Annotated in this window: 57 protein-coding genes and 1 rRNA gene (1 of these 58 cut by a window edge); 21 read left to right on the top strand and 37 right to left on the bottom strand. The window is 72.7% G+C overall.

Annotation, left to right across the window (positions count from 1 at the left end; genetic code table 11):
• Window positions 1–524 carry the 5' portion of a phosphate ABC transporter permease subunit PstC gene (gene pstC / locus ACYVPE_RS06100; protein ID WP_461032364.1) on the bottom strand. Its footprint begins 448 nt before the window's first position, so 524 of the gene's 972 nt are visible here — the first part of the coding sequence; it begins with the start codon at window positions 522–524; its stop codon lies beyond the left edge, outside the window.
• Window positions 525–558: 34 nt separating this feature from the next.
• Window positions 559–1668, bottom strand: coding sequence for a phosphate ABC transporter substrate-binding protein PstS (gene pstS / locus ACYVPE_RS06095; protein WP_461032363.1), 1110 nt, complete (start codon window positions 1666–1668; stop codon window positions 559–561).
• A 115-nt stretch (window positions 1669–1783) separates the two neighbouring features.
• On the opposite strand from pstS, the gene ACYVPE_RS06090 reads away from it, so the two are divergent.
• Window positions 1784–2140: a metal-sensitive transcriptional regulator gene (locus ACYVPE_RS06090; RefSeq protein WP_461032362.1), complete on the top strand. Its 357-nt coding sequence runs from the start codon at window positions 1784–1786 to the stop codon at window positions 2138–2140.
• A gap of 41 nt (window positions 2141–2181) precedes the next feature.
• Here ACYVPE_RS06090 and ACYVPE_RS06085 read toward each other — a convergent pair whose 3' ends face one another.
• On the bottom strand, window positions 2182–3018 hold the full coding sequence (locus tag ACYVPE_RS06085) for a hypothetical protein (RefSeq protein WP_461032361.1): 837 nt from the start codon (window positions 3016–3018) through the stop codon (window positions 2182–2184).
• Between the two features lie 82 nt (window positions 3019–3100).
• Here ACYVPE_RS06085 and ACYVPE_RS06080 point away from each other — a divergent pair, with 82 nt between their 5' ends.
• Window positions 3101–3292 (top strand): hypothetical protein, encoded by a 192-nt coding sequence (locus ACYVPE_RS06080; protein ID WP_461032360.1) that lies wholly within the window; start codon window positions 3101–3103, stop codon window positions 3290–3292.
• 63 nt (window positions 3293–3355) lie between these two features.
• Here the strand turns inward: ACYVPE_RS06080 and ACYVPE_RS06075 are convergent, their stop codons facing one another.
• The 7 genes from ACYVPE_RS06075 to ACYVPE_RS06045 all read right to left on the bottom strand — a co-directional run bounded on the left by ACYVPE_RS06075 (window position 3356) and on the right by ACYVPE_RS06045 (window position 8612).
• A complete protein-coding gene (locus ACYVPE_RS06075; protein ID WP_461032359.1) occupies window positions 3356–4111 on the bottom strand; it encodes a phosphatase PAP2 family protein in 756 nt (251 codons plus the stop codon).
• Window positions 4112–4307: 196 nt separating this feature from the next.
• The gene (locus ACYVPE_RS06070; RefSeq protein WP_461032358.1) at window positions 4308–5300 is read right to left on the bottom strand and encodes a C40 family peptidase; all 993 of its coding nucleotides are present in this window, start codon (window positions 5298–5300) and stop codon (window positions 4308–4310) included.
• Between the two features lie 39 nt (window positions 5301–5339).
• The gene (locus ACYVPE_RS06065; protein WP_461032357.1) at window positions 5340–6974 is read right to left on the bottom strand and encodes a serine/threonine-protein kinase; all 1635 of its coding nucleotides are present in this window, start codon (window positions 6972–6974) and stop codon (window positions 5340–5342) included.
• A 28-nt stretch (window positions 6975–7002) separates the two neighbouring features.
• A complete protein-coding gene (locus tag ACYVPE_RS06060; protein ID WP_461032356.1) occupies window positions 7003–7539 on the bottom strand; it encodes a hypothetical protein in 537 nt (178 codons plus the stop codon).
• Window positions 7536–7808 carry a helix-turn-helix transcriptional regulator gene (locus tag ACYVPE_RS06055; protein ID WP_461032355.1) on the bottom strand — a complete coding sequence of 91 codons (273 nt, stop codon included), beginning with the start codon at window positions 7806–7808 and terminating at the stop codon, window positions 7536–7538. Before ACYVPE_RS06055 ends, ACYVPE_RS06060 begins: the two co-directional genes overlap by 4 nt.
• A gap of 46 nt (window positions 7809–7854) precedes the next feature.
• A complete protein-coding gene (locus tag ACYVPE_RS06050; protein WP_461032354.1) occupies window positions 7855–8094 on the bottom strand; it encodes a hypothetical protein in 240 nt (79 codons plus the stop codon).
• A gap of 86 nt (window positions 8095–8180) precedes the next feature.
• A complete protein-coding gene (locus ACYVPE_RS06045; RefSeq protein WP_461032353.1) occupies window positions 8181–8612 on the bottom strand; it encodes an ATP-binding protein in 432 nt (143 codons plus the stop codon).
• 120 nt (window positions 8613–8732) lie between these two features.
• Here ACYVPE_RS06045 and ACYVPE_RS06040 point away from each other — a divergent pair, with 120 nt between their 5' ends.
• Window positions 8733–9584: a Scr1 family TA system antitoxin-like transcriptional regulator gene (locus ACYVPE_RS06040; protein ID WP_461032352.1), complete on the top strand. Its 852-nt coding sequence runs from the start codon at window positions 8733–8735 to the stop codon at window positions 9582–9584.
• 9 nt (window positions 9585–9593) lie between these two features.
• Window positions 9594–9782: a DUF397 domain-containing protein gene (locus ACYVPE_RS06035; protein WP_461032351.1), complete on the top strand. Its 189-nt coding sequence runs from the start codon at window positions 9594–9596 to the stop codon at window positions 9780–9782.
• On the opposite strand, the gene ACYVPE_RS06030 is transcribed toward ACYVPE_RS06035, so the two are convergent.
• On the bottom strand, window positions 9779–10015 hold the full coding sequence (locus ACYVPE_RS06030) for a hypothetical protein (RefSeq protein WP_461032350.1): 237 nt from the start codon (window positions 10013–10015) through the stop codon (window positions 9779–9781). The genes ACYVPE_RS06035 and ACYVPE_RS06030 overlap by 4 nt on opposite strands.
• A gap of 206 nt (window positions 10016–10221) precedes the next feature.
• Between ACYVPE_RS06030 and ACYVPE_RS06025 the strand changes: the two genes are divergently transcribed.
• Genes ACYVPE_RS06025 through ACYVPE_RS06010 form a run of 4 tightly spaced genes read left to right on the top strand, consistent with a single transcriptional unit; the run spans window position 10222 to window position 12615 of the window.
• A complete protein-coding gene (locus ACYVPE_RS06025; protein WP_461032349.1) occupies window positions 10222–10530 on the top strand; it encodes a hypothetical protein in 309 nt (102 codons plus the stop codon).
• 3 nt (window positions 10531–10533) lie between these two features.
• Window positions 10534–11670, top strand: coding sequence for a PQQ-dependent sugar dehydrogenase (locus tag ACYVPE_RS06020; RefSeq protein ID WP_461032348.1), 1137 nt, complete (start codon window positions 10534–10536; stop codon window positions 11668–11670).
• 20 nt (window positions 11671–11690) lie between these two features.
• Window positions 11691–11948: a DUF397 domain-containing protein gene (locus ACYVPE_RS06015; RefSeq protein ID WP_461032347.1), complete on the top strand. Its 258-nt coding sequence runs from the start codon at window positions 11691–11693 to the stop codon at window positions 11946–11948.
• Between the two features lie 58 nt (window positions 11949–12006).
• Window positions 12007–12615: a Uma2 family endonuclease gene (locus ACYVPE_RS06010; protein WP_461032346.1), complete on the top strand. Its 609-nt coding sequence runs from the start codon at window positions 12007–12009 to the stop codon at window positions 12613–12615.
• A 16-nt stretch (window positions 12616–12631) separates the two neighbouring features.
• On the opposite strand, the gene mqnP is transcribed toward ACYVPE_RS06010, so the two are convergent.
• Window positions 12632–13543, bottom strand: coding sequence for a menaquinone biosynthesis prenyltransferase MqnP (mqnP, locus tag ACYVPE_RS06005; RefSeq protein WP_461032345.1), 912 nt, complete (start codon window positions 13541–13543; stop codon window positions 12632–12634).
• The gene (locus ACYVPE_RS06000; protein ID WP_461032344.1) at window positions 13540–14991 is read right to left on the bottom strand and encodes a menaquinone biosynthesis decarboxylase; all 1452 of its coding nucleotides are present in this window, start codon (window positions 14989–14991) and stop codon (window positions 13540–13542) included. Before ACYVPE_RS06000 ends, mqnP begins: the two co-directional genes overlap by 4 nt.
• A gap of 87 nt (window positions 14992–15078) precedes the next feature.
• On the opposite strand from ACYVPE_RS06000, the gene ACYVPE_RS05995 reads away from it, so the two are divergent.
• Entirely contained in the window at window positions 15079–15501 is a 423-nt protein-coding gene (locus tag ACYVPE_RS05995) for a PLD nuclease N-terminal domain-containing protein (RefSeq protein WP_461032343.1), read from the top strand.
• A gap of 102 nt (window positions 15502–15603) precedes the next feature.
• Here the strand turns inward: ACYVPE_RS05995 and ccsB are convergent, their stop codons facing one another.
• The 6 genes from ccsB to hemL all read right to left on the bottom strand — a co-directional run bounded on the left by ccsB (window position 15604) and on the right by hemL (window position 22073).
• Window positions 15604–16707 (bottom strand): c-type cytochrome biogenesis protein CcsB, encoded by a 1104-nt coding sequence (gene ccsB, locus ACYVPE_RS05990; RefSeq protein WP_461032342.1) that lies wholly within the window; start codon window positions 16705–16707, stop codon window positions 15604–15606.
• Window positions 16704–18524 (bottom strand): cytochrome c biogenesis protein ResB, encoded by a 1821-nt coding sequence (resB, locus tag ACYVPE_RS05985; RefSeq protein WP_461032341.1) that lies wholly within the window; start codon window positions 18522–18524, stop codon window positions 16704–16706. The genes ccsB and resB overlap by 4 nt, the downstream gene beginning before the upstream one ends.
• Before the next feature lie 4 nt (window positions 18525–18528).
• Window positions 18529–19272, bottom strand: coding sequence for a cytochrome c biogenesis CcdA family protein (locus tag ACYVPE_RS05980; RefSeq protein WP_461032340.1), 744 nt, complete (start codon window positions 19270–19272; stop codon window positions 18529–18531).
• A 16-nt stretch (window positions 19273–19288) separates the two neighbouring features.
• Window positions 19289–19891, bottom strand: coding sequence for a TlpA family protein disulfide reductase (locus tag ACYVPE_RS05975; RefSeq protein ID WP_461032339.1), 603 nt, complete (start codon window positions 19889–19891; stop codon window positions 19289–19291).
• A gap of 84 nt (window positions 19892–19975) precedes the next feature.
• A complete protein-coding gene (locus tag ACYVPE_RS05970; RefSeq protein WP_461032338.1) occupies window positions 19976–20659 on the bottom strand; it encodes a histidine phosphatase family protein in 684 nt (227 codons plus the stop codon).
• Window positions 20660–20699: 40 nt separating this feature from the next.
• Complete coding sequence (gene hemL / locus ACYVPE_RS05965; RefSeq protein ID WP_461032337.1) at window positions 20700–22073, bottom strand: glutamate-1-semialdehyde 2,1-aminomutase; 1374 nt, start codon at window positions 22071–22073, stop codon at window positions 20700–20702.
• Between the two features lie 125 nt (window positions 22074–22198).
• Here hemL and ACYVPE_RS05960 point away from each other — a divergent pair, with 125 nt between their 5' ends.
• The 5 genes from ACYVPE_RS05960 (at window position 22199) to ACYVPE_RS05940 (ending at window position 26543) form a co-directional block, all read left to right on the top strand.
• Window positions 22199–22783, top strand: a complete 585-nt coding sequence (locus tag ACYVPE_RS05960) for a hypothetical protein (protein WP_461032336.1) — start codon at window positions 22199–22201, stop codon at window positions 22781–22783.
• Between the two features lie 135 nt (window positions 22784–22918).
• The gene (locus ACYVPE_RS05955) at window positions 22919–23638 is read left to right on the top strand and encodes a DUF3558 domain-containing protein (RefSeq protein WP_461032335.1); all 720 of its coding nucleotides are present in this window, start codon (window positions 22919–22921) and stop codon (window positions 23636–23638) included.
• A gap of 82 nt (window positions 23639–23720) precedes the next feature.
• A complete protein-coding gene (locus tag ACYVPE_RS05950; RefSeq protein WP_461032334.1) occupies window positions 23721–24476 on the top strand; it encodes a DUF3558 domain-containing protein in 756 nt (251 codons plus the stop codon).
• Between the two features lie 134 nt (window positions 24477–24610).
• A complete protein-coding gene (locus tag ACYVPE_RS05945) occupies window positions 24611–26305 on the top strand; it encodes a DUF2637 domain-containing protein (RefSeq protein WP_461032333.1) in 1695 nt (564 codons plus the stop codon).
• Window positions 26306–26366: 61 nt separating this feature from the next.
• Window positions 26367–26543: a hypothetical protein gene (locus tag ACYVPE_RS05940; protein WP_461032332.1), complete on the top strand. Its 177-nt coding sequence runs from the start codon at window positions 26367–26369 to the stop codon at window positions 26541–26543.
• Between the two features lie 6 nt (window positions 26544–26549).
• Here ACYVPE_RS05940 and ACYVPE_RS05935 read toward each other — a convergent pair whose 3' ends face one another.
• Complete coding sequence (locus ACYVPE_RS05935) at window positions 26550–26837, bottom strand: DUF6191 domain-containing protein (protein ID WP_461032331.1); 288 nt, start codon at window positions 26835–26837, stop codon at window positions 26550–26552.
• A 106-nt stretch (window positions 26838–26943) separates the two neighbouring features.
• Between ACYVPE_RS05935 and ACYVPE_RS05930 the strand changes: the two genes are divergently transcribed.
• Both ACYVPE_RS05930 and ACYVPE_RS05925 read left to right on the top strand, forming a co-directional pair.
• On the top strand, window positions 26944–27546 hold the full coding sequence (locus ACYVPE_RS05930) for a GNAT family N-acetyltransferase (protein ID WP_461032330.1): 603 nt from the start codon (window positions 26944–26946) through the stop codon (window positions 27544–27546).
• A gap of 53 nt (window positions 27547–27599) precedes the next feature.
• Window positions 27600–28100, top strand: a complete 501-nt coding sequence (locus tag ACYVPE_RS05925) for a hypothetical protein (protein WP_461032329.1) — start codon at window positions 27600–27602, stop codon at window positions 28098–28100.
• 255 nt (window positions 28101–28355) lie between these two features.
• On the opposite strand, the gene lysS is transcribed toward ACYVPE_RS05925, so the two are convergent.
• Complete coding sequence (gene lysS / locus ACYVPE_RS05920) at window positions 28356–30089, bottom strand: lysine--tRNA ligase (RefSeq protein WP_461032328.1); 1734 nt, start codon at window positions 30087–30089, stop codon at window positions 28356–28358.
• A gap of 97 nt (window positions 30090–30186) precedes the next feature.
• On the opposite strand from lysS, the gene argS reads away from it, so the two are divergent.
• Entirely contained in the window at window positions 30187–31947 is a 1761-nt protein-coding gene (gene argS / locus ACYVPE_RS05915) for an arginine--tRNA ligase (RefSeq protein ID WP_461032327.1), read from the top strand.
• 236 nt (window positions 31948–32183) lie between these two features.
• Window positions 32184–33413, top strand: a complete 1230-nt coding sequence (locus ACYVPE_RS05910; RefSeq protein ID WP_461032326.1) for a S8 family peptidase — start codon at window positions 32184–32186, stop codon at window positions 33411–33413.
• A gap of 74 nt (window positions 33414–33487) precedes the next feature.
• Here ACYVPE_RS05910 and ACYVPE_RS05905 read toward each other — a convergent pair whose 3' ends face one another.
• From ACYVPE_RS05905 to ACYVPE_RS05860, 10 genes are all read right to left on the bottom strand, one after another.
• Window positions 33488–34729: a hypothetical protein gene (locus ACYVPE_RS05905; RefSeq protein WP_461032325.1), complete on the bottom strand. Its 1242-nt coding sequence runs from the start codon at window positions 34727–34729 to the stop codon at window positions 33488–33490.
• A gap of 172 nt (window positions 34730–34901) precedes the next feature.
• Complete coding sequence (locus tag ACYVPE_RS05900; protein ID WP_461032324.1) at window positions 34902–36023, bottom strand: serine hydrolase domain-containing protein; 1122 nt, start codon at window positions 36021–36023, stop codon at window positions 34902–34904.
• A 2-nt stretch (window positions 36024–36025) separates the two neighbouring features.
• Window positions 36026–36817 (bottom strand): SDR family NAD(P)-dependent oxidoreductase, encoded by a 792-nt coding sequence (locus tag ACYVPE_RS05895; protein WP_461032323.1) that lies wholly within the window; start codon window positions 36815–36817, stop codon window positions 36026–36028.
• Window positions 36818–36834: 17 nt separating this feature from the next.
• A complete protein-coding gene (gene hemB, locus ACYVPE_RS05890; RefSeq protein ID WP_461032430.1) occupies window positions 36835–37803 on the bottom strand; it encodes a porphobilinogen synthase in 969 nt (322 codons plus the stop codon).
• Window positions 37804–37899: 96 nt separating this feature from the next.
• Window positions 37900–38871: an arsenic resistance protein gene (locus tag ACYVPE_RS05885; protein WP_461032322.1), complete on the bottom strand. Its 972-nt coding sequence runs from the start codon at window positions 38869–38871 to the stop codon at window positions 37900–37902.
• Window positions 38872–39870: 999 nt separating this feature from the next.
• Entirely contained in the window at window positions 39871–41598 is a 1728-nt protein-coding gene (locus ACYVPE_RS05880) for a bifunctional uroporphyrinogen-III C-methyltransferase/uroporphyrinogen-III synthase (protein ID WP_461032321.1), read from the bottom strand.
• Window positions 41595–42572, bottom strand: coding sequence for a hydroxymethylbilane synthase (hemC, locus tag ACYVPE_RS05875; RefSeq protein WP_461032320.1), 978 nt, complete (start codon window positions 42570–42572; stop codon window positions 41595–41597). Before hemC ends, ACYVPE_RS05880 begins: the two co-directional genes overlap by 4 nt.
• Window positions 42569–43975: a glutamyl-tRNA reductase gene (locus ACYVPE_RS05870; RefSeq protein ID WP_461032319.1), complete on the bottom strand. Its 1407-nt coding sequence runs from the start codon at window positions 43973–43975 to the stop codon at window positions 42569–42571. The genes hemC and ACYVPE_RS05870 overlap by 4 nt, the downstream gene beginning before the upstream one ends.
• A complete protein-coding gene (locus ACYVPE_RS05865; RefSeq protein WP_461032318.1) occupies window positions 43972–44748 on the bottom strand; it encodes a redox-sensing transcriptional repressor Rex in 777 nt (258 codons plus the stop codon). The genes ACYVPE_RS05870 and ACYVPE_RS05865 overlap by 4 nt, the downstream gene beginning before the upstream one ends.
• Before the next feature lie 236 nt (window positions 44749–44984).
• The gene (locus ACYVPE_RS05860) at window positions 44985–45257 is read right to left on the bottom strand and encodes a glutaredoxin family protein (RefSeq protein WP_461032317.1); all 273 of its coding nucleotides are present in this window, start codon (window positions 45255–45257) and stop codon (window positions 44985–44987) included.
• A gap of 1246 nt (window positions 45258–46503) precedes the next feature.
• Here ACYVPE_RS05860 and ACYVPE_RS05855 point away from each other — a divergent pair.
• The 3 genes from ACYVPE_RS05855 (at window position 46504) to ACYVPE_RS05845 (ending at window position 50120) form a co-directional block, all read left to right on the top strand.
• On the top strand, window positions 46504–47454 hold the full coding sequence (locus ACYVPE_RS05855) for an HAD family hydrolase (RefSeq protein ID WP_461032316.1): 951 nt from the start codon (window positions 46504–46506) through the stop codon (window positions 47452–47454).
• Window positions 47455–47891: 437 nt separating this feature from the next.
• Window positions 47892–48692, top strand: a complete 801-nt coding sequence (locus tag ACYVPE_RS05850) for an ECF subfamily RNA polymerase sigma factor, BldN family (protein ID WP_461032315.1) — start codon at window positions 47892–47894, stop codon at window positions 48690–48692.
• Between the two features lie 183 nt (window positions 48693–48875).
• On the top strand, window positions 48876–50120 hold the full coding sequence (locus tag ACYVPE_RS05845; protein ID WP_461032314.1) for a DUF5667 domain-containing protein: 1245 nt from the start codon (window positions 48876–48878) through the stop codon (window positions 50118–50120).
• Between the two features lie 667 nt (window positions 50121–50787).
• Here the strand turns inward: ACYVPE_RS05845 and ACYVPE_RS05840 are convergent.
• The 6 genes from ACYVPE_RS05840 to rrf form a co-directional block, all read right to left on the bottom strand.
• The gene (locus ACYVPE_RS05840) at window positions 50788–51783 is read right to left on the bottom strand and encodes a lysophospholipid acyltransferase family protein (protein ID WP_461032313.1); all 996 of its coding nucleotides are present in this window, start codon (window positions 51781–51783) and stop codon (window positions 50788–50790) included.
• Window positions 51776–52798, bottom strand: a complete 1023-nt coding sequence (locus tag ACYVPE_RS05835) for an NAD-dependent epimerase/dehydratase family protein (protein ID WP_461032312.1) — start codon at window positions 52796–52798, stop codon at window positions 51776–51778. Before ACYVPE_RS05835 ends, ACYVPE_RS05840 begins: the two co-directional genes overlap by 8 nt.
• Window positions 52799–52893: 95 nt before the next feature.
• Window positions 52894–52992 (bottom strand): 30S ribosomal protein bS22, encoded by a 99-nt coding sequence (locus tag ACYVPE_RS05830; protein WP_003948845.1) that lies wholly within the window; start codon window positions 52990–52992, stop codon window positions 52894–52896.
• Between the two features lie 144 nt (window positions 52993–53136).
• Window positions 53137–53343, bottom strand: coding sequence for a helix-turn-helix domain-containing protein (locus ACYVPE_RS05825; protein ID WP_052849337.1), 207 nt, complete (start codon window positions 53341–53343; stop codon window positions 53137–53139).
• A gap of 631 nt (window positions 53344–53974) precedes the next feature.
• Window positions 53975–55150 (bottom strand): acetoin utilization protein AcuC, encoded by a 1176-nt coding sequence (locus ACYVPE_RS05820; protein WP_461032311.1) that lies wholly within the window; start codon window positions 55148–55150, stop codon window positions 53975–53977.
• 101 nt (window positions 55151–55251) lie between these two features.
• Window positions 55252–55368, bottom strand: a 5S ribosomal RNA gene (gene rrf, locus ACYVPE_RS05815).
• Window positions 55369–55495 lie beyond the last annotated feature (127 nt).

The following is a 55495-nucleotide window of genomic DNA, read 5'->3' as shown; positions in this document are numbered from 1 at the left end:
ATCAGCGACCTGGCCGGCGTGCCGTTGTAGGAGAGGATCCCGGTCCAGCCGAAGACGTGGTCGAGCCACTCGTAGAAGCCGGTCAGCCGCGGCACCAGGTAGAGCGCGCCCCACAGGCCGTAGACGATGCTGGGCACGGCGGCCAGCAGGTCGACCAGGTAGCCGATCGGGGCGGCAAGACGGCGCGGCGCGTAGTGCGAGATGAACAGCGCGATCCCCACGGCCACCGGCATCGCGAGCACTATGGCGATCAGCGAGCTGACCACGGTGCCGAACAACAGCACCGCGATGCCGAAGACCGGCGGGTGGCTGTTGGCCTCCCATTCGAAGGTGGTGAGGAAGTTCCCCTCGTCCCGGCTGATCGCGACGACGGCGCGGATCGTCAGGAAGACCGCGATCGCCGCCATGATCAGGAGCAGCGTGATGCCGGAGCCCTTGGCGAGCCCGCTGAACACGCGGTCGCCAAGGCGCACGGGGCCGGCGCGCCCGGGGCGCGTGCCGTCGCCGGCGTTCGCGGGGTCCACGCTTCCTCGACTCCTCGGCTCAGGCCACGGCAGCTCAGGCCATGGCGTCGATGCGCTGGCGTACCTGGTCGATGATCGGGCCGGAGATCGGCGCGTAGTCGATCCTGGCGAGCGCCCGCTGTCCCTCCTCGCTCGCGGCGTAGCCGAGGAACGCCCTTGTCAGCCCGACGCTGCCCGGTTCGTTGCCCCGGTCGCAGGCGATCTCGTAGGTGACGAGGACGATCGGGTAGACGTCCGCGGCGCGCGCCCGGTAGTCGAACTCCAGGGCGAGGTCGCCGTGTTCCCCGACCACCCTGGCCCGGTCGACGGCGCCCGCGGCGTTCTCCACGGTGGCGGCCACCGGGCGCTCGGCGCCGGTGTCGAGCCGGACGGTGCTGATCTCGTTACGGTGCGCGAAGGACAGCTCGAAGTAGGCGATCGCGCCCTCGTTCTGCTGCACCTGCCCCACAAGACCCGAGGAGCCGTCGGCGGCCTGGCCGCCGCGGCCGGCCCACGCCTTGTCCGGCTCGTGCGGCCAGGAGTCGGGCGCGGCGGCCCGCAGGTAGCTGGTGAAGTTCTCGGTGGTGCCCGAGCCGTCGGAGCGGTGGAACGGGGTGATCGGGGCGTCCGGCAGCCTGGCGTCCGGGTTGAGCCGCTGGATCGCCGGATTGTTCCAGCGCGTGATGCGGGAGTCGAAGATCCGGGCCAGCGCGTCCGGGTCGAGCACCAGGTCTTCGACGCCCGGCAGGTGGTAGCCGATGGCGATCGGCCCCGCGACTATCGGCAGGTTCACCGCCCGCCCGCCGCCCCGGCACACGGAGCGTGACTCCTCGATCTCCTCGGGGTCGAGCGCCGTGTCGGAACCCGCGAAGGCCGTGTTCCCCTGGAGGAACTCCTGGACCCCGGCACCCGAGCCGGTGGCCTTGTAGTTGACCTGGCTGCCCGCACAATTGGTCTGGTAGGTGTTCACCCAGACCTCCATGGCGTTGGCCTGGGCCGAGGATCCGGAGGCGAGCAGGGTGCCGTGGGGGCCACAGCGAAGATCGTCGAGGGAGAAGTCGAGGGCGCCGGGAATGCCGGAGTTGTCGTCCGACCCGCAGCTGGTGAGGGACAGCGCGCCGACCAGCGCACCCGTCAGCGCGACGGAGCCGAGGCGTAGCTTCACTCTCGCTCAGTCCCTTCCCTCGGCCGTTCGTACCCTACTGCCCGGCCCCGGCCCGGCCCAGCGCCGATTCGTTACGCTATACCCATCAGGGGTATAAGAGCCGGAAGGCAACACTATGACCACCATCGACGCGACCTCCGCCGAAACGCAGGGTGAGGGCGCCACCGCGACCGACGCCCACCCGGTGGGCCCACACGGCTACAGCAAGGACAAGGACTCGCACCTCAAACGGCTGCGCCGGATCGAGGGCCAGGTCCGTGGCCTGCAGCGGATGGTCGACGAGGACGTCTACTGCATCGACATACTCACCCAGGTGTCGGCCTCCACCAAGGCCCTGCAGTCCTTCGCGCTCCAGCTGCTCGAGGAGCACCTGCGGCACTGCGTGGCGCACGCCGCCCAGGAGGGTGGGCCCGAGATCGACGCCAAGGTCGAGGAGGCCACCGCCGCGATCGCCCGCCTGCTGCGCACCTGACGCGCCTGACGCGCCGGCCGGCCGGGCCGCCGGGCCGCCGGCTACTCGATGGTGCCGGTGTAGACCTGGCCTGGCTCCGGCAGCTCCACCCGCACCGGGGCGCCGAAGTCGTGCAGCAGCACGGTGGACGCCACGTCCACCGACGCCCCGCCCCTGGCGAAGCTGAACTGGTGGCGGATCTTGCGCGGCAACCCCTGGTCGTCGAGATACGCGTCGAACGGCACCTCGGTGTCCGTGAAGCCGTCCACCGCCGCCGCCAGCTGCTCGCCGGCCGCGCCGGGCGCCGCCTCGGCCGCGGCCGCGATGTCGGTCACCCCCCGGTAGTGCCGCAGCGTCTCCCCGTCGACCTCGGTGAACCCCAGGTCGGCGGCGTAGGAGACGCCGCGCAGCAGCTCGACCGCGGTGATCGGATCGGTGGCGCCGCCCGTGACCACGTTGCCGTCCGGGAGGGTGGTGACGTCGACCCGCACCCACTTGTCGGCCGGCACCCCCGCGCCCCGGTTCTTCATGTACAGCTCGCCGGCGACGAACACCTCGGTTACCGGCTCGCCCTCGGGCAGCGAGATCCGCAGCAGCCCCCGCCGTTCGGCGTAGTCGAATCCGCCTTCTCCGTGAATCGTGATCCAGGTGCCGCCCGAGGCCATCCGCATGTCGGTGGTGGCCTGCGAACTCCCGCTCTCCGCAAGGACTTCCGGCACCTGCCTGACCGCCTCCGCGGCCTGCCGCCGCGCCGCGCCGTCCGCCGCGGCGCCGGTGCCGGAGCACCCGGAGAGGGCGCTCGTGAGCACGGCGGAGAGCAGCCCCACACAGCCGGCGAGCCTGGTGCGCGCCGTGATTCCCGTGATGGTTCCCGTGGTGGCCGCCCTGGTCTGCCCCATGGTCTGCCGACACCCCCAGCACCTGGTCGCCTCGGAGTCGTATGACCTAACGAGACCCGGGGGTGGCCGTTACGGTGGTGTGGTGCACGACCAGTGTGAGAACGAGGAACCGTCGACCGGCGGGCCGACGTTGGTGGAGCATCAGGTCACACTCAACGAGCGCGGGCCCTTCGTCGCCCCGCGGTGCAGTTGCGGCTGGTACGGGCCGGCCCGCCGCTCCAGGCCACTGGCCAGATCGGAGGCCGCCGCGCACGAGGCGGCGCCCTCCGCGTAGGCCGCGGTCCGCACCGCGCGTTCCGCGGCGCCCCGGGATGGTGTGCGGCGGCTGGGGATCGGATCAGGCGGCGAGGCCCGACCCGGACGGCGTCGGCCGTGGCTCGGGCCGGCCCACGGCGCCGTCCTCGGTCGGCGCCTGCTCCCTCGACGCGACCCCCGCCTCCGCCGGCCTCCCGGTCCCACCCCGCACGTTCGGCGCGCTCCGCGCGCCTTCCGCGGCCAGCCAGCCGAAGGCCCTGGTGTGCGACGCGGCCCGCACCAACGGGGTGAGCGCCGCCATCGCCAGCGGCGCCAGCAGCAGCGCCACCGCCATCCCGAGGGCGAAGCCGCCGACCACGTCGGTCGGGTAGTGCACGGCGACGAAGACCCGGGCGAAGCCCTGGGTGAGCGCGAGCGCGAAGGCGATCAGGCCGAGGACCCGGTGCACGAGGAAGAGCGCCACGGCGATGGCCATGGCCGCGCTCGCGTGATCGCTGACGAAGGACCAGCCGTGCTTCCCCTCCACCAGCACGTCGAGGTCGGGATGGTCGACGAAGGGTCTGGGCCGGGCCACGAACTCGCTGATCGGGATGTTGACCAGCCGCGCCACACCGGCCGCCGCGCCCGCCCACAGCACCCCCGCCACCGCGGTCGGCGCGTCGGGACGCCGCCGGACCAGCAGCCAGCCGACCACGACGAGCAGCACGAGCGCCACCGGGATGCCCCACTCGCCGACGAACGAGACGAGGCTCCTGCCCCATCCGGGCAGCCGGCCGGCGAGGTCGTTGATCTGGTAGAGGATGTCCAACTCGACGTCGGGGTTATCGAGTCCAACCATGTGCCGTTGCGGCCCCTTCGTGCTGTGGGGGGACCCTGTCAAGGCTGACAGGGCTGAGGAGCCCCTGTTCCGGTACAGGTAACGCCAACTACATCCCCCAGAGTGCCGGGGTGCATCGAAAGATCACCACAGCGTTATCGAACAGCAACGGATTGCCCAGTTGAGCCCGAGGCCATCACGCGGCGCGACGGCGGCGTCACCCTGCCGTGGGGCGGGTCGCCCCAAAGTAATCCTGGGAATCAATCGGGTCAAAGCGGATCGTGGCTCCCGTGTACGGGGCGTTGATCATGTACCCGCCGCCGACATAGATGCCGACATGGTGAATGCTCCGAGAATCCTGGAGATCATACGCGAAGAACACGAGGTCCCCGGGCAGCAGCTCCGAACGCGCCGGGTGCGGACCGGAGTTCCACTGGTCGTTGGCGACCCGCGGCAGCTCTATCCCGACCGACTCGAAGGCCGCCAACGTCAGCCCCGAACAGTCGAACCGCCCGTCCTGCTCGGGCGTGCCGTTCCCACCCCACAGGTACGGCGTCCCCAGGTGCTCCTGCGCGAAGTTCACCGCCCCGGCCGCCTGCTCGATCGGCGGCAGCCCGCCACCGCCACCCGCCTCCTCGACGGGCGCGGCGAAACTGGCCTCCGCCTCGCGGATGATGCGGACGTAGTTCTGGGTCTCCTCGATCTGCGGCACGCCACCGGCCTGGATCACCCGGTACGGCCCGGCGTTGTAGGCGGCCAGCATGTTGTCCGCCGGGTCGCCCGGCACGCCCCGCAGCTGCGCGGCCAGCGCGCAGTCGTACGTGGCCGCCGCCGGGATCGCGTCCTCGGGGTCCCAGATGTCGGCCGTGCCGTCCCCGTTGGCGTCGAAGCCGTAGGCGGCCCAGGTGCTCGGGATGAACTGCGCGATGCCCCGGGCGTCGGCGTGGCTCACCACGTCCGGCTGCCAGCCGCTCTCCTGGTTGAGCTGCGCCGCGAGCAGGGCGGGCGACAGTTCCGGGCAGAGGTTCCCCCACTGCTGCACCAGCCCGGCGTACTCGGCGGGCACCGAGTTGCGGGCGAGTTGGCCGCCCCCCTGCCGCCCGCCGCCCAGCAGCCCGGCGGCGGCGCCGTAGACGCCCACGACCAGCAGTGCCATGAAGAAGGCGAGGCCGCCGAAGCCGACACCGGCCCAGAGCACGACCCGTCGCATCACCGCAACCACCCTCCCGCGTCGGGCACTTGCCCGTGCTCACTCCACGGTAAAGCCCGAACAGCCGATCCTCACATAGTCCTGTGGACCCGTCACGGCGTAGAAGAGCACCGTCCAGTCGCCCGGGTCGTTGGCCAGCGGGATCGCCCCGGGGAAGTCGTCCGGATAGCTCAACTGCACGTGGCCCCCGTCCTCCCCGACGTCGCGCGCGTCGCTGATGTACCCGAGGGACAGGTTCGGGAAGAGCCCCCCCTCGGACGGTCGGCCCGTACCCGGGTCGATCTCGTGCGGCGGTTTGACGGTCGCGGTGACGAAGAACGGCGATTCCAGCGGGCCGAAGTCATCGTTGTGCCCGAAGCTGATGGCGGCGTTCTCGCCGCCGCGGGCCACGTCGTACACCAGCTGCGCCTCGGTCGTGGCGTTCTCCCCGACGCACCCTCCGTCGGCCCAGTAGTCGCGCACGGGGTTGGTCTCCACGATGCGGGTGGGCGGTTCCTCCTCGCCACCGGTGTCTCCCGAGCCGCCCGAGTCGCTTCGGCCCGGGTCCGGACTCTCGGCGCCGCCGGCTCCCTCGGTGCCCTGGACGCCTGAGGACGTGGTTTCCTCGCCGCCGCCCGCGTCCCCGTCCTCGCCCTGACCGGCGTCGGCGCCGCCCGTGCCGCCCGTGCCGTCGTCCCTCGTACCGAGCCAGACCCCGACGGTGGTGAGGAGCGCCGCCACGGCCAGGCCGGTGCCCACCACCTGCCAGCGGCGGCCGCGGCCGCCGGTGGTCGGCCTGGTGGGGACGAGGCCGGCGGCCGTCGCCGTGGGGAGGTCGTGCGGCGCCGGCTCGCCGAGGTCGCCGAGGGCCCGGTAGGCCGGGAGGTCGGCCAGCGCCCAACTCACCGCGCAGCGGCGGATGACGTCCGCCGGCGCCGGCCGGTCGGCCGGCTCGCGGGCCACGCAGTCCCGGATCAGCGCCGCGAGGCCCGGGTGGACGCCGTCGACGTCGATCTCGCCGTGGACCACCCGGTAGCTGACGGCCGGCCACTCCCCGCCGCCGTAGGGCGCCCGGCCGGTGGCCGCGGTCGCCATCGTCGCGCCGAGCGCGAAGACGTCGGCCGCCGGCCCGGCCTCACCGCCGAGCAGCACCTCGGGCGCCGTGAACCCGGGCGTGCCTGGCGCCTGCCCGGTCCTGGTGAGCTGGGTCTGGTCGGCGGCCCGGGCGATCCCGAAGTCGATCAGCCGCGGCCCGTTCGGCGCCAGCATCACGTTGTGCGGCTTGAGGTCGCGGTGCACCACGCCCTGCGCGTGCACCGCCGCGAGCCCCTCGGCGAGCGCCGCGAAGAGCCCGGTGCACAGCTCGGGGGCCAGCGGCCCGTCCCGGAAGGCCCGCAGCAGTGTCGGCCCCGGCACGAACTCGGTGGCCAGCCAGTACGGCGGGGCGTCGAGCGAGGCGCTGATCAGGTTCGCGGTGAACGGGCTGCGCACCGCCCGCACGGTGGCCACCTCGCGGCGGAACCTGGCGAGCGCGCCGGGCTCGTCGGCGATGTCCTCCCTGATCACCTTGATCGCGGCCCTGGTGCCGCCGGGCGACCGGCCGAGGTACACCCGCCCCATCCCGCCGACGCCCAGCCGCGCCAGCAGCGTGAACTCCCCTATGGCCACCGGATCCTGGCCGCGCAGTGCTTCCACGGGCAGCCACTCTGCCCTATCCGGGCGCTCAGGCGGAGGCTGCCACCGGGTCGTCGTCGGCCGGCTCGTCGGGCGTGCGGAGCATGGCGGTCCACAGCGGCAGCAGCCAGTGCGTGAGCCCGAGGCCGAACAGGGCGACCAGCAGCACCTCGACGGAGACGCCTTCGCTGCCGTCGTCCGTCAGCAGGTGGAGGAGGCCGAGGCCGCCGACCGCGGCCAGCGTCAGCGAGAGCTGGGCCCGGTGCGCGACGGTGAACACCCGCCCACGCTCGGCGAGTTGCCGCTCGTCGAGGGCCCGCTCCCGGAGTTCGAGCAGGCCGCGGGTGGCGGAGTTGAGCACGCCGGTGCACACGCACCACAGCAGCACCAGCGGGATCACGAGGCCGATCAGCAGCGCCCCGTTGTCGCCGGCGAGCGGAAACGCCGCCGACGTGGCGGCGGTCAGCACGACGTGCGCCCCCGTCCACGCCCGCCGCCGCCCGCGGCCGGCGTGCAGGCTCCTGGCCTCCTCCCGGTTCATCACGCGGAGCATGGCCTCGTCGTACCTGGTCGTCCGGGCGCTCATGCGGCCCCCCCTTGGTTCGGTGTGTGCGAAGTGCCGCCGTAGACCTCGTCGGTGAGCGGCCGGAACGGATCGAGCGAGAACAACGCCTCCACCGGGAGCGTGAAGTACGCGGCGATCCGCAGGGCCAGGTCGAGGCTCGGGTTGTACTGCCCGCGCTCGATGTGCCCGATCGTCTGGTAGTGCGCGCCGACGGCCTCCGCCAACGCCCGCCGCGTGACGCTCCGCTCGGCACGCACCACCGAGAGTCTGTTGTGGACCTTATCGCTCATGTATAAGAAGTACTACATCTAACAGCGTCTTCGCTACCCCTGCCTCTCAGTGAGAGGTGAACGTGACGCTGACGACCTGCTCGTCCGTCGCCTGCACCGCGTCGCCGGGAGCGAGCTGCTGCGCCGGAGTCGAAGCCCCCTCGACGTACAACTGGGCGTTGTACCCGGTGTCGTTCTGGATCGTGCCCTGCCCGTCGAGCGGGTAGGTCCGGCCGGGCTCGGGGTTCTGGATGACCTGGTCCGGGCTGTCCTGGGTCGTGTACAGGGTGAGTGCCTCGCCTGCCATGGGTTTCTCCCTCTCCTCAGGAGTGGTGGGGTCTCACGAGACGCCCGAGTACCCGAGGCCGGCGGCCCGAAGCGGGCTCGCGCCGGTCACGGGGCCCCAGGGCCGAGCTCGGCCCAGAGCGCCTTGCCGGCGCCGGGCATGGCGTACTGCCCCCAGTCGACGGCCAGCGCCGCCACGATCAGCAGCCCCCGCCCCGATTCGACGTCGTCCGCCGGCCGGGCCGGGCGCAGAGGCGCCCACCCCGGCCCGTCGTCCCAGACGGTGAGCCGCAGCCGCCCCCGCACGGCGAACCACGCCACGCGGAACGCGAGCGGCCCGCGGCCGTGTTGGACGGCGTTCGTGACCAGCTCACTGACGACGAGTTCGGCCGGCTCGGCCAGCTCCGGCAGGCCGTAGGCCATGACGGCACCGGCCGCCGACGCCCGGCACAACCGCGGCGCGCGATCGTCGGGATGGAGGTGGACGCTGACCTCCCAGTCACGGAGACAGCGGCTCGGCTGCGTCAGCGGAACGGTCATGGGCGCGGGACCCCCTTGCCACGAACGGTGGTTGACTGGGCACTAACCGTAGGGCGCGACAAGGGCTAATGGCTACTGAACACCTGGCCTATTGCTCGCAGCGAGGAAGGGAGAAAGAACATGCCGCCACGCAGTGTGCCGACCGCCCGTCAGCGTCGCCTGGGCGCTGAGCTGCGGAAACTTCGCGACGCCGCGAGTCTGTCCACCACTGATGCGGCGCTTCGGCTCAAGATCTCGCAGTCCCGACTCAGTGCCATCGAAGGGGGGCGCTATGGAGTGAGCGCGGAGCGCGTCCGCGCATTCGTGCGCACCTACGGCAGTTACGACGCCGAGCTGGCCAACGCACTCGCCGCCATGCCTGCGACTCGGCGCCGCAACTGGTGGGACGAGTACCGGGACTACCTTCCCAGTGGGCTGCTCGACCTGACCGAACTCGAACACCATGCCCGCTCGATCCGCACCGCCCAGGTGACGCACCTGCCCGGCCTGCTCCAGACCGTGGACTACGCGCGCACGATCTTCCGCCAGTCGATCCCGGAACTACCGCCGCCCATGGTGGAGTTCCGGACGTCTCACCGGATCAAACGCCAGCAGATCCTCTGGGCGGACACCCCCACGCCCTACACCGCCACCGTTCATGAGGCCGCGCTGCGGATGCGGTTCGGCGGGCCCGAGACCACCAGCGCGCAGCTCACCCACCTCGTCGAGATGAGCGAACGCGACCACGTCACGGTGCGGGTCATCCCGTTCGAGGCCGGCATCTTCCCGGGCGCCGGGCAGACCGTGCTCTACGCCGAGGGACCGGTCCCACAGCTGGACACGGTCCAACTGGACACCGAGCATGGATCGGAACAGTTGCACTCGGATGCGCAACTCGCCAAGTATCGAACGTTCCTTGAACGCTTCGAGGCGATAGCGCTCACTCCCCGTGCTTCCAGGGACTTCGTCCACCGGATCGTCAAGACGCTGTGAGGAGCGGACGTGCGCCCGACCGAGCCGCCGAGCTGGCAGAAGTCGTCGTTCAGCAGCGAGGGCAACAACTGCCTGGAAGTCGCCGCCGCGCCGCGCGGCGGGGCCGTGCTCCTCCGGGAGTCGGACGAGCCGGACACCGTCCTCCGGGCCACGCCCGCCCGGCTCCGCGCGCTGCTTGCGACGGTTCGGCGGGCCTAGAGCACGCAGTACACGCTGAAGTGCTCGGCCGGCGGTGCCGAGGCCGTGTGGCCTGGGTCGATCTGGTCGGTGGGGGCCGAGTCGCCGTGGGTGTACAGCTGCAACGGGACGTCCGTGTTGTTCTGGACCGTGCCGTCGCCCTCCAGCTCGTAGGTCTGGCCGGGCAGGGGGTTCTCGATGACCCGGTCCGGGCCGTCCTCGCGTGACCAGAGGATCGTGTCGGTGACTGCCATCTCTTCGTCTCCCGGGGTTCGGGGCCTGTCACGAGACGGCCGGGTACCCGCCCGCAGGGATCCGAACCCTCACGAAACCGGCGCGGCGTTTACTCGACTTCGCTCGCCTGGCCGGAATCCGCCCGGTCGTGGCCGCACTTCTGTCACCCGGGCGTGGCAGAATCCGAGAAGGAGTGGTTTGAACGGCAGTTGGGCGGTGAGGTCGGGTGTTCCTGGCAGCTGAGACGGAAGACATCAACGAGATCATCGGCGGCATCGCCCCGAACTGGGGGCCCTTCGCGCAGGTCGGCGACCAGGCGCGGACGATGATCCAGGTGATCATGGCGCTGGCCATCCTGATCTGCATGGCGATCGCCATCTGGGGCGCGGCCAAGCAGCGGATCGGGTCGACGGCGATGCGGGACAGTTTCAGCGCCGAGCAGGGCAAGGGGCTGATCGTCGCCGGGCTCACCGGGATCTTCATCATCGGTTCGCTCGGCACGCTGTTCACGATCATCTACGGGATGGCCATCTAGCGCATGCGTACGCGGGCTCGGGCGGTAGCGGCAGCCATCGCCGTCGTGCTGTGCGGGGGGTGCGCCTTCGGGCCCGCCGCCGACCACGCGGAGCGGCTCGGCGTGGCCGAGGGCCCCGCCCAGCCGACGCCCACGCCCGGCGGCGAGGAGCCGCCGTCCGGCGAGGACCCCGGCGGGGAGCCCACCGAGCAGCCGCCGATTGTGAGCGAGCCGGCGCCGCCCACCGGCACGGCGGAGATCACCGGCACGGTGGCCGAGGGCCTGCCGAACGTCTGCTGCGCCGTCACGCTGCCGGACGGCGGCCTGCTGGTCGGCGAGTCCGGCAGCGGCACGATCCGCCGGATCGCGCCGGACGGCACCATCACCGAGGTCGGCACCGCGCCCGGCGCCGCCGGCTTGGTCGGCCTGGCCGTCGAGCCCGGATTCGCCGGCGAGGACGGCTGGCTCTATCTCTCCTACACCACGTCCTCCGGGGTCCGGGTGGCCCGCCACACCTTCACGGGTTCGGCCGCGCCAAGCGCCCAACTGGGCGCCACTTCGGACTGGTTGATCGACGACCCGATCCCGGGCGGCGGAACGCTGGCCTTCGGCCCCGACGGGATGCTCTACGTCGGCACGGGGGTCGGCGGGCAGCCGGCGCTCGGCACGGATCCGGAGTCGCTCGGCGGCAAGATCCTGCGGATCGAGCCCGACGGCGGCATCCCGGCGGACAACCCCTTCCCTGACTCCCCGGTCTACGCGCTGGGCCACGGCGAGGTGGCCGGTCTCGCCTGGGACGAGGCCGGCCGGCTGTGGTCGCTCGACGTCGTCCCGGGCGAGACCGGTACCACCGAGCTGAACGCGATCGTTCCTGGCCAGGGTTACGAGGCCGGTGGGGTACCGCCCGTCTTCACCTGGCCGGCCATCGAGGCCGCGCCGCAGGGCCTGGCGTTCGGCGCCGGCTCGCTCTGGTCGCCGGACACGCGGCGGTCCGCGCTGTGGCGTATCCCGCTGGACGGCACGGAGTTGACGGCCGATCCGGCCCCGCTGCTCGACGGCGGCGAGCTGGCCGACCCGCGCGTCGCGCTGTCGGCGGCGGAGGGCCCCGGCCTCCTCGACCTGCTGGACGGCGACACCGTGCTGCGGATCAACGTAACCTGAGCCCCGGAAGGAGCGCGCACGTGCCGAGAATCACCCTGGAAGAGGCCGAGAAGCTGGAGTGGATCCAGGCCCCGGTCGAGGACGGCAGCGACGAGCACTGCTTCGAGGTGGCGGCCGGCGAGGGCGACCTGATCCACATCCGCCAGACCGACGACCTCGCCAAGATCGTCACCACCACCCGCGCCAAGTGGGACGCCTTCGTCCTCGGCGTCCAGAACAACGAGTTCGACCACTTCGTGGAGGACGTCCCCCCGCCGGGCACACCGCCGGTCGGGTGACTTTCGGATCTGTGTGTCGTTGACACGGCAGCGCCCCGTCGGAATCGACCATAGGAGCATGCCGATGCCAGCAACCGTGTTGGAGGTTCCAGTGAGCGGCGTCATCGAAGAACGAGACCCCGGCCTGGAGCTGTACGAACGCATGGAACCGATTGAGGGCTTCACCATGGAATACCTCGGTGGAGCGCTGGTCATGATGGCCACGCCCAACACCATCCACAACCGGATCGTGGATCTGATCCGCGAGTGCTTTCCACGATCGGATTTCCAACCGTGGCATGACCAGGCCGTGGCCATCACCGAGTCGAACGACCGTCCCGATCCAGACCTCACCATCACACACGCGGACCACGCCGACGACTACTTCAGGGCCATCCCGTCCGAACTGGTGCTCCTGGTGCTGGAGGTCGTCTCCACCACCAGGGGGGCCAAGATCCGTGACTACCAGGAGAAGCCCGCGATCTACGCCCAGGGCGGCATCCCGGTCTATCTACTGATCGACCCGAACAACGGCACCTGGCTGTTGCACACCGAGCCGGCGCCCGAGAAGGCCGAGTACCGCGCGCTGCACAAGGGCGACTTCGGCGAGCCCGTGGAACTCCCTGCCCCATTGAGCGGAGTCCTCGTTCCCACCGACCGGTTCCGGCGCTACCCGCAGGACCTCTGACCCTGCCGACGGGCCGTCAGATCCCCAGCCCTCGCACCGCCAGGTCGGCCAGCGTGAAGGCGAACAGCGAGATCCCCACGAAGCCGTTGACGGTGAAGAAGGCGCGGTTCAGGCGGGAGAGGTCGGTCGGGCGGACCAGGGAGTGTTCGTAGGCGAAGGCGCCGGCGACCACCGCGAGGCCGGTCCAGAAGAGCGGGCCGGCTTCGGTCAGGGCCGCGTAGAGGGCGAGGAGCGCCAGCGTGAGGACGTGGCAGGCGCGGGCGCCGTTCAACGCGCCGGCGATGCCGAAGCGGGCGGGGACGGAGCGGACGCCGTTCTCGCGGTCGGCCGCCACGTCCTGGCAGGCGTAGATCAGGTCGAAGCCGCCGATCCACAGGCCGACGGCCGCGCCGAGCACCACCGCCTCCCAGGACCAGGCGCCGGTGACGGCGAGCCAGCCGCCGACCGGGCCCATCGCCTGGGCGAGGCCGAGGATGGCGTGTGGGAAGTCCGTGAACCGCTTGCCGTACGGGTAGACGACCATCGGCACCACGGCGAGCGGCGCCAGGGCCAGGCAGAGCGGGTTGAGCAGGGCAGCCGAGCCGAGGAAGACGGCGAGGGCGATCAGCGCGCCCGTCCAGCCGGCCCGCACCGAGACGGCGCCGGTGACGAGTTCGCGGCGCGCGGTGCGCGGGTTGCGGGCGTCGATCTCGCGGTCGATGATCCGGTTGGCGGCCATCGCGAACGTCCGCAGGCCGACCATGCAGACGGTGACCAGGAGCAGGGTGTCCCACTCGATGACCTCGGCCGGCCGGTCCACCAGCATCGCGGTGAGCGTGGCGATGTAGGCGAACGGCAGCGCGAAGACCGAGTGTTCGATCATCACCACCCGCAGGAAGGCCCGCACCGAGCCGCCCGCGGCGGCCGGTCGGGGCGCGACGGCGGTCACAGCCCGTACTCCTTCCAACGGCCGGTCACGAGATCGGCGACGGCCGGGTCCGAGCGCACCATCTCGGGCCAGCCGCCGTCCCTGGTGTAGCCCTCCTCGGGCCACTTGGCGGTGGCGTCGATGCCCGCCTTGCCGCCCCAGAACTGCTGGTAGGAGGCGTGGTCGAGGTGGTCGACAGGGCCTTCGGTGAGCAGCAGGTCGCGGGCGTAGTCCACGTTGCCGAGCGCCCGCCAGGCGACCTCGTGCAGGTCGTGCACGTCGCAGTCGGAGTCGACGACGACGATCAGCTTGGTGAGCGACATCATGTGCGCCCCCCAGACCGCGGACATCACCTTCTGCGCGTGCTTCGGGTACTTCTTGTCGATCGAGATGATCGCGCAGTTGTGGAAGCCGCCGGCCTCCGGCAGGTGGTAGTCGACGATGTCCGGGATGATGACCTTGAGGAGGGGGAGGAAGAACCGCTCGGTGGCCCGGCCCAACGGGCCGTCCTCGGTGGGCGGGCGGCCGACCACGATCGACTGGAAGACGGGGTCGCGGCGCATCGTGACGCACTCGACGTCGAGGGCGGGGAACGGCTCCTGCGGCGTGTAGAAGCCGGTGTGGTCGCCGAACGGGCCCTCGGGCAGCATCCGTCCGGGCTCCAGCCAGCCCTCGACGACGACCTCGGCGCGGGCCGGCACCTGGAGCGGCACGGACACGCAGTCGACCAGTTCGACGCGCTTGCCCTGGAGGTAGCCGGCGAACAGGTACTCGTCGATGTCGCCGGGCAGCGGGGCCGTCGACGCGTAGGTGACGGCGGGCGGGCAGCCGAAGGCGATGGCGACCGGCAGCCGCTCGCCGCGCCGGGCGGCGACCTGGTAGTGGTTGCGGCTGTCCTTGTGGATCTGCCAGTGCATGCCGATGGTGCGGCGGTCGTGGCGCTGGAGCCGGTAGAGGCCCAGGTTCCGCACCCCGGACTCCGGGTCCCTGGTGTGGGTGAGGCCGAGGTTGAAGAACGAGCCGCCGTCCTCCGGCCAGGTGAACAGCGCGGGCAGCGCGTCGAGATCGACGTCGTCGCCCTTGAGGACGACCTCCTGCACCGGCGCGCTCTTCACCTTCTTCGGCGGCACGTGCGCCACCGAGGCGAGCTTGCCGAACGCCTCGCGCACGCCGACGAAGCCGTGCGGCAGTTCGGGCTTGAGCAGCGCGCCGATCCGCTCGCTGATCTCCTGGTAGGAGGAGAGGCCGAGCGCCTTCAGCAGCCGGCGGTCGGTGCCGTAGACGTTCATCGCCAGCGGCAGCTTCGAGCCCTTGACGTTCTCGAAGAGCAGGGCGGGCCCGCCGGCCTTGTTCACCCGGTCGGTGATCTCGCCCACCTCGAGGTGCGGATCGACCTCCGCCCGGACCCGCTTGAGGTCGCCATCTCGTTCGAGAGCCTTCAGCAGGCCACGGAGGTCGTCGTACGCCATGCCGCTCAGTATTGCCGACGCATTACCCTGGGCTTAGTCAGGGGCCCGATATCCGAGGCCCGACCCGTTCCGTCCAGGGGGACTACCATGCTGAGGGTGCTGCTGTTTCTGGTACCGCTGGCGTTGACCATCTTCGCCCTGGTCGACTGCATCAGCTCCAAGGACGAGGACGTCAGGCACCTGCCCAAGGTGGCCTGGATCCTGCTGATCGTGATCGCCTGGGTCATCGGCCCGATCACCTGGATCCTGATCGGTCGCAGGCGCGGCGCCGCCGCGGCCGGCGGGGGTGGTGGCGGTGGCCGTGGCCGCCGCTCGGGTGGCGGCTGGGTCGCGCCCGACGACAACCCGGAGTTCCTGCGCTCGCTCGACGACGACCAGCGGCGCGAGGAGAACGAGAAGGACCGCGAGCTCCTGGAGAACTGGGAAGAGGACCTGCGCCGTCGCGAGGACGAGCTGCGGCAGAAGGACGACGACGAGAACCCGCCGTCGTCGGGTCCCAAGGACCGCTGAGCGGAAGCCCGTATCACGGAACACCACGGAGAGGGCCCCCGCCGAAGCTGGTTCGGCGGGGGCCCGTTCGTCGTTCGGATTCCGTCGTTCGGACGGTGCGGCTCACACGCCGCCGTAGCCGTGCAGGCTGTTGAAGAAGATGTTGACGCCGTAGTAGTTGATCAGGAAGCAGACCAGCCCGGCGATGCACAGGTAGGCGGTCCTGCGGCCCTTCCAGCCGGCCGTGGAGCGGGCGTGCAGGTAGATGGCGTAGACGATCCAGGTGATGAACGCCCAGGTCTCCTTCGGGTCCCAGCCCCAGTAGCGGCCCCACGCGTTCTCGGCCCAGATGGCGCCGGCGACGATGGTGAAGGTCCAGAACGGGAAGACCGCCGCATTGATCCGGTAGGAGAAGCGGTCCAGGGTGAGGGAGGAGGGCAGCCGCTCCAGCACCGAGGTGGCGAACCTGCCCGGCTGCTCGCCGGCGGCCAGCTTGGCCTCGTAGCGGTCCCGGAAGAGGAAGAGGACGGCGCCGACCGCGCCGACGTACATCAGCGCGCCGCAGATGATCGCCAGCGGGACGTGGATCATCATCCAGATCGAGTCGAGCGCCGGCACCAGCTGCGTCGAGTCGTTGTAGAGCACGGTCACCGCGAGGCCGAGGTCGAGCAGCACGGTGGTGGCCAGCGGCAGGCCGAGCCAGCGGACGTTCCGGCGGAAGGCCAGGAAGCCCAGGTAGGTGGCGACCAGGACCATCGAGAAGGCGGTGGAGAACTCGTACATGTTGCTCCACGGCCCACGCCCCACGGCGATGGTGCGGGCGACGACGCCGCCGAGGTGGAGCAGGAACGCGAGGGCGGTCAGCGAGACCGCGATCCGCCCGAACGTGTCACCCCGCTCGTCGCCGCCGGCCGCGCCCGGGCCGTCGGGGACGGCGTCGCGCTCGGGCGTGGCGGAGCGGGTGACGATCTTCGGCCGGTCGAGGACGGAGGTCGCGCCGCCCTTCCTGACCACGACGGCCGGCCGCTGCGCCGGCACGTCGGACGACTCGGCCGCCTCGCCGGACCCCGCGTCGCCGAGCGCGGCGGCGGTGCGGGCCACCCGGCTGCGGCTGCCGAAGATCCACTCGGCGGTGTAGGCGACGAACGTCAGCGCGTAGACGGCCATCGCCGTGTAGATCAGCAGGTTGCTGAAATCGGCCAGGCCCTCGTCTGCGGCGAGCGTCATGAGCGTGCTCCTTCGGCGGCGGACTCTTCAGAGGTATCAGACCCGGGGCCCGCTTCGGTGTCGGCAAGCAGCGTGGGGTCGGCGGGCAGCATGGGGGCGGCCGGCGCGAGGGCCGCAGCGAGGGCGGCCAGCTCCTCCGGGATCCGGTTGGACTCGGTGCGGCCGAGGGACGCCATCTCGACGACGGTGTGGCCGTCCGCGTGCGGGTAGGCGCGCACCCAGACGCGGCGGCGCTGGAGCAGCAGCGAGGCGGCGAGGCCGGCGATGGCGGCGAGCGAGCCGCCGAGCGCCCAGCTGTTGCCGGCCCGGGTGGAGATCTGGAAGGTGGCCCAGCGCTCGAAGCCCTGGAACTCCAACGTGCCCATGTCGTTGGGCAGGTCGATGGACTCGCCGGGCCGCAGGTCGAAGCGGAAGAGGTCGCCGGTGTCCGCGTCGACCAGCTGTTCCATGTCGCTGGTGTCGAGCTGGTAGACGTTCTGCGGCAGGCCGGAGTCGATGCCGAGGTCGCCGTGGTAGCCGGTGAGGGTGAGGACCGGGTCGTCCGGGTCGGGGAAGGTGGAGTGCGGGCCGCGGACCTCGTCGATGTTGTAGGTGGGGCTGAAGAAGCCCTGGAAGCCGAGCTGTTCAGGATCGCCCTGCGGGTTGGTGTAGTCGGGCACCTTGACGACGCCGACCGAGGTGAGGGCCTGGTCCTGCGGGATGAACGGGACGGGGCCGCTGAACGCGACGTCGCCCTGGCCGTCGGTGACCCGGACGACGGGCGCGAAGCCGTGGCCGAGCAGCCGCACCCGCTCGGCGCCGATGGCGAGCGGCTCGTTGACCTGGACGGTGGTGGAGTGCTCGGTGCCGTCCGCGGTGCGGTAGGTGACGTCGGCGTCGAACCGGGAGGGGGTGCCGAGGTCGGGCCCTGAGCGGACGAACTCGGCGTGGAACTCGTCGAGCGTGAAGCCGAAGTCCCCCAGGTCGTTCGTGTCGTAGAACGGGCCGGAGGAGAAGTCGTCGTACTGGGTGAGGTTGTTGGTGAAGTCGTAGCCCTCGACGACCAGCTTGCCGCCCTCCGCGTAGTAGAGGCGGCCGGCGGCGAAGGCGATCAGCAGTACGACGAGCGAGAGGTGGAAGACGAGGTTGCCGACCTCCCGCAGATAGCCCTTCTCGGCGGCGACGTGGGACCGGCCGCCGCGCTCGCCCTCGCCCGCGCCCTCCAGGAGGTCGGTGCGGAAGCGGCGGCGGCGCAGCTGGCGGTGCGCGGCGTCGAGCACGTCGGCCGGGTCCGCCTCGGTGCGCCAGGTGGTGTAGGCCGGCATCCGGTCCAGGCGGCGGGGGGCGCGCGGCGGGCGGCCGCGCAGCTGGCCGACGAACTGCCAGCTGCGCGGGATGATGCAGCCGACGAGCGAGACGAACAGCAGCAGGTAGATCGCCGAGAACCAGACGGAGGAGTAGACGTCGAAGAGCTGGAGGGTGTCGTAGAAGGACGACAGGCCGGGGTTGCGCTCCTTGAACTCCTCGACGGTGACGGCGCTGGCGTTGTTCTGCGGGATCATCGAGCCGGGGATGGCGGCCAGCGCCAGCAGGAAGAGCAGGATCAGGGCGACCCGCATCGACGTCAGCTGGCGCCAGAACCACCGTGCCCAGCCGAGCAGTTCGCGCCCGAGCCAGGCGAGGTAGCCGCCGGCCCCCGGTGCGCGGGGGCCGCCGAACGAGCCGGCGACGGCAGCGGTCTCCGGCTCCTCGACGGGCGCGGTGGAGAGCCCGCCGGTGGCGGCCTCGTCCGCGCTCTGGTCGGCGGCAGTCTGGTCGGCGGCTGTCTGGTCGGCCATGTCGTCAGATCCAAATCTGGAAGTCGGCGGCCCAGACCTGCATCTCGTAGACGATGCGGTCCCAGACACCGGTGAACAGCAGCACGCCGGTGGTGATGAGCATGGCTCCGCCGAGCCGCATCACCCAGGCATAGTGGCGCTTGACCCAGCCGAAGGCGCCGAGCGCCCGCCGGAAGGCGAGCGCGGCGACGATGAACGGCAGGCCGAGGCCGACGCAGTACGCGACCATCAGCAGCGCGCCCCGCCCCGCGGTCGCCTCGCTGAACGCCAGCGCCTGCACGGCGGCCAGCGTCGGGCCGATGCAGGGCACCCAGCCGACGCCGAAGACGAAGCCGAGCACGGGGGCGCCGGCGAGGCCGACCGCCGGCCTGGTGTGCAGCCGGAACTCGCGCTGGGTGAGCCGGGGCATGAAGCCGAGGAAGATCAGCCCGAACACGACGATCAGCACCCCGAAGACCTTGTTCAGGACCTCCCGGTGGTTGATCAGGTTGGCGCCGAAGCTGCCGAAGAGCGCGCCGCCGGAGACGAAGACGACCGAGAAGCCCAGGATGAACAGCAGTGCCCCGAGGAGCATCCGGCCGCGTCTCGCGTCCTTGAGGTCGGCGCCGCCGACCCCGGTGACGTAGGAGAGATAGCCCGGCACCAGCGGCAGCACGCAGGGCGAGAAGAACGACACCAGGCCGCCGAGCACCGCCACCGGCAGGGCCAGCAGCAGTGCGCCGCTCAGTACCGTCTCGTTGGGATTCATCGCACGGTCACTCGGCTCACTCTTCGGCGATCACGGGTTCCAGCGCCGCCAGCAGGTCGTCCTCGGTGAGCGCGCGCAGCGCCCGGGCCGCGATCCGGCCCTCCCGGTCGATGATCAACGTGCTGGGGATGGCCTGCGGGTTGAGCGTGCCGTTGGGGAACTCGCCGACCAGCCGGCCGTTGGGGTCGAAGAAGCTGGGGTACTCGACCTCGTAGTTGCGCTCGAAGGCCAGCGCGTTGTCCCTGCTCAGATCCCGGGTGTTGAGGCCCACGAACCGGACGCCGCGGTCGGCGGTGGCCTCGGCGGCGGCGACCAGGTGCGGGGCCTCGGCGCGGCAGGGCGCGCACCAGGAGCCCCAGACGTTGAGCACCACCACGTCGCCCCGGTAGTCGGAGAGGCTGATCTCCTCGCCCTCCAGGGTCTCGCCCGTGAGGTCGGGCGCCTCGACCCGCTCGGCGACGGCGACCCGGCTGATCTCACCGGTGCCCTCGACGTAGTTGGTGCCGTCGCCGCTGGCGCCGTCGCTGTCCCCGCCGCTACAGGCGCCCAGGACCAGCACGCCGGTCAGCGCGACCGCGGCGCCTCTGGCGACCCTGCCGAAAGCCCGGATCTGGATCATGTGAAAAGTTTCCCATGCGCCTTTTGACGATCTTGCCCGCCCCCCACCTAGGCGGAAAACCCAGGTCAGACGGGGTATGGGCGTCTAGGCGCCGAAGCCGGGCGCCTGGTCCTTCGTCGGCTTCGCGCCGGCCCGCAGGTGCTCGGGGACGAGGTCGATGGCCGGCTCGGTGTAGGTGACGGCAACGATCTCGTCGCCCCGGTAGGTGAAGCTGGTCAGCGACGCCAGGGTGCACTGCCGGCTGCGCGGGTCGTGCCACAGCCGGCGGCGCTCGACGTAGCTGCGCAGGATCCAGATCGGCAGTTGGTGGCTGACGACGACCGCCTCGTGGCCGCGGGCCGCGTCGCGCGCCGCGTCGACCGCGCCCTTCATCCGCACCACCTGCTCGACGTACGGCTCGCCCCAGGAGGGGCGGAAGGGGTTGCGCAGGTGGCGCCAGTTGCCCGGGCGGCGGAGCGCGCCGTCGCCGACGCCGAAGGCGCGGCCCTCGAAGACGTTGGCCGCCTCGATCAGCCGGCCGTCGGTGGCCAGGTCGAGGCCGTGCGCCTTGGCGATCGGAGTGGCGGTCTCCTGGGCGCGCTCCAGCGGCGAGGCGACGACGTGGGTGACGTCGTTGCCCGCGAGGTGCGCGGCGACCCGCTCGGCCATCTCCCGGCCGAGGGCCGAGAGGTGGTAGCCGGGCAGCCGCCCGTAGAGCACGCCGGTCGGGTTCTCCACCTCGCCGTGCCGCATCACATGGACGACGGTCCGCTCGCTGCTGTCGCTCATCGCTGTCCCACAGTCCCTCTGTCCGCTGTGTCGTTGTCTGCTAGGAGGTCGTTCTCTGGTCCTCGGCCGCCTCGGCCGCCCCGGTCGCCTCGGCCGCGGCGCGGGCGGCCGCCGGCAGGGCGGCGGCGATCCGCTCCAGGGCGCGCTCGTCGTGGGCGGTGGAGACGAACCACGCCTCGAAGGCGGACGGCGGCAGGTAGACGCCGCGTTCCAACATGGCGTGGAAGAAGGCGGTGTAGCGGAAGGTGTCCTGGGCCTTGGCGCCGGTGAAGTCGGTCACCTCGTCGGCGGTGAAGAACACCGAGAACATGTTGCCGGCCGCCGAGACGGTGTGGGCCACGCCCTCCTTGGCGAGCGCCAGGCTGGCCAGGCCGCGCAGTTCGGCCGAGGTGGCGTCGATCCCGGCGTAGGCGGCGTCGTCCAGGAGCCGGAGCTGGGCGAGGCCGGCGGCGGTGGCCACCGGGTTCCCCGAGAGGGTGCCGGCCTGGTAGACGGGGCCCGCGGGGGCGAGCCGGTCCATCACGTCGGCCCGGCCGCCGAAGGCCGCGGCCGGGAAGCCGCCGCCCATCACCTTGCCGAAGGTGATCAGGTCGGGGACGACGCCCTCCAGGCCGAACCAGCCGGCGGCGCTCAGCCGGAAGCCGGTCATCACCTCGTCGGAGATCAACAGCGCGCCGTGCGCCGCGCACAGGTCCTTCAGGCCCTGGTTGAAGCCGGGCTTCGGCGGCACCACGCCCATGTTGCCCGGCACCGCCTCGGTGATCACACAGGCGATCTCGCCGGGGTGCGCCTCGAACGCGGCGCGCACGGCGGCCAGGTCGTTGTAGGGCAGGACCACGGTCTCGCCGGCCTGGGCGCCGGTGACGCCCGGGGTGTCGGGCAGCCCGAAGGTGGCGACGCCCGAGCCGGCGGAGGCCAGCAGCGCGTCCACGTGGCCGTGGTAACAGCCGGCGAACTTGATCACCTTGGCGCGGCCCGTGAAGCCGCGGGCCAGCCGGATCGCGGACATGGTGGCCTCGGTGCCTGAGGAGACAAGACGCACCCGCTCGACGGGCGCCACCCGGGCCACGATCTCCTCGGCCAACTCGACCTCGCCGGGGGTCGGGGTGCCGAAGGAGGTGCCGCGCTCGACGGCGGCCCGCACCGCGTCCAGCACGACCGGGTGCGAGTGGCCGAGAATCATCGGCCCCCAGGAGCAGACGAGGTCCACGTACTCCCGGCCGTCCGCGTCGGTCAGGTACGCACCGGAACCGGACACCATGAACCGGGGCGTACCACCCACGGCGCCGAAGGCGCGCACGGGAGAGTTCACGCCGCCGGGAATCACCTCGGCGGCACGAGCGAACAACGTCTGGGAGACTGGCGCCACCGATTGCGCGGAATCCGCTGAATAGGATGAGGTCACGCGATCCATGGTGTACATGGTGACAGAGCCCCTTACAGCTCGGTGTCGGGGCGTTTCGCCGGCGCCTGACGGGGGAGGTCTCTGAAACGATGATCGGGTTGCGCGGCGGGGGTCGCGAATAGTCAGGTGGTGACATGCAGCGCGGTGGCGAAGTGGGCGAGGGAACCGGGGACCCGGGGCCGGAGGCCGCGGGGCCGCGTGCGCGCGCCCGTCGAGGGCGTCACCGTCGCAAACTGGAGGGCGGATCGGGCGCCGAGTTCGACTTCGGCGACCGGGGCAGCCGGATGGCCGTAACGTACAAGTACTTCGGCGCCCCCGACGGCGCCACGGCGGCCAGGGTGCCGCTCTCGATGCGGCCCGAGGAGCTCGGCGGGGACGAGCTGGGCCAGGGCATGTTCACCAGCATCAAGCCGGAGACGATGGCCGCCATGGTCCTCACCGGCATCGAGGGCATACCCCTGCACCGGGTGCCGCCGCTGGAGCTCGTGGTGCTCCACCCCGACTACGCGGTCGTGAAATTGCCCACAACCGCGGTGGACCCGCTGCGCGGCATCGGCGACGAGACGGTCGGCGCGGCCGCGTTCATCTGGTCCACCGTGCCGGACCGCAGCGGGCCGAGCGACGCGTTCGGCGTCTACCAGCTGCTCAACGAGTGGCAGGACTTCTCCCGCCGGCTGCACGAGGCCGGCCACCAGCCCTACTGCCTGGTCTGGCCGTAACGCCGGCCCCGCCGAACCCCCCGGAACTCCCGCACACCACCCCTCACCTGGCCCCTCGCGCCGTCCATGAGGTAGACATGGTCCCCCGTCGGTCGACGACCGGGCCGGGCTCTGTGGACGAGGGAGGGCGACCCGGTGCAGCGCGCCGCGACTAACCGCACCGCGACGATCAGGCGTGCCATCGCCGCCACGCTGGCGGCCCTGGCCATCGGCGGTCTCGCGTCCTGCCAGGCCGGCCTCGGCGGCACGGACGACGGGACGAACGCCGGCGCGGCCGCCGGCGCCACCGGCTCCCAGCCGCCCCAGCCCGGGCGGTTCTCGGTGCTCCCCGAGCCCTGCGGCTCGGTGCCCGCCGAGAGCCTGCTCGAACTGCTCCCCGACGCCGACGAGGAGGCGTACGCGGGCCAGCCGCAGGCCACCTTCGACACCGGCCGGCGGGTCGGCTGCGTCTGGCACCACGCGATCGCGAACGAGTCGCGCCGGCTCGCCGTGGACTTCGAGCGCATCGTCTCCTATGACGCGGGCGTCAGCGACGACGACCAGGCCGAGCTCGACTTCGAGGAGCTGGCCGACGCGTCCGGGGTCTCGGTGGCCAGCCCCTCGGCCCCCAGCGACCCCCTCGGAGCCCGGCTGCTCGATGGCATTGGTCACGTCGCGTTCATCGACGAGCAGCTGACCAGCGACAACGCCCAGGAGCAACACGACGTACAGGTGGCATTTCGGACCGCGAACGTTATCGTCACCGTGAACTACACCGTGTCGACCACCGGCACCGGCGGCGCGCCCGACAGCGCGCAGCTCCAGCAGCGGGCCCAGACCGTGGCCCAGCGGCTCGCCGGTGGTTTCGACGGCTGAGCGCGTTTCGGGCGCGCCGCGGACGCCTCGGCGTACCGTGTGCTCGCAACGGCTCGGCCGAGACAACTGGAGCGAAGTAACCATGGACCGTACCGCCTCCCGACCCGCCTCGCGCCTCGCTGTTCGCGCGGTGGCCCTGGCCGCACTGCCGGTGCTGGTGGTCACCGGTTGTTCCTCGTCGTCCGACTCCTCCGACGACGCGTCGCAGGACAACGAGCCGCAGAGCGTCGCCCCCACCCCCGAGCCGGTGCGGTTCGAGGCGCTGCCCGAGCCGTGCGGGACGATCGCCGAGGACACCGTGGGGAACGTGGTGCCCCAGGCCGACGCGAGCGGCGAGACGCTCAGCTCCTCCGACACCAACACGTCGGCCGCCTGCCTGTGGAGCGGCCTCGACGACTTCCAGTTCCGCTCGCTCACCGTGGCGCTGCGCCGCTTCGACTCCGACCTGTCGCTTGGCAGCGGCGACGAGCGCGCCACCGCGTACGTCCAGCAGATGGTGGACGAGGTCGCGGGCGACGACGCCAACCGGGACGTCGAGTCCGCGGAGCTGGCCGAGACGGGCGACGCCGCCACGTCGATCGGCTACTCCGTCACCAAGGCCGGCGGGGAGGACGAGAGCGAGCAGGACTACCGCCAGCAGCGGGTCGTCTCCCGCGTCGGCAACATCGTGCTGACCCTGGACTACTCGGGCGCCGGCTTCGAGGGCGACGACATGCCGTCCGCCGACAGCGTCAGGGAGGCCGCCGAGACCGCGGCCCGCGAGGCCGTCGGCAACGTGACCGCGGCGGAGGACGCCCCGGCCGAGGAGGGCGAGGAGCAGCAGGAGGGCGACGCCTGACCGCGCCCCCGCTCGCCGGCCCGGTCGTCGGCCCGGTCGTCAGCAGTTGAACATCGAACCCCTGATCGAGCACGCGACTTGACGCGTGTGCGAGTCTGTCCCCTGACCTTGTCATGACCGGGGAGGGTTCTCGCGTGGCCGCCATCAAGCTGACACGCCCGCACCGAATACTGGTCGGCATCATCCTGGCCGGCGCCGTGCTCATCGCGGCGATCGGCTTCGTCGGCTCCTACACGGCGGTGCGCGAGCTGGCAGAGGAGAAGGGCTTCGGCGCCTTCTCCCCCTTCTTCCCGATCGGCGTCGACGCGGGCATCGTCGTCCTGCTCGCCCTCGACCTGCTGCTGACCTGGCTGCGGATCCCCTTCCCGCTGCTGCGGCAGACCGCCTGGCTGCTGACGGCCGCCACGATCGCCTTCAACGCGGCCTCCGCGTGGGGCGATCCCCTCGCGGTCGGCATGCACGGCATCATCCCGGTGCTCTTCATCATCACGATCGAGGCCGCGCGCCACGCGATCGGCCGGGTGGCCGACATCACCGCCGACAAGCACATGGAGGGGGTGCGGATGTGGCGTTGGCTGCTCTCGCCCGTCCCCACCTTCCGGCTGTGGCGCCGCATGAAGCTGTGGGAGCTGCGCTCCTACGAGCAGGTCATCGCGATGGAACGCGACCGCCTCGTCTACCAGGCGCGACTGCGCGCCGACTACGGCCGCGCGTGGCGCCGCCGGGCGCCGGTCGAGGCGCTGATGCCGCTGAAACTGGCCAGGTACGGGGTCCCTCTGGAGCAGTCGACCGGGCCTTGGCCCGGCGGGCGGAGCGGCGAGGTGACGGCCGGGACCGCCCCGGCCCTGCCGGTCGGCCCGCGCGACGCCGACGGTTGGGCGCCGGGCCCGAGTCCGGCCGGCGGAACGCCGGCACCGGCCGCCGCCAACGGCGTCCTGCCCGGCGCGGCCGGCCCGAACGGCCAGCCGACAAGCGCGGTTACCGCCGACGCCGCCTGGGCTGGCGCGGCCGGCCCCGACGGCGGGCCGGGCATCGCGGCCGCCGGCAACGGCGGTTCGGCGACGGTCCCGGCGAGCGCCGCCGCCGGCGGGACACCCGTGCCGGGCAATGCCCGGGCCGCCGAGGGGGGTTGGCCGACGGCCACCGCCGCGGTGCCCGGCGGAACGCCGGCAGGCAACACCGCGGCCCACAACGGCGGTTGGCCCGGCGCGGCCGAGCAGAACGGCGGGCCGGGAACCACGGCCGCCGCCAACGGAGTGTGGCCGGGCACGGCCGGGCCTGACGCCCGGCCAGGCAACGCGGCGTCCAGCAACGGCGGTTGGCCCGGCGCGGCCGGACAGAACGGCGGGCCGGGAAACCCGGCCGCCGCCAACGGCGCGGTGGCGGGCCCGGTGGAGGCCGCCGCCCTCGGCGGCCAGCCCGCAGGGCCCGGCGCCGGGGGCCGGCCGACCGGCCAGCCGGTCGACGCGTTCCTCGAAGAGGAACCCTGGTGGGCCGCCAACCAGCCGGACGAGGTCGACGACGACCAGCAGTCACAGCTGACCGTTCCGGTCGGTCCGGGACGTAGCCGGCCGCTGGGCGGCAACGCGGCGGCGCCCGAGGAGCCCGAGGACCCGGCCCGCAGCGAGATCTTCTACGCCGCCTACCGGCAGTACGTGAAGGAGCAGGGGGACTTCCCCAACGCCCGTCAGCTCTCCAGGTACCTGCACGAGGAGCACGGCATCACCGACGCGGACGGCACGCTGCTGAGCGAGCAGTACCTGCGCGAGTTCACCCGCACCCGCGGGTTCAAGGAGCGCTACAAGGCGGAGATGGGCACCGGCGGCTGAGCGGCCGGGGAGCGGTGAGGCTCCCGCCTGTTCCGGAGTACACCACTTGAGGAGTGACAGCATGAGTCGAAGACGGAGAACCGTTGTGCGGGTCGGGGTGGGGATCTTCGTCCTCGCCGCCTGCGTAGTGGTGACGGACGACGTACTCGGTCACCACTACGTGCGGGCGGTGGCGGTGGCGGCGCTCACCGTCGGCCTGCTCGCGGTGTCCCGCGGCGTGCTCCGTCCGGCCGGCTGAGGGCCGTCACGGCCGGTCCGGCAGCCGGATCACCGCCGTGCCGCCGGTCAGGTCGACCCGGGAACGGGGCGGCGCGGCGTCACCCTCCTCGTCCCGCAGCAGCGTCATCGTCTCCCGCTGCGCCAACTCGTGCTCCTTCCCCGGCAGCAGGCTGGCGTGCAGCATCTCGAAGCCGGTCGCCGAGACGCGGCCGCGTGACCTGCCGAGCGCGACCAGCACGAAACGGTCGAGGAAGGCCAGCGCGACCAGCCCGATGACCAGCCCGGGCAGCGTCATGAAGAGCACGAACTCCACGGTGCCTCCTCCCACTTCACCGCTCAGTATCCGTCACGCGTCAAGCTGTTCGCACTAGTGCAAGCAGCTGTTGCCGCTAGGGCGAAACCGGGTTAGCTTCGCTGCCATGCCCGCCACCACACCGCGCCCCACCGTCCTCACCGGCAAGCACGTCCGCCTGGAGCCGCTGGCCCTCGGCCACCTGGACGACCTCTTCGCGGCCGGCGGCTGCGCCGAGGAGGTCTGGCGCTGGGTGCCGAGGCCGGCCCCCCGCACCCGGGAGGAGCTGGGGCGGGCGCTCGCCGAGCTGCTGGCGGAGGGCGAGCGCGGCGCGCGGGTGCCGTTCGCCGTCGTCCACCGGGCCGACGGCCGGGCGATCGGCTGGACGGCGTTCATGGACATCGACGCGGGCGACGAGCGGTTGGAGATCGGCTACACCTGGTACGGCCCGGCGTACTGGCGCACCGCCGTCAACACCGAGACCAAGCTGCTGCTGCTCGGCCACGCCTTCGACGAACTCGGCATGGGGCGGGTGCAGTTGAAGGCCGATCACCGCAACGAGCGGTCGCAGGCGGCCATCGCGCGGCTCGGCGCGCGCCGCGAGGGCGTGCTGCGCCGCCACGTCCGCCGGTCGGACGGGACCTGGCGGGACACCGTGTACTTCTCGCTCCTGGCCACGGAGTGGCCGGCGGCCCGGGCCGCGCTCACCGCCCGCATGGACGCCGGCTAGGCTCCCGGGGAACCGCGGTTCGTCCACCGAGCCCGCCCCGCTGGAGGCAACGCATGGCCATGGTCGGCCTGTTCTGGATCACCGAGGACGCCGTCCACCTGGGGACCGAGCCCGCCGGCACCGCGTCCGGGGTGCGGCTGACGGCGGACGGCGTCGAGGCCCTGGGCACGGACCACGGCACGTCGTGGAGTTGGAGCGAGGTGCGGCGGATCGAGCCCCGCGACGTGCCCGTGCGGTCCACCGCGAGGCGGCTGGCGACCATGGCCTTCGACACCCTGTACGCGGCGATCACCGGCGACGGCGAGCTGCCGCCCGCCTACACCGTGCGCGTCGAAACCGCCGACGACGCCGTCGAGGTGGACGTCGTCTCCGCCGTCACCGGCGGTTTCTACACACCCGGCGAGTACGAGCTGTCCCGCGCGCTCCTCGACCGGCTCACCGAAGGCGGCGCCACCGTCGGCGACCTGCTCGCGTGGCGCCGCGAACAGCCGACCGACGGCACGCCGCCCCGCGAGGAGCGCGAGGCGCTGCTCCGCGCGTGGGCCGAGGCTTAGGGCCTGTCTTCCGGATCTTCGTGGGGCCGCGACGCCAGCTACGGCACCTCGCTGCGTTACCGAATCGCGCGAATACGGCCAAGTATGAGCTGCGCTGCGGTCGATGTGCGGCTCCGCCGCGTGGGGCGCCTTGCGCGAAGCGAATGGGGGCACTCCCCCAAGCACTCCGTGCAGGGGGCACCCCCACCCAGGCCGCCAGGCCTGGGGGAGCCAAGGCCTGATCCACGAAGACCCAAAAGACAGGCCCTAGGACCGCTAGCCGCCGAGCAGCGCCCGCACCCGGTCCGCGCCGACCGCGAGCAGCAGCGTGGGCAGCCGCGGCCCGGTGTCGTGGCCGACCAGCAGCCGGTACAGCAGCACGAAGAACTCCCGCTGCGCCACCTTCAGTTCGGGCGTCGGCTTGGCGTCGGCGGCGAGCCCGGCCTGGATCTTCGGCACGCCGTAGACCAGCGTCGTGAGCCCGTCGAGCGACCAGTGGTCGGCGAGGCCGTCCCGCAGCAGCCGCAGCGACTCGCGCCGCCGCTCGTCGAGCGAGGCCAGCAGTTCGGCGTCCGGCTCGACGCGCACCCGGGTGCGGGCGTCCTCCGGCATCTGGGTGGCCACCCAGCGGGCCGCCTTGTCGAGCCGCGGCCTGGTCTCGTCGAGCGAGCGCACCGGGTGCTCGGGGTCGAGCTCGGCGAGGATCCGCAACGTCTGCTCGTCCTCGCCTGTGGTGATGTCGACCACCGAGGTCAGCGTCCGGTACGGGAGCGCGCGGGGGGTCGCCGGCAGTTCGCCGGCCGCCGTGCCGGTGGCGCGCAGGTACGCGGCGGCATCGGCCGGCTGGGCCGTGCCGGCGGCCACCTTGCGGGCCAGCGCGTCCCACTCGTCGTAGGTGCGCAGGATCTCCGCGTCGAAGGCGATCTTGAAGGACTGGTTGGGCTTGCGCCGCGCGTACAGCCAGCGCAGCAGCGGCGCCTCCATGATCTCCAGCGCGTCGGCCGCGATCGGCACCCCGCCGCGCGAGCTGGACATCTTCGACATGCCGCTGATGCCGACGAAGGCGTACATCGGGCCGATCGGCTGGCGGCCGTCGAAGATCTCCTTCACCAGCTGCCCGCCGACCACCCACGAGGAGCCAGGCGAGTGGTGGTCGACGCCCGAGGGTTCGAAGATCACGCCCTCGTAGGCCCAGCGCATCGGCCAGTCGACCTTCCAGACCAGCTTGCCGCGGTCGTGCTTGGCCAGCTCCACCGTCTCCCGGTGGCCGCACTCGCAGGTGTAGGTCAGTTCGGTGGTCTCGTCGTCGTACGAGGTCACCGTGGTGGTGTCGCGCTCGCACACCGCGCAGTACGGCTTGTACGGGTAGTAGTCGTCGCTGCCGGCGCCGGCGCCGGCGCCGTCGTCCTCGGTGGCGGCGCCCGAGCCCTGCTCGACGGCCTCGACGTCGGCCTCGGCCTCGGCCTGCTTGGTGCGGTAGCGACCGAGGACGGCGTCGATCCGGCGGCGCTCGCGCATCGCGAACAGGATCTGCTCGCGGTAGGTGCCGCCGGTGTACTGCTCGGTCTGGGAGATGGCCCGCACCTCGATGCCGAGTTCGGCCATCGCGGCGAGCAGCGGGGCCTTGAAGTGCTCGGCCCAGCTGGCGTGGGGGCTGCCGGGCGGCGGCGGCACGGAGGTCAGCGGCTTGCCGATGTGCTCGTTCCACGAGGCGTCGACGCCGACGCCGGCCGGGACCTTGCGGAAGCGGTCGTAGTCGTCGAACGACAGCAGGTGCACGCAGTCGACGCCGCGCCGCCTGATCTCGTCGGCGACCAGGTGCGGCACCATGATCTCGCGGAGGTTGCCCAGGTGGACGGGGCCCGAGGGGCTGATCCCGGACGCGCAGACGACAACTGGAGCGGTAGCGACTGATGTCTCTTTCCCCGGGGCACGGCGCTCCGCCTCGGCGATGACGTCGTCCGCGAGTCGGGAGACCCAGTCGGCGGTCTCCTGGGTGGTCTGGGCCACGGTTGAGCACTTCCTCTGATCTGTGGTGTGGATCGGTGTCTCGGCCCCATTCTTCCACCCGGAAAACTGGTGGTGCCCCCGTGAAATACTGGCCGACATGAGCCCGGTCCCTTCCCTTGCCGAAGCCGTACAGCAGCGTGTCTCCGACGCCCTCGCCGCCGTCCTCCCGGAGGCCGCCGGCGCGGACCCGCTGCTGCGACGCAGCGACCGGGCGGATCTCCAGGCCAACGGGATGCTGGCGCTGGCGAAGCGACTCAAGAGCAATCCGCGGGAGCTGGCCGGCCGGGTGGTCGGCGAGGTCGCGACGGAGGGGCTGATCGGCGACATCGAGGTGTCGGGCCCCGGCTTCCTCAACATCACGCTGACCGACGAGGCGATCCTCCGCACCCTGATGGCGCGGGCGGCCGACGAGCGGCTCGGGGTGCCGGTCGCGGAGCGGCCCGGCACGATGATCATCGAGTACTCGCAGCCGAACGTGGCCAAGGAGATGCACGTCGGCCACCTGCGGTCCACGGTGATCGGGGACGCGCTGACGCGGATCATGGAGTTCCGCGGCGAGAAGGTGATCCGGCGCAACCACATCGGCGACTGGGGCACCCAGTTCGGCATGCTGACCCAGCATCTGATCGAGCACCCGGACGAGTTGGACCACCAGGCGGACGAGGCGAGCGGCGGCGCGGCCATGTCGCGGCTGAACCGGCTCTACCGGGACTCGCGGGCGGTCTTCGACTCCGACCCGGAGTTCAAGGAGCGGGCCAGGCGCCGGGTGGTCGCGTTGCAGGCCGGCGACCCGGAGACGATGGCGCTGTGGCAGCGGATCGTCGACGAGTCGAAGGTCTACTTCAACGCGATCTACCAGCGGCTCGGCGTGCTGCTGACCGACGACGACATCAGGGGCGAGTCCGCCTACAACGACGATCTCGTCGCGCTCTCCGAGGAGTTGGAGGAGTCCGGGGTCGCGGTCAGGTCGGACGGCGCGCTGTGCGTGTTCTTCGACGACATCAAGGGCCCGGACGACAAGCCGGTGCCGCTGATCGTGCGGAAGGCGGACGGCGGCTTCGGCTACGCGGCCACCGACCTGGCGGCGATCAGGAACCGGGTGGGCACCCTGCACGCGGACACCATGCTCTACATCGTGGACGCGCGGCAGGCGCTGCACTTCCGGATGGTCTTCGAGGCGGCGCGGCGGGCCGGCTGGCTGCCGGAGGGTGTGGCGCACCACCTGCCGTTCGGCACGGTGCTCGGCAAGGACGGCAAGCCGTTCAAGACCCGGTCGGGCGACACGGTGCGGCTGATGGACCTGCTGGACGAGGCGGTCGAGCGGGCGGCCGAGGTGGTGGCGTCGAAGGCGCCCGACCTGTCGCCGGACGAGGTCGCCGAGCGCGCCGCGGACGTGGGCATCGGCGCCGTCAAGTACGCGGACCTCTCGACCTCCAGGGCCCGGGACTACGTCTTCGACCTGGACCGGATGGTCTCGCTCAACGGCGACACGAGCGTCTACCTGCAGTACGCCTACGCCCGTATCCAGTCGATCCTGCGCAAGGCGGCCGAGCGGGGCGCCGCGGCGGCCCCGCACCCGGAGCTGCCGCTGGCGCCGGCCGAGCGGGCACTCGGCCTCCAGCTGGACGGCTTCGGGGAGACGCTGGCGTCCGTGGCCGAGACCTACGAGCCGCACAAGCTGGCGGCGTACCTCTACGGTCTCGCCTCGCAGTTCACCACGTTCTACGACCAGTGCCCGGTGCTCGCGGCGCCGGAGCCGGCGATGGTGGCCAACCGGCTCTTCCTGTGCGAGCTGACGGCGCGCACGCTGCGGGAGGGCATGGCGCTGCTCGGCATCCACACCCCCGAGCGCCTGTAGGGCCTGCCGGCCGGCCGTTTACGCCACATGTCCTGGTGTCACGCCACCCCCGGGGTGGCGTGACATTCTCATGACAAACAGATGTCCGCCGGGGACGCCCCCTTGCCGGATTCCTCTGCATCGACGAATCTTTCGGGCTGACGGGCGTGACACTTCCTCCGGGATGTCATGGCCACGCCATGTGACGCCCTTCGCACCCCACACCGGCGCACCACCAATGAGGAGGAGACCCCTCGATGGCGCGTAACACCCCCACCCGCACCAGCCGGCGCACCATTGTCCTGGCCACCACAGCGGCCATGGCACTCGGCCTCGGCGCGATGCTCCCCGCCACCGCCCAGGCCGCGCCGAGCGCCCCCAGCCTGGCCGAGGTTCGGGAGCTGATACCCAACGCCGAGGCCGCGGGCACCGTCACGGACAGCTACATCGTCCAGCTGCGGGACAACGTCGTCCATGCCGAGTCGGCCGGCGGCGAGCGGATCGCCGAGTCCCACGGCGCGGAGATCGTCGACGAGTTCCCCGAGACGCTCAACGGCTACGCGGTCGAGGCCACCCTGGCGGAGGCCCTCGAACTCGCCGCCGACCCCGCGGTGGCCACCATCACCCAGAACCAGCGGGTCAGCGTCGCCGCCACCCAGCCCAACCCGCCGTCCTGGGGCATCGACCGGATCGACCAGGCCGACCTGCCGCTGAACCAGTCGTACACCTACCCCGACCACGGCGGGCAGGGCGTCACCGCGTACGTCCTCGACACCGGGGTGCGCACCACGCACACCACCTTCGGCGGCCGCGCCGTGTTCGGCTACGACTACTTCAACCAGGGCGGCGCCGACGGCCACGGCCACGGCACCCACGTCGCCGGCACCATCGCGGGCGCGACCTTCGGCGTCGCCAAGGCCGCCCGCATCGTCAACGTCCGGGTGCTGAACAACTCGGGCGGCGGCACCACCGCCTCGGTGGTCGGCGGCATCGAGTGGGTCACCGCCAACCACAGCGGGCCCTCCGTCGCCAACATGAGCCTCGGCGGCGGCGTCGACACCACCCTGGACGCGGCCGTCCGCGCCTCCATCGCCTCCGGCGTGACCTACGCCATCGCGGCCGGCAACAACTCCGGCGCCAACGCCAGCAACTACTCGCCGGCGCGGGTCGCCGAGGCCATCACGGTGGCGTCCAGCCAGAGCAACGACGCGCGGTCCAGCTTCAGCAACATCGGCTCCGTCGTCGACATCTACGCCCCCGGCACCAGCATCACCTCGTCCTGGGGCACCAGCAACACCGCCACCAACACCATCTCGGGCACCTCGATGGCGACCCCGCACGTCGCCGGCGCGGCCGCGCTCTACCTGGCCACCAACCCGTCGGCCACCCCGGCCCAGGTCCGCAACGCCCTGGTCGCGGCCGGCGAACCGAACACCGTCACCAACGCGGGCGCCAGCACCACGACCACCCTGCTCCAGGTCGGCTGACGACTCTCACCGCAGTCCGCGCCTCCTTCCGCGCGCTCCGCGCGGAAGGAGGCGCGGCCTTTCCGCCGGGTCGGTCAGCCCGCGTGGGCGTAGGCGACCAGCCGTTGGGTGTCCTCGTCCTGGAAGACGCCCATGCCGGCGAGGTCCGCGAGCGGGAAGACGGTGCCCGCGGGGAGTTCGGTCGTGTCGCCGGTGGCGATGTCGACCTGGACCGGGATCTCCTCGAAGGCCTCCGTGTCGGCGAGGGTGCCGTACGCCTGCCCCCGGTCGTCGAGGCCGGAGAAGGTGACCGTGTCGGTGCCGGTGTCGTACGACCCCTCGAAGCAGCGTCCCGTGCCCTCCTCCAGGTCGAAGACCCGCGTGCCGTTGGCCACGTAGCGGCCGTTCGCCGAGCGGGCCGCGTAGTCGTCGTTCGTCGGGTACCCCTGCGCGCAGTCGACCGTGGCCAGCGTCTCGCCGGTGACGGCGTTCAGCACGGTCCAGGTGAACTCGCCGCGCCCCTCCCCCGGGCTCCACTGGGCGACGAGCAGGTCGTCGGCGACCAGGTCGACGAACGGGTCGTCGGGCAGCGCGTGTTCGGGGGCCGCCTCGGCGCTCGACCAGACGTCGGGCACCCAGAAGCTGCCGTCGTCGGAGTTGGCGACCAGGGGCCCCTCGGGCGTGAGGGCGCGGATCTCACCGGAGGGGTAGCACATCAGGTCGCAGTCGTTCGGCTGCACCAACGCGTCAGGGTCGTACGGGGTGGTGGCGCCGGTCGCCGGATCGACCCCGACGAACAGTTCGTATCCGCTGACGAGCAGCCCGCCGCCGGCGTCGCCGACCTCGCCGTCGCCCTCGACCTCGACGTGGTGCGTCGGCTCGACGCCCTCGCCGGAGGCGTCGGCGGCGAAGATGTCGAGGGAGACCGTGTCGGGGCCGCCGCCGTCCGCGCCCACCGACCAGGCCACCAGATAGTCCTGACCGCCGAGGGTGGTCGCGAGGGCGGCGAGCACCGCGTCCCCGCCGATGCCCCGCAGGGGCGCCGAGCTCCAACGGGTCTCGCCGGTCGCCGCGTCGAGAACGGTGAAGCCACCGGACGCCGTCTCGGCGCCGGTGAACACGGCGACGGCCTCGGCCGAGGGGAGCGCCAGCGGCGTGCCGCTGACGTCCGACTCCCAGCCTGCGCCGGTGTCGTAGCCGCCTGGCACCATCAACTGGAGGCCGGGCGCCCCCTGTTCGGCCGAGCCGGGTTCGCCGCCCGAGGAGCCGGCGGGCTCACCGCCCTTGCCCGAGGAATCCCCCTCCCCGTCGGAACCCCCGCCACACGCCGTCAGCATGCACATGGCAACCATGCCGACGAAAGCCACCCTCGCTCGCACCGCGTTCCCCCTGTATCGCCTGGATGTACGGCAATCAGCGTAGGCATTGGTCAACACCGGTCACTCACGCCTCACACGTTCCGCGAACCGGACTCTCCACCATCAGCGCAAGCACGGGAAATCGGCCCCGCTACCCCCGCGCCGCCGCCACCGCCCGTGCCAGCGCCGAGGCGACCGCCCGACGGTACGCCCCGTCCCGGCCCCGGTCCCGCGTCGGGTGCACCCGGTTGGTGAGCAGCACGAGCAGCACCCCGGTCGCCGGGTCGGCGACCACGCTGGTGCCGGTGAAGCCGGTGTGGCCGAACGCCGTCGGCGAGGCCAACTCCCCCATGAAGCTCGGCTGGTTCAGCTGCCAGCCGAGGCCACGCGCCGCGCCCTCGCCCCACCCCGCGTTGTGGTCGGTCAGCATCTCCCGCACCCACCGCTCGCCGAGCAGCCGCACCCCGCCGTACCCGCCGCCGTTCAGCATCGTCTGGGCCAGCACCGCCACGTCCCACGCCGTGCCGAAGACGCCGGCGTGCCCGGCGACGCCGCCCAGCAGGTAGGCGTTCTCGTCGTGCACCGAGCCCCGCACCGTGCCCCGGCCGGTCCACGGCTGGAACTCGGTCGCCGCGATCCGCTCCCGCCAGCCGGCCGGCGGGTTGTAGCGGGTGTCGGCGAGCCCCAGCGGCCCGGTGACCAGCTCGGCGACCAGCTGGTCGAGCCCGCGCCCCGCGATCCGCTCGGCCAGCGTGCCGAGCACGACGAGACCGAGGTCCGAGTAGCGGTAGCCGGGCGACCTGGGCAGCGCCGCGATCGCCGCGAGCCTGGCCTCGGCGTCCGGGTAGGGCCCCAGGTCGAGCCAGGCCGGCAGCCCGGCCGTGTGGGTGAGCAGCCGCCGCGCCGTCACCACCACCGGCCCCGGCTCGCCCCGGAACGCCGGCAGCCGGGCGGAGAGCGGCTCGTCCAGGTCGAGCGCCCCGCGCTCGACGAGCCGCACCACCACCGTGGCCGTGAACAGCTTGGAGAGCGACGCCAGGTCGAACACCGTGTCCCGCCGGGTCGCCACCGACTCGCCGCCGTGGAGCACCGCGAAGCCGCGCGCCTCGTACGCCACGACCACCCCGTGCCGGGCGGCGAGCAGCGTGAAACCGGGATACGCGGGCCGCGCGGCGGCCGGCCCGTCGAGGAACGCCTCGGCCGCCGGCACGATCCGCGCGGCCGCCGCCGCGCCGAGCCCCGCCTCCGCCGGGCTCCCGAAGCGCAGCCGCACCGTCAGAGCTCCCGGTGCACCTTGGTGTTGGAGGCCTGCGCGCGCGGCCGCAACACCAGCAGGTCGACGTTCACGTGCGGCGGCCTCGTCACCGCCCAGGTGATCGAGTCCGCCACGTCCTCCGCGGTCAGCGGCTCCGCGACGCCCGCGTAGACCCGGTCGGCGGCCGCCGCGTCGCCCCGGAAGCGGGCGAGCGAGAACTCGTCCGTGCGGACCATGCCGGGCGCGATCTCGATGACCCGCACCGGCGTGCCGACGATCTCCAGGCGCAGCGTCTCCGCCAGCACGTGGGCGCCGTGCTTGGCCGCCGCGTAGCCGGCGCCGCCCTCGTAGGTGCCGAGCCCGGCCGTCGACGACACCACGAGCACCGTGCCGGCACCCGAGGCCGTCAACGCGGGCAGCAGCGCCTGCGTCATGTGCAGCACGCCCAACACGTTGACCTCGTACATCGCGCGCCACTCGGCCGGGTCGCCCTCGGCCACCCGGTCCATGCCGAGCGCGCCGCCCGCGTTGTTGACCAGCACGTCGCACCGGTCGAGCAGGCCGGCGAACGCGTCGACCGCCTCGCGGTCGGTGACGTCGACCTGGTGGGCCTCGACGCCCTCGTGGCCGGCCCCGCTCAACTCCTCGGCCAGCGCCTCGATCCGGTCGAACCGGCGGGCCACCAGCACCACCCGGTAGCCGGCGGCGGCCAGCCGCCTGGCCGTGGCCGCGCCGATTCCGCTGCTCGCCCCGGTGACGACGGCGGTGGGCTGGGTGGACACGTGCGTAGCCTCCTGCACTCGCTCGCTCATGACGCGCCGCTCGCGGCTCAGCGGAGCCGCGCGGCGAACTCCGTGGCCCAGTAGGTCAGGATCAGGTCGGCGCCGGCCCGCTTGAAGGCCGTCAGCGTCTCCTCGATCGCCCGCTCCCGGTCTACCCAGCCGCGCTCGGCGGCGGCCTCGACCATCGCGTACTCGCCGGAGATCTGGTACGCCGCCACCGGCACAGGCGAGGCGTCCGCGATCGACCGCAGCACGTCCAGGTAGGGCAGGCCGGGCTTGACCATCACCATGTCCGCCCCCTCGGCCAGGTCGAGCTCCAGCTCCCGCAGCGCCTCGCGGGCGTTGGGCGCGTCCTGCTGGTAGGCCCTGCGGTCGCCGGTGAGCGACGAGTTGACCGCCTCGCGGAACGGGCCGTAGAAGGCCGAGGCGTACTTCGCGGTGTAGGCGAGCAGCGCCACGTCCTGGTGGCCCGCCTCGTCGAGCGCCCGTCTGACGTGGCCGACCTGGCCGTCCATCATGCCGCTCGGCCCGAGCACGTGTGCGCCGGCGGACGCCTGGACCAGCGCCATCTCGGCGTACCGCTCAAGGGTGGCGTCGTTGTCCACGTTGCCCTCGGCGTCGAGCACGCCGCAGTGGCCGTGGTCGGTCACCTCGTCGAGGCACAGGTCCGACATCACCACCAGCGCGTCGCCGACCTCGGCCCGCACGTCGCGCAGCGCGACCTGGAGGATCCCTTCCGGGTCGGTGCCAGGCGTGCCGATCGCGTCCTTCTTCGCCTCCTCAGGCACCCCGAACAGCATGATCCCGCTCAGCCCGGCCTCGGCCGCCTCCACGGCGGCCTTCCGCAGCGAGTCGCGGCTGTGCTGCACGACGCCGGGCATCGACGCGATGGGCACCGGCTCCGCCACGCCCTCGCGGACGAAGGCCGGCAGGATCAGATCCGCCGGATGCAGCCGGTTCTCCGCCACCATCCGCCGCATCGCCACCGTGCCACGCAGCCGACGCGGCCGCACCATGGGAAACCCGCTCACGACACCCTCTTCGCCTGTTCGCTCTCGGTCCTCACGCCCACCGTACGCCTCCGGTACGACACCGGGTCCTGCCCCCCGACTTCAGCCGGCCGGCAGCAGCCGCGGCACCCACCGGACGTAGACCACCATGCCGACCACCTCGACCAGGGTCTGCGCGACCACCACCACCGCGGCGATCGCCAGCCCGTCGGGCAGCGCCAGGGCGAGGGGCAGCACGACGAGCGAGTTGCGGGTCGCCCCGGTGAACACGACCGCCCGGCCCGCGGGCACGTCGAGCCGGAACAGCCGGGCGACGGCCAGCCCGCCGAACGCCATCACGACCAGGAACACCACGTAGAACGGCACCACCCTGGCCACGTCCGACAGGCTGTCGTCCAGCTTCGGCACCTGGGACGCGACGACGGTCAGCAGGGTGGCGGCCATCAGCGGCACCATCGCCGTGCCCATCGCCTCGGCGGTCCGCCGCCCGGCCGGACGGCGAGCCGCCCACGCCTGGGTGAGCCAGGCCAGCCCGAGCGGGACGACGATCAGCAGCACGAACGCCTCGACGAACGGCCCGACCTCCACCACGTCGGCCAACTCCGGGCCCATGAAGACGAACAGGAAACCGGGCAGCAGCGCCATCTGCGCCACCAACAGCAACGGCGTCGCCGCGAGCAGCCGGTCGCTGCTGCCGCCCGCCATGCCGCTGAACACGATCACGTAGTCCACGCACGGGCACAGCAGCACAAGCAGCACGCCGAGCCGCAGCGCCTGGTCCTGCGGCAGCAGCACGAACATCGCCGCGACCACCAGCGGCGCGAGCACGAAGTTGACGGTCAACGCCGCGCCAAGGAACCGCCCGGCCCGCAACGACCGCAGCAACTCGGCGGCCGGCACCTGCAGGAACGTCACATAGAGCAGCGCGGCGAGCACCGGATTGATCGCGTGCTCGAGCCCCGGCCCCACGGCGGGCGCCGCCAGCCCCACCACCGCCCCGGCCGCCATCGCGCCCCCGTAGACGGCGAGCTGATGCCGCTCCATGGCGACGACCAGACCGGTTTCCTGCGACAACGTGCACACCTTCGACGAATCGGAACGAACGGCAGGGCCCGGCCCCTGCCGGGCCCTGCCGGGCGGGCTTGGCCGGGCAGGCGGGACCCGGATGGGCCCTGCGGGGGCCCTGCCGGGCCGGGCAGGCCGCCGGCCCCCCTGCGGGCCCACGGGCCCGGGCAAGACCTGGCCGAGGGTCCGAAGGACCGCCACCGTAGGCCCGGCGGGCCTCCGGCCCGAGGCCGAAACCCGCGACCCGGGGTTGGCCGGGCGCGACGGCCACGTGGGCCCGGCCGGCCCAGGACCGGGTCGCCCGTACGACCACCGAGGCCAGCACCACGCTCCGCGGACCCACGGGCCCGGGCAGCCCGCGCCGGCCGACAGTCCGAAGGACCGCCCTCGCATGCCCGGCGGGCCTACGGACCGGCCCGGAACCCGCGACCCCCGGGACCCGGGATTGGCCAGGCGCGAAGCGCCAGGCCGCGACGGCCACGTGGGCCCGGCCGGCCCAAGACCGGGTCGCCCGCCCGACCACCGAGGCCAGCACCACGCTCCGCAGGCCCAGGCCGGAGGCCCGGGCAGTCCGCGCCGGCCGACGGCCCGAAGGACCACCCCCGCATGCCCAGTGGGCCTCCGGCCCAGGGCCGAAACCCGTCCTGGCGGTCGCGCCCAACCGGCTCGGGGGCCGGGAACCTGACGGCCAGCCCGCCGCCGCGACCGCGACGGCCACACAGGCCGGCCCTGCCTGGCCCTGCCGGCCCGGCACGGGCCCTCGCACCTGGCCGCAGGCCCCGGGCAGTCCGCGCGGGCCAACGGTCCGAAGGACCACCGCCGGAGGCCCAGCGGGCCTACGGCCCAGGGCCGAAACCCGTGGTATCCGGGCCCGCAGGGCCGTCCCCGTCCTGTCCCGGCCCGGAGGGCCGGGTGGGGCGGGCCCGGGGAGAACGCCCCGGTGCCCACCCACTCGCTCAGGCCCGCGCCAACACAGGTCCCTTCGAGCCGCTCCGTCCGGCAGGACGGTCAGGCTCGGGACCGCCGTCGCTGCGGCCGCTTCTCGCTCGGCCGCTTCAGCACCTCGCCCGCCTCGATCGCCGTCGCGCGCCGCGCGGCCCCGTACTTGGCGAGGGCCTCCGCCAGCGCCAGCGCCGACGGCTCGGGCGCCATCACGTCCACCCGCAGGCCGTGCTCCTCGGCGGTCCTGGCCGTCGCCGGCCCGATACACGCGATCACCGTCACGTTGTGCGGCTTGCCCGCGATGCCGACCAGGTTCCTGACCGTGCTCGACGACGTGAAGAGCACCGCGTCGAACCCGCCGCCCTTGATCGCCTCGCGCGTCTCGGCCGGCGGCGGCGACGCCCGCACCGTGCGGTAGGCCGTGACGTCGTCCACCTCCCAGCCCAGCTCGACCAACCCCGCCACCAGCGTCTCGGTGGCGATGTCGGCGCGCGGCAGGAACACCCGGTCGATCGGGTCGAAGACCGGGTCGTAGGGCGGCCAGTCCTCCAGCAGCCCGGCCGCGGACTGCTCGCCGCTCGGCAACAGGTCGGGCCGGACGCCGAACTCCTGCAGCACCCGCGCCGTCTGCTCGCCGACCGCGGCGACCTTTATCCCGGCGAAGGCCCGCGCGTCCAGGCCGTACTCCTCGAACTTCTCGCGGATCGCCTTGACGGCGTTCACCGAGGTGAACGCGATCCACTCGTACCGCCCGGTCACCAGGCCCTTGACCGCGCGGTCCATCTGCTGCGGGGTACGCGGCGGTTCCACCGCGATCGTCGGCACCTCGCTCGGCACCGCGCCGTACGAGCGCAGCTGCTCGGAGAGCGAGGCCGCCTGCTCCTTGGTGCGTGGCACAAGCACCTTCCAGCCGAACAGCGGCTTGGACTCGAACCACGCGAGCTGGTCGCGCTGGGCCGGCGCGCTGCGCTCGCCGACCACGGCTATCGCGGGCCGGTCACCCTCGGCCGACGGCAGCACCTTGGCGGACTTCAGCGTGCGCTCCACGGTGCCGAGCGTCGCGGTCCAGGTGCGCTGCCGGGTCGTGGTGCCGGCCACGGTGACGGACAGCGGGGTGTCCGGCTTGCGGCCGGCGGCGACCAGGCGGGCCGCCGTGACGGCCACCGCCTCCAGCGTGGTGGAGACCACGACGGTGGCGTCGCTCGCGCCGACCTCCGTCCAGCAGCGGTCGTCGGCGTTCGGCCCGTCGACGAAGCGGACGTCGCCGCCCTCCGGGTCGCGCAGCGGCACCCCGGCGTAGGCGGCCACGCCGACGCCGTGGGCGATGCCCGGCACCACCTCGAAGGTGATGCCCTCGGCGGCCAGCGCGAGCATGTCGGCGGTGGCGTCGGCGTCCATGCCGGGGTCGCCGGCGACCGCTCGCACCACCCGCTTGCCGCGGCGCGCGGCGTGCATGGCAAGATCAGCGGCGTCGACGGTCCCGGCCGCCGCGCCGTGGGGCTGTTCCGTGTCCGCGCCCGTGGCCTGCAGCGGGACGTCCGTCCCCGCCCTGACGTGGGCGCGCACCACCTCGTAGGCCGCGGGATCGGCGATCAGCACCTCGGCCTGGGCCAGCGCGTCGACGGCCCGCAGCGTGAGCAGACCCGGATCTCCTGGTCCGGCACCGAGGAAGGTGACATGCCCGTAACTGACACTGTCGTCAGCGGTGTTGGGGGCTGGACCGCCCGTGGTGGCGGCGGTCGACGTCGTCCTGACCCGCTTGGTTTGTGCGGTGCGTGCGGTAATGGGGCTCAATGTGCTCGCTCCCCCATCAGACCGGCCGCGCCCTTGGCGAGCATCTCCTCGGCGAGTTCGCGGCCGATGGCCGCGGCCTCCCCGACGGAAGCCGGTACGGGGCCGGTGGTGGACAGCTGCACCAGCGTGGAGCCGTCGGTGGTGCCGACGACGCCGCGCAGGCGCATTTCGGTGACGGTCTGCCCGTCCTCCCCTGGGAGCAGGTCCGCGTACGCACCGACGGGTGCGCTGCAGCCGGCCTCCAGGGTGGCGAGCAGGGTGCGCTCGGCGGTCACGGCGACCCGGGTGTGCGGGTCGTCGAGCTCGGCGAGCTCGGCGGTGAGGGCCGTGTTCGACACGGCGCACTCGACCGCCAGTGCCCCCTGGCCGGGGGCGGGCAGGACGATGTCGGGTGCGAGGAATTCGGTGATCTCCGCCTCCCGACCGATGCGGTAAAGACCCGCGGCGGCGAGCACGACGGCGTCGAGCTCGCCGGAGCGCACGTACCCGATGCGGGTGTCTACATTCCCCCGGATCGGGACCGTTTCGATTTCGCAACCGAGAGCCCGGGCCCACGCGTTGAGCTGGGCCATCCGGCGCGGCGAGCCGGTGCCGATCCTGGCCCGGCCGTCCGCGACGGCGAGCCGCTCGAAGTCGAGGCCGTCCCTGGCCACCAGGGTGTCCCTGGGATCGGCGCGCGTCGGCACCGCCGCCAGGGCCAGCTCCGCCGGCTGCTGGGTCGGCAGGTCCTTCAGGGAGTGGACGGCGAAGTCGATCTCGCCGGCCAGCAGGGCGTCGCGGAGCGCCGTGACGAAGACCCCGGTGCCGCCGATGGTGGCCAGGCTCTCCCGGGAGACGTCCCCGTAGGTGGTGATCTCGACCAGCTCGACGGACCGCCCGGTGAGCCGGCCGAGCCGCTCGGCGACGCCCCGTGACTGGGACATGGCGAGCGGACTGCGCCGCGTTCCGAGCCGGAGGGCTCGCTGTGCGTTCATGACCGCTCCTTCTGTTCACGCCGTTCGGGCTCGAGCGGCGTGCCGAGATCGAACAGCTGGCGCAGCGCGGCCGCGTAGTAGGCGCCGTCCGGCTCCGCCGCCAACTCCTTGACGCGCACGGTCGGCGCGTGCAGGAGCTTGTCGACGACCCGCCGCACGGCCCTGCCGATCTCGGCACGCTCGCGTTCGCCGAGGTCCGGCAGCCGGCCCTCGAGGCGGGCCAGCTCGCCGGCCACCACCTCGGAGGCCATGGCGCGCAGCGCGACGACGGTGGGGGTGGTGTGCGCGGCGCGGCGGGCCGCGCCGAGGGTCGCGACCTCCTCGGCCACGATGCCGCGCACCGCGTCCACGTCGGCGGCCATCGGCGCGTCGACTGAGGCGGCGGCGAGCGACTCGATGTCGACGAGGCGCACCCCTTCGACGTCGTGCACGGTGGCCTCGACGTCGCGCGGCATGGCCAGGTCGAGGACGGTGAGCTCGGGCGGGGCGCCGGTCGCGCCCCGGCGGCGGGCCCGCTCGCGGACCGCGCCTGCCACGGCATCGGCGGTGAGCACGAGGCCGGTGGCGCCGGTGCAGGACACCACGATGTCGGCAAGGGCCAGCTCGGCCGCGATGGAGATGGCGTTGATCGGGACGGCGCGGGCGCGCGGCCCCTCGGGGGCGCCCTCGGGGGTGGCCTCGGGGGTGGCCAGGCCGGCGGCGAGCCGCTCGGCACGCTCCAGCGTCCGGTTGGCGATCACCAGTTCGGACACACCGGCGCGGGCGAGCGTCGTCGCGGCGAGCGACGACATCGACCCGGCCCCGATCACCAGGGCGCGCCGGCCGCGCACCCACGCGGTGTCGCCCGAGCCGTCGCTCAGCTGCTCGAGCCCGAAGGTGACGAGCGACTGGCCGGCCCGGTCGATGTTGGTCTCACTGTGCGCCCGCTTGCCGACCCGCAGCGCCTGCTGGAACAGCTCGTTCAGCAGCCGCCCCGCGGTGTGCTCGTCCTGGGCGAGCGCCAGCGCCGACTTGATCTGGCCGAGGATCTGGCCCTCGCCGACCACCATCGAGTCGAGGCCGCAGGCCACGCTCAGCAGGTGCTCGACGGCCCGGTCCTCGTGGTGGGTGTAGAGGTACGGCTCGAGATCGGCCTGGCTCACCCCGGCGTACCGGCTGAGCAGCGCCCTGAGCTCGGCGACGCCGGCGTGGAATCGTTCCGCCACCGCGTAGAGCTCGATCCGGTTGCAGGTGGCGAGCAGCGCGGCCTCGATCGCCGGCGGGCGCTCGGCCGCGCCCGGCCCACCCGCGGCGCTGGTCGCGTCTCGCAGCAGCTTGCCGCGGGCGTCGGGCGCGAGCGCGGCCGCCTCCAGCACGCTGACGGGGGCACTGCGGTGACTGAGACCGATCACCAGCAGAGTCATGCGGGCATCACCGCCGGGATGTCGCCCTCCGGGCCCTCTTCGGCCCGCCGCGCGCGCCGCGGGGACGCCGGCACCCGCGCGCCGTTGCCCGCCGGGCCCGCGGCGAGCTCGTCGGCGGCCTTGCGCTGCTCGTGGAAGGCGAGGATCTGCAGCTCGATCGACAGGTCGACCTTCCGCACGTCGACGCCCTCGGGGACGGTCAGCACGGTGGGCGCGAAGTTCAGGATCGAGGTGACGCCGGCCGCCACCAGCCGGTCGCACACCTGCTGGGCGGCGCCGCCCGGGGTGGTGATGACGCCGATGGAGACGCCGTTGGCCTGGATGATCTCCTCCAGGTCGTCCACGTGGGAGACCCCCATGCCGGCCACCTGCTTGCCGGTCATCGACGGATCCGCGTCGATCAGCGCCGCGACCCGGAAGCCGCGGGACGCGAACCCGCCGTAGTTGGCGAGCGCGGCCCCGAGGTTGCCGATGCCGACGATGACGACCGGCCAGTCCTGGGTGAGCCCGAGCTCGCGGGAGATCTGGTAGACGAGATACTCGACGTCGTACCCGACGCCACGGGTGCCGTAGCTGCCCAGGTACGAGAAGTCCTTGCGGAGCTTGGCCGAGTTGACCCCGGCCGCACTGGCCAACTCCTCGGATGAGACCGTGGGCACCGAGCGCTCGGACAGCGCCGTCAGCGCCCGCAGGTACAACGGGAGCCGGGCGACCGTCGCCTCGGGAATTCCTCGGCTACGGGTCGCCGGTCGGTGATTTCGGCCAGTTGCCACGGTGCTCCTGCCGGTCGGGCCAAGCGGAGGGCGGGCGCGCGAGGCGCACACATGTACGCCGGCACGGCTCCGTCCGGCCCAGGCTATGCCTTTGTGAACGCGTGCACAAAGATTGCGTCCGTTTTGTCTGGCCAAAGTGACCGGTGCCACATACGCCAACGAGGACACCCGGTCACACTCCTCACGTTTGCGGCCGGCGGGGGAGAAAACGACCCCGAATGGTAATCCAAACCAGGTCAAGCCCCCAAGGCCCGACGCAGCCGCCCCGGATCCACCCGCCAGAAGTCGTGCTGCTCGCCGTCGACGAGAACGACCGGAATCTGCTCCCAGTACAGCCGGTGCAGTTCCTCGTCCTGGGTGATGTCCTTCTCCTCCCAGGCCACCCCGACCTCCCCACAGACCGCGACCACCACCTCCCGCGCGGCGTCACACAGATGACACCCGGGCTTCCCGATCAACGTCACCAACCGAACACCACTCCCGCGCCGCGGGCGAAGCAGGGGACTCATGCCGCCATTCTCGCGCCAACCCGCCCCAAACCAAACCGGCTCTGAGCGCGAAGGCGCGGGCCCGCCCCGCCTGGCCTGGCCGCCAGGCGGCGGACGGCGGGTGGAGCGAGGCCCCACGCCCCACCGGGCGGTCCGCTGACGCGGAAGCGGCCGTCAGCGAGCGCCCCGCACCCTCAGGGAGCGATCGCCCCAAGCCCGAGCCCGACGTCAGCCGGGGGGGGCCACCGGCGTGGGGCGCGGGGCACCCTACCCGGAGCGCGCGACAGCGCCCGTGCCCTACGGGCGGCCAGCCCCCCTCGCCGGCCGGACCCTACGCCGCGCGGGCGCCGACCCGCTGACGCGAACACGCGCCTGCGGGCCCCGCCAGCGGCCGGCGCCGGCCCTGCGCCGCTACGCGAAGCACGTCGTCTCCGCCGCGTGGGGAACGCCTGCCCAGCGCGCGGGCGCTGCCCCAGCGACGGGCAGACCCGCGCCGGCTAGGCGCGGCCGGCCTTCGGGCCGGGGGCCACGCCCGGAGCGCGGAGCAGCGCCCGTGCCCTACGGGCGGCCAGCCCCCCTCGCCGGCCGTGGGACCCGGCCGGGCCCCACGCTGCGCGGCGCCGGCGGCACGCCGGCGCCGGCTTCGCACCGCTACGCAAAGCACGTCGCCCCCGCCGCGCGGGGAACGCCTCCCCAACGGCTCCCGCCGCGACATCGCCGGGATACGTCACCCCACCCCGGCACGCGGGCACGACCCCGGCGACAGGCACACCCACGCCGCTAGTCGCGGCCGGCGCCGCCTGCGCCGGCCGGCCCGCAGCCGTGCCGCCACCCGGCACCGCGCGGGCCGCAGTCCCGCCCAGCCTTCGGGCCGGGGGCCGCGCGCCGCCACCTGGCGCCGCATGGGCCGCAGGCCCGCCCGCGGCCGACCGGAGGCTGCCCGGCCCCTCCGGGCCGGCCCGGAGGGGCCGGGCTCCGCGCGCCGCACGGGCCGCAGGCCCACCTGCGGTTGCCCCGGGGCTCGCCCCCGCTCCGCGCGGAGCGCCGGTCGCCTGCCTGCGGCGGGCGGCGGAAAGGGCTTGTGGGGGCACCTCCCTGGGGGGCACCTCCCAGCCTCCCCCAGACTCCGTCCGGGGGGACCCCCATGGCTGGGGGCCGTTAGCTGGGGGAGGGGTGGGGAGAACCCGCGCGCCACGCGAAAGGGGAGGGTGGTGGGGCAGACAGGCCTCGGTCCAGCCCCCCGCAGGGGGCCGGTATTGTCGACCCCATGGCCTGGCCCCGCCTGAAGCGCCCCCTCATGGCCGCCCGACGCCCCCACTGGCTCACCCCCCGCAGGCGCCCCACCACGGACCGCACCCGCCTCGCCGGCGAGGCGTCCGCCGAGGCCGCCCGCAAGGCAGTCGAGGACCAAGCCGCCGAGGAGGAGCCGGAGTTCCCGGTGCCCGGCGACGTGAACGCCGCCGCGTTCTTCGACCTCGACAACACCGTGATGCAGGGCGCCGCGATCTTCCACCTCGGCCGGGGCCTCTACAAGCGGAAGTTCTTCCGGAAGCGCGAGCTCGCCAAGTTCGCCTGGCAGCAGGCGTACTTCAGGCTGGCCGGCGCCGAGCACGCCGGGCACATGCAGGACGCCAGGGAGAGCGCGCTCTCCATCGTGCGCGGCCACCGCGTCGCCGAACTGACGGCGATCGGCGAGGAGATCTACGACGAGTACATGGCCGGCCGGATCTGGCCCGGCACCCGGGCCCTCGCGCAGGCGCACCTGGACGCCGGCCAGCGCGTCTGGCTGGTGACGGCCGCGCCCGTCGAGACCGCGACCATCATCGCCCGCCGGCTCGGCCTGACGGGCGCGCTCGGCACCGTCGCCGAGTCGGTCGACGGGGTCTACACCGGCCGGCTGGTGGGCGAGCCGCTGCACGGCCCGGCCAAGGCGGCGGCCGTCCGCGCGCTGGCCGAGGCCGAGGGCCTGGACCTCGAACGGTGCGCCGCCTACAGCGACTCGGCCAACGACATCCCGCTGCTCACCCTCGTCGGCCACCCCTACGCGATCAACCCGGACAGCAAACTGCGGGCCCACGCCCGCACCATGGGCTGGCGGCGCCGCGACTACCGGACGGGGCGCAAGGCCGTTCGCGTGGGCGTGCCGGCCGCGGCCGGCGCCGGGGCCGTCGTGGGTGGCGCGGCCGCAGCGCTCGCGCTCCACCGCCGGCGCCGCTGAACCGCCGCCGAACCGTCACGGAACCGCCGCCGAACCCACCGGGGTCCGGTCGCCGAACCTCCCCTTGACCCGCTGTTCGAGCGCCGCGGAACGCGCTGGTCACCGGCCGCCTCCCCACCGCCAGGCGGGCAACTCCTGTCTCTTACCCCGCGCCGGGCGCCGTCAGACCCCCACACCCCCATCGGTCGAACTCGGTCAGCGAGCCGGCAAATCCGATCATGCGGCGATCATGAAGACCATGGCGTTTGCGTGGCGCGCTATACACAACGCGTAACAGATCAAACCGAATCGGCGATTTTCGCAACTACGCGTAGCACTGTCAGTACGAAGCGTTATTCTCCTCAGACGCAATCCGGTCCCCACCAGTTCCCGGACAGTTGACCGGGATGGAGGGCCCGCCGCTGCACATGTTTGGAAGCTCTGCCTCTGGGAGTCCCGTGTACCCACACGTCGGGGTTGACGCCTCGGGCCTGGCTACGCTGCGCACCACGGTCGTCCACCGGCTGCGCACCCTCGTCCCCACCGCGTACGCCGTCCCCACCCTCGCCACACCCGTCCCCGCCACCACCGCCGCCCCGGCCTACGCCCTCGCCGACGGGGCGACCGGCACCACCGGCACCGCCACCATGGGCAGACGCGCCCGCTCCGGAGCCGCCGGGGCGTCCACCACGCGCGACACGGCCCCCAGCGACAGCCGCCGCATGATGGACCTCGTGGAGCGCGCCCAGGCGGGCGAAGCCGAGGCGTTCGGCTGCCTCTACGACCACTACTCGGACACGGTCTACCGCTACATCTACTACCGGGTCGGCGGCCGGGCCACCGCGGAGGACCTCACCAGCGAGACCTTCCTCCGCGCCCTGCGCCGCATCGGCACCTTCACCTGGCAGGGCCGCGACTTCGGCGCATGGCTGGTCACCATCGCGCGCAACCTGGTCGCCGATCACTTCAAGTCCAGCCGCTTCCGTCTCGAGGTCACCACCGGGGAGATGCTGGACGCCAACGAGGTGGAGCGGAGCCCGGAGGACTCGGTGCTCGAGTCCCTGGCCAACTCCGCGCTGCTCGAAGCCGTCCGCAAGCTCAACCCCCAGCAACAGGAATGCGTCACGCTGCGGTTTCTCCAGGGCCTCTCCGTCGCGGAGACCGCCCGGGTGATGGGGAAGAACGAGGGAGCCATCAAAACCCTGCAATACCGGGCCGTTCGCACCCTCGCGAGGCTGCTGCCCGACGACGCGAGATAGCCCGCACGCGTCACCCCCATCGGTAAACAGAGCGTGATCAACCTCACCCGATCGGTCACATTATCTGCCAGCCGTAACCCGAGTGCCCGTCCGCTCGTTGTCGCCAATTGGACAAGCACTGCACTCGCTCCACACCGTCGGTAGCGAGTCGCGTCGATCCTGTGACGAGAGGAGGTGCAGCCCGTGATCGGATCCGTGTCGGCCAACCGCCGGGCCAACGCCTTCGCCCAGCTCCTGGACGAGACCGGGCTCGAGCAGCCCAGGCTCGACGGCGGGCCGGCGGCGGCGGATGGGCCGGCGGACGGGCCGGAGCAGGTAGCCCTGCTCTCCGTGGTGGACAGGCTGGCCGCGCTCCCCAGACCCGAGTTCCGAGCCGAGGCCAAGGCGGAGCAGCGAGCCATGCTCATCGCGGCCCTGGAGCGTGGCGGCGAGGCCGCGGCACGGCCGGCCGAGCGGCTGCCCGGCCCCCGCCGGCTCCGCTCGGGCCGCGGCACGCACCGGGCCGTTCCGGTGCCCAGGCTGAGCGCCCTGCGGCCGCGCTCGAGGCTCACCAAGGGCCTGGCGGCCGGGGGCCTCACGATGGGGGTGGCGGCCGGCGCGTTCGGCGGCGTCGCCGCCGCGAGCACCAACGCCCTCCCAGGCGACACCCTCTACGGCCTCAAGCGCGGCATGGAGGACCTCCGCCTCGACTTCACCGACGGCGACGTCGACCGGGGCCGCGTCTACCTCGACCACGCGGGCACCCGGCTCAACGAGGCCCGCCGGCTGCTCGAACGACAGCGCGCCGGCGCCCTCGACGACGAGGACCTCGGCGCCATCCACCGCGCCCTCTCCAACATGCGCGACGACGCCACCGAGGGCCACCGGCTGCTCGCCGGGGCCTACGCGAACGACGGCTCCATCGACCCGATGGCGTCCCTGTCGGACTTCTCCGCCGACCACCGGGACGTCTGGGCCGACCTCCGCCTCCGGCTCCCCGCCCAGCTGCGCGGCGTCGGCGCGGAGGTCAGCGACGTCTTCGACGCCATGGAGGACGACATCGCCCCGCTGCGGTCCGTGCTCCCCCGCGAACCACGGAACACGGCCAGCGCGGGCCACGACCCGACGACCGCCCACCAGCCGTCGGCCGAGGCCGACTCCCCCGCCGGACACGACCACCAACCGGACACCGGCACCCCGGACGACGCCTCGGCGTCCCCCACCGACACCCCGGAACAACACCCCTCGGAGGAAGCCCCCGGCCTGCTCGGCGTCCCCGCGCTCCCCGGAGCCTCCGACCTCCTCCCCGACGGCACCACCGACCCCACCCCCGAGTCCCCCGGCCAGTCCTCCCCCGACACCCCCGGCCTCGGCACCACCGACGTCACCATCCCCCCACTGGTCGAAGACCTCCTCCCCCGCCTCGGCCTCGACATGAAGGAGAACTGACCGGACGGCCCCCGGACAGAGCCCTGGGCGGCCCGAACTTGGCCTGCGCGGGCCGCGCCAGCCGGTGAAACGCCGGTAAGGCCGGGCCGTCAGGCCAGCCGCCGGCCCTGCGCATCACCCCACGGAGCCGGACCGGCCGGCAGCCCAGCGGCCCGCAAGACCGGAAGGCAACCGGCGCTCGCCACCAGCGGAAAGCCGTTAGGCCGACCCGCCGGGCGGCACGCCGCTCCCCGGCCAGCCGAAGGCCAACAGGTACGACCGCCGTCCGGCGTTCTGGCACACCGCCCGGCGAGGCCAGCTGGCAGCCGTCGATGTGCCAGAACGCCGGACGGCGCCCTGGAACCGCACGGCCGACGGAACACCCCGCCACCCGCGAAAGCCGGACGCCGGCCGCGCAGCCACGGTCGGGCGCCGCCGCAAGGCGGACAGCCGACGGCCCAAGGCCGACCCGCCCCGGCCTCGGCCGGCGGCCGGCAAGGCGCAGCGCCGCCGCAAGGCAGACAGTCGACGGCTCCGGGGCGTCCCCGCCCCGGCACGGCCTCGCCCGGCCGGAGGCCGGCACGCCCGGCGGGCGGGCCGCCAGGCCCGCCCCCAACGCGACGCACCCACCCACCCACCCACCGCAACCCGGCCCCTCCCGAGGCCGGGCGCGCGCCAGGGCGCACCGTCAGAAGAACACCGACCGCCGCCCCACCAGCAGCTTGTAGAGCGTGTGCTGGATCGTCTCCCGTACCTGGTCCGTGAGTTGGAACATCAGCATCGGGTCCTCCGCCGCCTCAGGCGGCTGGTCCCTGGTCTCCAGCGGCTCGCCGAACTGGATGATCCACTTCGTCGGCAGCGGCACCGCGCCCAGCGGCCCGAGCCAGGGGAACGTCGGCGTCACCGGGAAGTACGGCAGGCCCAACAGTCGGGCCAGCACCCGGGAGTTCCCCAGCATCGGGTAGATCTCCTCGGCCCCCACGATCGAACAGGGCACGATCGGCACCCGGGCCCGCAGCGCCGTCGCCACGAAGCCGCCGCGGCCGAAGCGCTGGAGCTTGTACCGGTCGGCGAACGGCTTCCCCAGCCCCTTGAACCCCTCCGGCATCACGCCGACCAGTTCGCCCCGCTCCAGGAGTTCCTGCGCGTCCTCCGCGCAGGCCAGCGTGTGCCCGGCCTTCCGCGCGAGTTCGTTGATCACCGGCAGCTGGAACACCAGGTCGGCGCCGAGCAGCCGCAGATGCCGCTCGGCCGGGTGCCGGTCGCGCACCGCGACCTGGAGCATCAGCCCGTCCCACGGCAGGGTGCCCGAGTGGTTGGCGACGATGAGCGCGCCGCCCTCGGTGGGTATGTTCTCGACGCCCCGCACCTCGACCCGGAAGTACCGCTCGAAGACCGGCCTCAGTACCCGCAGCAGCACCTCGTCGGTGAGGTCCTCGTCGTAGCCGAAGTCGTCGACCTCGTAGTCGCCGGTGAGCCGCCGCCGCAGGAACGCGAACGTTCTGGCCAGCGCCTGGTCGAGCCCGCCGGCGGCCCCGGACGGCGGCGGAGCCGCGTCCCTGGCCAGCGCGGCCAGCGTCGGCTCGCCGCCGACCTCGTCCGGTTCCTCGTGCCCGTCCCGCGGCCGCCGGCCGCCGTCGCCGATCGGGCCGATGGGAATGACCTTGGCCTTGGCGTCAGCCATGCCGCAACGCACCTTCCATCCGGTCCAGGGCCCGCCCCACCCGCTCCGGGGCCAGTAGCCCGGGGCCGTGCGCCACGGCGAAGTCCGCGAACGCGTCGGCCGTCGAGTACTCCAACGGGCCGCCGAGCGCCGCCCGCAGCCGCGCCGTGCTGACCACCCGGCCGTGCACCAGGGCCCGGAACTGCTCGCCTGATATGCCGTCCACGCCGGCCGCCCGCAGCAGCATGCCGAGCCACGGCGTCAGCGATCCGGCGACCGGCACCGTCGGCCGGCCGAGCCGCCGCGCGGCCTGGGAGAGCAGCAGCACGCCGTCCCCCGCCACGTTGAACGTGCCGACGAGGGCGGGATCACGCACCGCCCGCGTCAGCACGTCGACCGCGTCGTGCTCGTGCACGAACTGCAGCCGGGGGTCGAAGCCGAGCACGGTTGGCAGCACGGGCAGCCGGAAGTAGGCGCCGAGCGCCGATTCGGAGCCGGGGCCCAGCAGGTGGGCGAAGCGCAGCACGGTCACGGCGACCTCGGGGCAACGCCGTCCGAAGCCCCGCACGTAGCCCTCGATCTCGGCGACGTCCTGGGCGAAGCCACCGCCCGGCTGCGGCCGGGTCGCGGCGCTCTCGGAGAGCACCGCGGGATCGCGCGGCCCGCTGCCGTAGACCTGGGTGCTCGACGCGACGATCAGCCGCCGCAGGCCCGGCAGCTTCTGGCAGGCGCCGAGCAGCTGCAGCGTGCCCAGCACGTTGCGCTCCTTGACCGCCGAGCGCCCCATGCCTGGCGAGGACGCGATCCCCTGGACGTCCAGGTGCACCACGGTGTCGACCTGGTGCTCGGCGAGCACCGTCACGATCGAGGGCAGCCGGATGTCGGCCCGCACGAACCGCATGTCGCCGATGGGGTAGCCGGGGCGGCGGGTGTCGACGCCGACGACGAGCTCCACCTCGGGATCGCGCCGGACATGCCGCACGAACCACCCGCTGAGCTGCCGGGCGGCACCCGTGACGAGCACGGTCCTGCCCACTGGCGCCACCCCACTTCACGAACTCACCGCGGCCCGGAAAACGCGTGCGGCCCTCCCGTCGACACGGACGGGAGGGCCGGCTCAGCGGCGCTCGCTCACTTCTTGTTGCGGCGCTGTACGCGCGTACGCTTCAGCAGCTTGCGGTGCTTCTTCTTCGCCATCCGCTTGCGCCGCTTCTTGATGACAGAGCCCACGACTACCCTCGCTCACTTCGATTACTCGGTGCGGGGCGTCCGAGCCCACACGACCTACATGGGGCCAGCCTACCGGTCACCGAGTGATACGGGTTAATCGAGGGGCGCCGTGGGGCACCGCCCCCTTTCGAACGGCGTTCCCTGTCAGGCGCTTTCGACGCCGACGAAGGATTCCCGGAGGTACTCGTGAACCGCCTGCTCGGGAACCCGGAAGGACCTTCCCACCCGGATCGCGGGCAGATGACCGGCGTGCACCAACCGGTACACGGTCATCTTGGAGACTCGCATCACCGCGGCGACCTCCGCCACGGTCAGGAACTTGGCCTCGCTCAGAAGCCTTTCAGCAGCCATGTAACACCTGACCTTCCGCACATGTCGGACACCGGCTTCCCCTCCGGTGACTCCCTCTCGCATGTGCGCTCCTCCCCAGATTAGGGGCGGGTGATGCGAGTGGGGAAGAGGTGCCCCAACCGGCCGATTACAACGAGCGGGCTCTTAACGTGACAGAGAAGCCCGTTTGAGCACATAGCGCGCGAGCGGTTCGCCGCGGCCGGCTCGTCGCGAGACGGTGGGCGGAACCGCTGCCGGGACCCTGCCCCCCGCCTGCCCCGCGAACCCCGCGCGGCCACCGGCGCCCACCGCACGCTCGCCGCCGCCGCCCGGCTGACCTGCGCCGCAGGCTCGTCGACCGGCGGCGCTGGCCACCGCGGACGGCCGGCCGTGACGGAGCCGGGGAACTGCTGTGCGCCACCGGGACCTGGGATGCTGAAGCCGTGTCGGAGCGGTGCGGCCGGGGCGAAGGCGGCCCGTCGGGGCGCGGCGGACGACGTAGACCGAATCGGGTCGTTTTGTCGATAGATCACCCATGCGCTGGGGCGAGTGTGAACCATCCTGTCGTCGGACCGGCCCCGGCCGCCCTGACGTAGCGCCGGCACATCGAACCAGCGCGGCCGGGGCGCGACACCGCGCGCCCGGCGCGGCGTCAGTGCTCGGGAAGCAGCCCGTGCGCCGGGAACACGGCCCGCCGGGTGGCCAGGACGGCCTGATCGACTTCGTCGGCCGGATCGTAGCCTGCTTCCCAGCCCCGCCAGGACGGCCGCCGCCCGTCGGTCATCCGCTGCGGGCCGCCCTCCCTGGTGCGCAGGTACACGGCCGACCGCCACTCCTCGGGCGTCAACGTCTCGGGCTCGATGGGGCGGTGGGCCGCGACGGCGACCAGGTGGGTCCAGATCCGCGGCACCACGTCGACGATCGCGTATCCGCCGCCGCCCAGCGCCAGCCACCGCCCGTCGGCGTGCTCGTGCGCCCAGCCGTGGCAGGCCTCGGCGGCGGCGCGCTGGGCGTCGAGGCTGAGGGTGAGATGCGCGAGGGGGTCCTCGAAGTGGGTGTCGGCCCCGTGCTGGGTCACCAGCGCCTGGGGGCGGAACTCCGCGAGGAGCTCGGGGACGACGGCGTGCAGCGCGCGCAGCCAGCCGGCGTCCGAGGTGCCGGCGGGCAGCGCGAGGTTGACGGCGCTGCCCGGCGCACCGGGCCCGCCGGTCTCCTCGGGCCGGCCGGTGCCGGGGAACAGGAAGCGGGGGTGTTCGTGGACGGAGATGGTCAGCACGCGCGGGTCGTCCCAGAACGCGGTCTGCACGCCGTCGCCGTGGTGCACGTCGAGGTCGACGTAGGCGACGCGGTCGGCGCCGAGCTCGAGCAGCCTGGCGATGGCGATGGCGGCGTCGTTGTAGACGCAGAAGCCCGAGGCGGCCGACGGCATCGCGTGGTGCAGCCCGCCGGCGAAGTTGACGGCATGTCGGACGGTGCCGCGCCAGATGTCCTCGGCCCCGGCGACGGACTGACCGGCGATCAGCGCGGAGACGTCGTGCATGTCGACGAAGGCCGGAGTGTCGGGGGTGCCGAGGCCCATCCACTGGTCCGCGTCCGAGGGGTCCACGGAGGCCCGCCGGACCGCGGCGAGGTAGTCGGCCTCGTGCACCAGCCGCAGCGTGGAGTCGCCGGCGGCCTTGGCGGCGACCACCTCGATGTGACGGTCGAGGCCGAACGCCTCCACCAGCCGCATGGTCAGATCCAGCCGCAACGGGTCCATCGGATGCCCGGGACCGAAGTCGTACCGCGTGACGCCCTGGTCCCACATCAGCCGCGCTTCACCACTCATGGCGGCCACGGTAACAAAGCACCCTGTTCAGGGCATGCGAATGGGGCCCGACAAGGCCAACTGCCTTGACGAACCCCATTCTTCGTTCTGCTTCAAAAATTGTCCGGCGGCGACCTACTCTCCCACACGGTCCCCCATGCAGTACCATCGGCGCTGGCAGGCTTAGCTTCCGGGTTCGGAATGTAACCGGGCGTTTCCCTACCGCCATGACCACCGGAACCCTAAAAGGGCACCCTGATGGCCGAAAAATTTCACAGTGGACGCGAGCATCTATGGACAAGCCCTCGGCCTATTAGTACCGGTCAACTCCACCGCTCACACGGCTTCCATCTCCGGCCTATCAAC

It is taken from the genome of Streptomyces mayteni (genome assembly GCF_054783955.1).
This window is presented reverse-complemented; position numbering and strand designations above follow the sequence as displayed.

Bases quoted from the DNA above. Each gene is read 5' to 3' on its own strand.
- ACYVPE_RS05925 (WP_461032329.1), top strand. From the start codon at position 27,600: ATGGCCATGGTCGGCCTGTTCTGGATCACCGAGGACGCCGTCCACCTG.
- ACYVPE_RS05825 (WP_052849337.1), bottom strand. From the start codon at position 53,343: ATGGCTGCTGAAAGGCTTCTGAGCGAGGCCAAGTTCCTGACCGTGGCG.
- ACYVPE_RS06040 (WP_461032352.1), top strand. From the start codon at position 8,733: ATGCCGCCACGCAGTGTGCCGACCGCCCGTCAGCGTCGCCTGGGCGCT.
- ACYVPE_RS05995 (WP_461032343.1), top strand. From the start codon at position 15,079: ATGCTGAGGGTGCTGCTGTTTCTGGTACCGCTGGCGTTGACCATCTTC.
- ACYVPE_RS05860 (WP_461032317.1), bottom strand. From the start codon at position 45,257: ATGAGTCCCCTGCTTCGCCCGCGGCGCGGGAGTGGTGTTCGGTTGGTG.
- ACYVPE_RS05930 (WP_461032330.1), top strand. From the start codon at position 26,944: ATGCCCGCCACCACACCGCGCCCCACCGTCCTCACCGGCAAGCACGTC.
- ACYVPE_RS05940 (WP_461032332.1), top strand. From the start codon at position 26,367: ATGAGTCGAAGACGGAGAACCGTTGTGCGGGTCGGGGTGGGGATCTTC.
- hemC (WP_461032320.1), bottom strand. From the start codon at position 42,572: ATGAACGCACAGCGAGCCCTCCGGCTCGGAACGCGGCGCAGTCCGCTC.
- ACYVPE_RS06010 (WP_461032346.1), top strand. From the start codon at position 12,007: ATGCCGATGCCAGCAACCGTGTTGGAGGTTCCAGTGAGCGGCGTCATC.
- hemB (WP_461032430.1), bottom strand. From the start codon at position 37,803: ATGGTGCGGCCGCGTCGGCTGCGTGGCACGGTGGCGATGCGGCGGATG.
- ACYVPE_RS05980 (WP_461032340.1), bottom strand. From the start codon at position 19,272: ATGAATCCCAACGAGACGGTACTGAGCGGCGCACTGCTGCTGGCCCTG.
- ACYVPE_RS06030 (WP_461032350.1), bottom strand. From the start codon at position 10,015: ATGGCAGTCACCGACACGATCCTCTGGTCACGCGAGGACGGCCCGGAC.
- ACYVPE_RS06020 (WP_461032348.1), top strand. From the start codon at position 10,534: ATGCGTACGCGGGCTCGGGCGGTAGCGGCAGCCATCGCCGTCGTGCTG.
- ACYVPE_RS06000 (WP_461032344.1), bottom strand. From the start codon at position 14,991: ATGGCGTACGACGACCTCCGTGGCCTGCTGAAGGCTCTCGAACGAGAT.
- ACYVPE_RS06090 (WP_461032362.1), top strand. From the start codon at position 1,784: ATGACCACCATCGACGCGACCTCCGCCGAAACGCAGGGTGAGGGCGCC.
- ccsB (WP_461032342.1), bottom strand. From the start codon at position 16,707: ATGACGCTCGCCGCAGACGAGGGCCTGGCCGATTTCAGCAACCTGCTG.
- ACYVPE_RS06055 (WP_461032355.1), bottom strand. From the start codon at position 7,808: ATGAGCGATAAGGTCCACAACAGACTCTCGGTGGTGCGTGCCGAGCGG.
- ACYVPE_RS05870 (WP_461032319.1), bottom strand. From the start codon at position 43,975: ATGACTCTGCTGGTGATCGGTCTCAGTCACCGCAGTGCCCCCGTCAGC.
- ACYVPE_RS06060 (WP_461032356.1), bottom strand. From the start codon at position 7,539: ATGAGCGCCCGGACGACCAGGTACGACGAGGCCATGCTCCGCGTGATG.
- ACYVPE_RS05960 (WP_461032336.1), top strand. From the start codon at position 22,199: ATGCAGCGCGGTGGCGAAGTGGGCGAGGGAACCGGGGACCCGGGGCCG.
- ACYVPE_RS05840 (WP_461032313.1), bottom strand. From the start codon at position 51,783: ATGGCTGACGCCAAGGCCAAGGTCATTCCCATCGGCCCGATCGGCGAC.
- ACYVPE_RS06070 (WP_461032358.1), bottom strand. From the start codon at position 5,300: ATGCGACGGGTCGTGCTCTGGGCCGGTGTCGGCTTCGGCGGCCTCGCC.
- ACYVPE_RS05855 (WP_461032316.1), top strand. From the start codon at position 46,504: ATGGCCTGGCCCCGCCTGAAGCGCCCCCTCATGGCCGCCCGACGCCCC.
- ACYVPE_RS05950 (WP_461032334.1), top strand. From the start codon at position 23,721: ATGGACCGTACCGCCTCCCGACCCGCCTCGCGCCTCGCTGTTCGCGCG.
- ACYVPE_RS05975 (WP_461032339.1), bottom strand. From the start codon at position 19,891: ATGATCCAGATCCGGGCTTTCGGCAGGGTCGCCAGAGGCGCCGCGGTC.
- ACYVPE_RS06045 (WP_461032353.1), bottom strand. From the start codon at position 8,612: ATGACCGTTCCGCTGACGCAGCCGAGCCGCTGTCTCCGTGACTGGGAG.
- ACYVPE_RS06085 (WP_461032361.1), bottom strand. From the start codon at position 3,018: ATGGGGCAGACCAGGGCGGCCACCACGGGAACCATCACGGGAATCACG.
- ACYVPE_RS05910 (WP_461032326.1), top strand. From the start codon at position 32,184: ATGGCGCGTAACACCCCCACCCGCACCAGCCGGCGCACCATTGTCCTG.
- ACYVPE_RS05905 (WP_461032325.1), bottom strand. From the start codon at position 34,729: ATGCTGACGGCGTGTGGCGGGGGTTCCGACGGGGAGGGGGATTCCTCG.
- hemL (WP_461032337.1), bottom strand. From the start codon at position 22,073: ATGGATCGCGTGACCTCATCCTATTCAGCGGATTCCGCGCAATCGGTG.
- ACYVPE_RS05820 (WP_461032311.1), bottom strand. From the start codon at position 55,150: ATGAGTGGTGAAGCGCGGCTGATGTGGGACCAGGGCGTCACGCGGTAC.
- resB (WP_461032341.1), bottom strand. From the start codon at position 18,524: ATGGCCGACCAGACAGCCGCCGACCAGACTGCCGCCGACCAGAGCGCG.
- ACYVPE_RS06050 (WP_461032354.1), bottom strand. From the start codon at position 8,094: ATGGCAGGCGAGGCACTCACCCTGTACACGACCCAGGACAGCCCGGAC.
- argS (WP_461032327.1), top strand. From the start codon at position 30,187: ATGAGCCCGGTCCCTTCCCTTGCCGAAGCCGTACAGCAGCGTGTCTCC.
- ACYVPE_RS05895 (WP_461032323.1), bottom strand. From the start codon at position 36,817: ATGAGCGAGCGAGTGCAGGAGGCTACGCACGTGTCCACCCAGCCCACC.
- ACYVPE_RS05970 (WP_461032338.1), bottom strand. From the start codon at position 20,659: ATGAGCGACAGCAGCGAGCGGACCGTCGTCCATGTGATGCGGCACGGC.
- ACYVPE_RS06075 (WP_461032359.1), bottom strand. From the start codon at position 4,111: ATGGTTGGACTCGATAACCCCGACGTCGAGTTGGACATCCTCTACCAG.